The organism is Streptococcus pneumoniae (assembly GCF_001457635.1).
Classification (GTDB): domain Bacteria; phylum Bacillota; class Bacilli; order Lactobacillales; family Streptococcaceae; genus Streptococcus; species Streptococcus pneumoniae.
In genome coordinates this window covers 1208251-1265921 of sequence record NZ_LN831051.1, presented here as the reverse complement: position 1 = coordinate 1265921, position 57671 = coordinate 1208251, and the positions used below count along the sequence as shown (strand labels likewise).

The window sequence follows — 57671 nt, the reverse complement described above, 5'->3', positions numbered from 1 at the left end:
TGCCCCTTTGATCCAACTGATCTAAAATCTTTTCCAATCGTGGGAGATCAAGCTGACCCCTAGCATCCAGCAAGGTCCCATCCATATCTGTCGCAATTACCTTAATCATCATTTACTTTCCTCTGGATTCAAGCTAATACCACTTCAATCCCACATGTTCATTCATTTCTTTATAGGCTGTATCAATTCGTTCCTTAGTCGCTTCATCTAACTGGTCACGATGACTGCCACCCCTCTATAAAATCTTCCAAAATATAAGTTTGGTAATGATACAAGGGATATCCTTCTGGTGAAAAGGTTCCCTTTGGTGTTCGATTGACCCAAGTAGGATGAGCTTTAGCTGTTCCGATAGTTGTTTTTCCATCCTTCTTCTTGATGGTGACATCCATGAGAACACCACGTTCAGTCCACTTAGCATTCTCTTCATCTCCCATAGATTCAATTCGTTGATTGGAAATGAAGTTCCCCATTTAATAGACAATGAGCTTCTTATCTCCATCTTTTTCCACCGTTTCAGATGGTTCAACAACGTGAGGATGCCCTCCAAAGATAATATCCGCTCCCCAATCGATCATCTTGTGATAAAGAGCTTTTTGTTCTTCAGTTGGTTCCAATCGATACTCAACACCCATCTGAGGCATGATAATGGTGATATCTGCTTCCTTCTCTGCCCGTTCAACTTCAGCCTTTATCTTATCTTCGTTTAAATCTGAAAGATAACGATTATAGTCTTCCTGAGAAATATACTGCTCAATTCCATTGAAACCATAGGAATAGGCTAACAATGCAACCTTGATAGCATTCACTTCCTTAATGACCAGCGGAGCCTGATCACGTGGTTCGTGCGTATAAACTCCGATTGGAGTGATTCCAGCTTTCTCAATAATATCGGCCATTGAAATAACTCCCTCAATTTGCGAATCCAAAATATGATTATGAGCTAAATCCAGCACATGATAACCTGCCTCCTTAATAGCATCCATAACTTCAACAGGAGCATTAAAGAGAAGATAACCCGCTAAATAATGATCCTTATTAATGGTTCCTTCAAAATCACCAATAGCTAAATCTGCTTGCTTGAGCCAAGGAGTCACATACTCAAAATTTTCATGAAAGTCATAGGTACCGTCTTCTTTTTTAGCTGAAAAGAAAAGTCCATCGTGGTATAGCAAATCCCCGTGGGCCATAATTCTGGCAGTTTTTTCCTCTTCCTACTCCTGAGACTTTTGCTTAGTCCCCTCTTGAGAAATAGTATCTCGTTTTTGACTAGTCAAGGGATTCCTTGGAAGCTTTCAAACAACAAGACCAAGCCCATTGATAAACCAACTGCTAGCAAGAGTATCGCCACAAATCCCTTATTGCTCCACTTGCGATAACTCCTAAAAAGTTTACCAAGCCCTTCATAAAACGAAAAGCTAAACCACCCTGATTTCGATTTTGTCTTCTTTGTATCTTCATTCTCCCTACTTTCTTATGCAAGCCTTTTCTTTTTATTATATCACAGATAAGTATTTCTTTCACAATTGAATTGAACTTCCTATCTATTTTCTATAAATCCTAAATGCCATAATGCTTTCAATCCTTGTCATTTTGTGATATCATGTAGAGGTAATGAAAGGAAATGAACTAATCCACAGTGGCTTATTCCAAGTATACCACTTGGGCTTTGGCAGTAGCTAACTGCACTAAACATAATATAAGGAGAGAAAATGTCTGCAATAGAACGTATTACAAAAGCTGCTCACTTAATTGATATGAACGATATTATCCGTGAAGGGAATCCTACTCTACGCGCGATTGCTGAGGAAGTCACTTTCCCCCTATCTGACCAGGAAATCATCCTAGGCGAAAAGATGATGCAATTCCTTAAACATTCCCAAGATCCTGTCATGGCTGAAAAAATGGGACTCCGCGGTGGTGTTGGACTGGCTGCTCCCCAGTTAGATATCTCAAAACGCATTATCGCTGTTTTGGTACCTAATATTGTTGAAGAAGGCGAAACTCCACAGGAAGCCTACGATTTGGAAGCCATTATGTACAATCCAAAAATCGTCTCTCACTCTGTTCAAGATGCTGCTCTTGGCGAAGGAGAAGGTTGCCTGTCTGTTGACCGTAACGTGCCTGGCTATGTTGTTCGCCATGCCCGCGTTACTGTTGACTACTTTGACAAAGATGGAGAAAAACACCGTATCAAACTCAAAGGCTACAACTCCATTGTTGTTCAGCATGAAATTGACCACATTAACGGTATCATGTTTTACGATCGCATCAATGAAAAAGACCCATTTGCAGTTAAAGATGGTTTACTGATTCTTGAATAAAGAAAATCCCGTTGCAAGACGGGGTTTTGTGTTATAATAGAGGCATGAAAACAAATGATATTGTCTATGGTGTCCACGCCGTTACCGAAGCCCTCCTTGCAAATACAGGAAACAAACTCTACCTCCAAGAAGATCTCCGAGGTAAGAATGTTGAGAAAGTCAAGGAACTAGCTACAGAAAAGAAGGTGTCCATTTCTTGGACATCAAAAAAATCTCTCTCTGAGATGACTGAAGGTGCTGTTCATCAAGGTTTTGTTCTACGAGTGTCTGAATTTGCCTATAGCGAGCTAGATTACATCCTTGCAAAAACACGCCAAGAAGAAAATCCACTTCTATTGATTCTAGATGGTCTAACCGATCCCCATAATCTGGGTTCTATCTTGCGAACAGCCGATGCGACCAATGTTTCAGGTGTCATCATTCCCAAGCACCGTGCTGTCGGAGTAACTCCTGTCGTTGCCAAAACAGCCACAGGTGCTATTGAACACGTTCCAATTGCCCGAGTGACAAACCTCAGTCAAACCTTAGATAAACTCAAGGATGAAGGCTTCTGGACCTTTGGAACGGATATGAACGGTACTCCTTGCCACAAGTGGAATACAAAAGGGAAAATCGCCCTCATCATCGGAAATGAAGGAAAAGGCATCTCTAGCAACATCAAAAAACAGGTCGATGAAATGATTACCATTCCGATGAATGGACATGTTCAAAGCCTCAATGCCAGTGTTGCTGCAGCCATTCTCATGTACGAAGTTTTTCTAAATAGACTATAAAAAAGTTTCCAGTCATCTGATTGGAAACTTTTTTATGATTAACTATGTTCTGTGATAAACTTGTAGGCTTCTTGACCAGCGATAGCTCCATCTCCAACTGCTGTTGTTACTTGGCGAAGGTCTTTCAAGCGAACATCTCCAACTGCAAAGATACCGTCGACTGCAGTCTTCATGTGGCTATCTGTCACAATCCAGCCTGCCTGATCTTGGATATTCAATTCTTTAACAAAATCGCTAAGAGGGTCCAAACCAACATAGATAAAGACACCACCGAAGGCTTGCTCTGTCACTTGACCTGTTTTCACATTTTCAAAAACGACAGATTCTACTCTGTTTTCACCCTTGATTTCCTTCACTACAGAATCCCAGATAAAGCTGATTTTTTCATTCGCAAAGGCGCGATCTTGTAAAACCTTTTGGGCACGAAGTTGGTCACGACGGTGAACAATGGTAACAGTCTTAGCAAAACGAGTCAAGAAGAGGGCTTCTTCAACAGCTGAATCTCCACCACCAACTACCAATAAATCTTGGTCACGGAAGAAAGCACCATCACACACAGCACAGTAAGAAACACCACGACTGTTCAGTTCTTCTTCTCCAGGCACTCCCAAAGGACGGTGTTTAGAACCAGTTGCTACGATAACTGTACGTGTTTCATATGTTTGGTCATCAGTCATCACTTTCTTAAAATCACCATGGTCTTCGACATTTTCAACATAACCATAAATGTGCTCAACACCAAGATTTTCAAGTGGTTCAAACATCTTTTCAGCCAATTCAGGTCCACTAATATTAGCGTATCCTGGGTAATTTTCGATATCAGATGTATTATTCATCTGACCACCTGGCAGACCACCTTCAATCAAAGCTACTTTTAGATTGCTTCGAGCAGCATACAAGGCCGCAGTCATCCCTGCAGGTCCAGCACCGATAATAATAGTATCGTACATATAGATTCCTTCTTTCTTGTTGTAACTATCTTTATTCTAACTCTTTCTTGTCAATCACGCAAGGATTATGCCTTGAAAACAAGAATTAAACTCATAACCGCAAAGGATAATACTGGGACAACCAAGACTCCAATCATAATCATATCATAGAGATGGGCTTGGCGAGCCCTGGCTGTCTTATCAACTCCCGACATGGCTCTCAGACCAATCCAAATCCCTAAAAAAATCAGAACAAGGATGGTGGTCAAGATCAAACTCTCGAAATATAAAGAAAATAGTTGCAGTAGCATGATTTCTCTCATTTCTATCTTTTTTAAAGAGTAAACTCAGCTAGTCCAACTAACTGAGTTTTCCTTTATCTATTATATCAAATATAAGTCCGTTTGTAACTAGCGAAGAATTCTTTTGTCCGCTCTTCTTTAGGGGTGTGGATAATCTCATCCGGAGTTCCAGACTCGATGATTTTCCCCTTATCTAAGAAGAGAATTTTATCCGCAACTTGGGCTACAAAGGACATGTCATGACTGACCAAAATCATGGTCTGACCTGACTTAGCAGCATCTGCAATAGACTTTTCTACTTCACCGACCAATTCTGGGTCAAGGGCTGAAGTTGGTTCGTCTAAGAGCAAAACATCTGGTTTCATAGCAAGCGCACGCGCTAGGGCAACCCGTTGCTTCTGTCCACCTGATAAATGGCGAGGATAATGGTTTTCACGGTCCGAAAGCCCAACCTTAGCCAACTCTTCCTTGGCAATCTTAGTCGCTTCTTGGTCAGATAATTTCTTGACAACAACCAAGCCTTCTTTCACATTATCAAGTGCTGTTCGACGTTCAAATAAATTAAACTGTTGGAAAACCATAGACAACTTACGGCGTAGGGCAAGGATTTCTTCTTGAGTGATTTTAGAAAAATCAACTGAAAAACCATCAATCTGAATAGAGCCACTGTCAGGTGTTTCAAGATAATTGAGACTGCGAAGAAAGGTTGATTTTCCAGCTCCTGAAGAACCAATCAAGGCTACAACTTCCCCTTTTTGAATATCCAAGTTCAGATGATCCAAGACAGTCTGTCCTGAAAAGGATTTGCTTAAATTCGAAATCTTAATCATTAACGAAGGTCTCCTTTCACATCTGTTTGCACTGTATCAGGTGCAGAAATAGCCATTTTTCTCTCGATGAAACGACCGAGGCTTTCAATTCCGATATTGACTACCCAATAAACAAGGGCAACAGAGATGAAGCGTTCAAAATAGCGATAATCAGCTCCACCTAGAATCTGAGCTTGGGCAAAGACTTCCACAACACCCGCACTAAAAGCTAGAGATGTTCCCTTGGTCAAACCGATGAGGGAATTAATCAAGGTTGGAGTAGCTACCACCGCTGCATTAGGAATAATCACTCGTCGATAAACTTGCGCTCGGGTCATACCCAGACTGCGCGCCGCCTCAATCTCACCAGGATTAACTGAGAGAATGGCTGCACGAATGGTTTCACTAGCATAAGCTGCCTCATTAAAGGCAAAAGCGACAATCGCAAAAGCTGCAGCTGGAATCGCATTGATATTGAGACCAGTTCCCCATTGCTGATTGAGGGCTTTCAAAGCCAAAGGGATTCCGTAGTAGGTCAACATGAGTTGCACCAAAATCGGTGTCCCTTTTAAGAAACTAACAAAGAAGGCCTGCAAGGGATATAAAATCTTGACACGATTGATCTTCACAATGGCAAAAAGAAGCGCCAAAACCAAGCCAAAAAGGGCACCACCAATTGTCAACATAATTGTTGTTGGAAGTTGTTGAACAATTCTAGGGATTCCATCAAAGACCGAACGTAGGCTAAACAGCTTGCCATCCGGAATCAATTGCATCAAGTTTTGGTACCAATCTGATGCTAAAATCGTTGGAACATTCATAAAAACATCCTCTTCTGATAATGATTCATTCTACCATGCTTCTGCCGTCAATGAAATTATTTGCTACGGTCAGATACAGACTTTGTCTACCTACTAGTTTATCATACTTTGAAACAGGGAAGTTATATATTTTATCTATCAAAGAGATAGATAAAAACTATTTCAGTCCCAGTTCTTCATAAGATTTTCGATAACCGATTTGCTTAACAGTTCCATTTTCTACTAAAATGGGCCGTTTTAACAACATACCGTCACTTGCTAGCAACTCAGCCGCTTCTTGGTTTGACAAACTTCCTACCTTATCTTTTAGCCCTAATTCACGGTATTTGATACCACTGGTGTTGAAAAATTGCTTCAATTCAAATCCTGAGGTTTCTAGCCAATTCAAAATGACTTCTTGGCTAGGTGTTTCTTCCACGATATGGACGGCTTTATAGTCCACACCTAATTGATTTAATTCTTGTTTTGCTTTTTTACAAGTTGAACATTTGGGGTATTCGATAAATTCTAACATGTGCTTCTCCTTCTATTTGTTTATATCTTTAAAATCTACGCCTTCATGCTCCAAGAGCCAAGCTTTCTTTTCCACTCCTGCAGCATAGCCTGTCAGACGCTTGCCTGCTCCCAACACACGATGACAAGGTACTAGGATAGACCAAGGATTGCGTCCCACTGCTCCACCAATTGCTTGAGCAGAAGCCACTTGCAGGTCTTGAGCAATTTGTCCATAGGTCACTGTCTGACCATAAGGAATGCCCTGTAAATAGTCCCAAACTCTCTTTTCAAAATTCGTTCCGATTGGCGCCAAGAGCAAGTTGGATAAATCCTGAGGCTTGCCTTTAAAGTAATCATCTAAGCAAGCAATAACTGGGTCTAAAATAGGATGACTAACAACTTCTTCTATCGTTTCATCTCCTAGTCTCCTCTCAAAATGCTTCTGCTCCTGAACCCAAATTCCATACAAATAATGGTCATCAGCTACAAGTGATAGAATACCAATTGGTGAGGAGTAGAGTATTTTTACATACTTCTTTTGCATTATTTCTTTAATTTTTGATAGGCCAAGCGTTCGCCATCTACTGGCACCTTACCAACTTGTTTAAAACCAAGTTTTTCAAAAATATGTTGCATAACCTTGTTTTCAGCATGCGTATCTGAGCGAAAATCAAGATAATCAAAACCTTCAATCAAGCCCTCTAAGAAGGTTTGAGCAACTCCTTTTCCCTGCACATCTGCTGCCACAGCAATACGGTGAAAGACTAGATACTCTGACTCTCCAGCTTGCCAGTTTCCCTCATAAATAGCTTCATAGGCCTCCTCTGGACTCTTGGTCACAGCAGCATAGGCTAGCAGTTCTCCCTCTTCCAAGGCTACGTAGGCTTGCCCTGAGATGATATCATCGATAATAACATCTGCATTTGGATAGCCATTTTGCCACTGGTCACTACCAGCATCTGCTAAACATTTTTTGGCATCCTCCATCACCTGCATGATGGCATCTACTTCATTTGGAAAAGCTAAACGAATTTCCATCTTTTTTCCTCATTTCTGACTAGTTTCTCCCATCATAGCATAATTTAAGTATTTCTACAAGCAGTTAAAACTTGACTTTGTGTTTTTGTTATTTTATAATCTAGTTATCAAAACTATATAAAAAGGAGTTGAAAATGAAAACTACCTTTTCCTACCCAAAATGGGCAGAAATTCCAAACATTGACCTCTATCTGGACCAGGTTTTGCTCTATGTCAATCAGGTCTGCGCCCCTATCTCTCCTAATAAAGACAAGGGCCTAACAGCATCTATGGTCAACAATTATGTGAAAAATGGTTACCTGACAAAGCCTGACAAAAAAAAATACCAACGCCAACAGATTGCCCGTTTGATTGCTATCACAACCCTCAAGTCTGTATTTTCTATTCAAGAAATAGCCCAGACACTTAATACTCTACAAACTCAAGCAAGTTCAGACCAACTCTACGATGCTTTTGTGGACTACATGAACCAAGGAATTGACCCAGCTAACCCTATTATCCAAACCAGCTGCCAAACCGTCAAACTCTATCATCAAACTCTAGACTTAATCGATCATACTCAAGAGGAGGTAATCCAATGAACACTAGTCTTAAACTCAGCAAACAACTCAGTTTTGGAGAGGAGATTGCTAATAGCGTGACCCATGCTGTGGGTGCAGTCATCATGCTTATCTTGCTGCCTATTTCATCCATCTATAGTTATGAAGCACACGGATTTTTATCCTCTATCGGCGTTTCCATTTTCGTCATCAGTCTCTTTCTCATGTTCCTATCATCCACCATTTATCACTCTATGGCCTATGGTTCGACCCACAAATATGTTTTGCGAATCATTGACCATTCTATGATTTACGTTGCCATTGCCGGCTCATACACGCCCGTTGTCTTGACCTTGATGAATAACTGGTTTGGCTATCTGATTATTGTCATCCAATGGGGAACGACCATCTTTGGTATTCTCTATAAAATCTTTGCTAAAAAGGTCAATGAGAAATTTAGCCTTGCTCTTTACCTGATTATGGGCTGGTTGGTTCTGGCTATCATTCCTGCCATTATCAGTCAAACGACACCCGTTTTCTGGAGTCTCATGGTAACTGGCGGACTCTGTTATACAGTTGGAGCTGGATTTTATGCCAAGAAAAAACCTTATTTCCACATGATTTGGCATCTCTTTATCCTAGCTGCGTCCGCACTTCAATACATCGCTATTGTTTATTACATGTAAAAAAGTTGAGAAATTCAATCTCAACTTTTTTCTTTACACATATTGATAAAGTACTGGTGCAAGCGCACATCATCAGTCAATTCTGGATGAAAAGAACTTACCAACATATTTTTTTCTTGGGCTGCAACAATTTGATTGTTCACTGTTGCTAGAATTTCTACACCCTCACCAACACTACTGATAATCGGACCACGGATAAAGGTCATTGGAATCTTGCCAACTCCCTTACATTCTGCTTCCGTGTAGAAACTTCCTAATTGGCGCCCATAAGCATTACGCTCGACCACCATATCCATAGTTCCTAGATGACTCTCTTTCTGAGAAGTGATTTCCTTAGCCAGCAAAATTAAGCCCGCACAGGTCCCAAACACTGGTAAGCCAGATAGAATGGCTTCTCGGATGGGAAGTAGCATGTTCTGGTCACGTAAGAGCTTGCCCATGGTTGTAGACTCACCACCAGGCAAAATCAAACCCGACAAGTCACTCTGATCTTGCTGAAAATCATCTAGATTTCTGAGTTCTACACTCTCGACACCTAATTGATCTAGCACTTTTGCATGTTCTGCAAAGGCCCCTTGCAAGGCCAATATTCCAATTTTCATCTATTTTCCTCGTTCAGCCATGAGAATTTGGATTTCATTTTCATTAATACCAACCATGGCTTCTCCTAAATCTTCAGAGATTTGAGCTAGGATTTGAGGATTACGGAAGTTAGTCACAGCCTTAACAATGGCACTCGCTCGTTTAACAGGATCTCCTGACTTGAAAATACCTGAACCGACAAAGACCCCCTCTGCCCCTAATTGCATCATTAACGCAGCATCTGCTGGCGTTGCAACACCTCCAGCAGCGAAATTTACAACTGGCAATTTTCCATGTTCATGAACATATTGGACCAATTCTACAGGGACTTGCAAATCCTTGGCAGCAACATAAAGCTCGTCCTCACGTAAGTTTTGAATGCGGCGAATTTCCTGATTCATCATACGCATATGACGAACAGCTTGGACGATATCCCCTGTCCCTGGTTCTCCTTTGGTACGAATCATGGAAGCACCTTCAGCGATACGACGCAAGGCTTCACCCAAATCCTTAGCACCACAGACAAAAGGAACTTGGAATTCTTTCTTGTCCACATGGAAACGGTCATCAGCTGGAGATAGAACTTCACTCTCGTCGATATAATCAATTTCAATAGCCTCTAAAATCTGAGCTTCAACAAAATGCCCGATTCTGACCTTAGCCATTACTGGAATACTAACCGCTTCTTGGATTTCCTTAATCATCTTTGGGTCGCTCATGCGGGAAACTCCTCCAGCTGCACGAATATCAGCCGGAATTCGTTCCAAGGCCATCACAGCTGCCGCACCAGCAGCTTCTGCGATACGAGCCTGTTCAGGATTCTGCACATCCATAATAACACCACCCTTGAGCATCTGTGCCAAGTTTTTATTTAGTTCATAACGATTTTCAGTCATTTGTTTTATCCTCATCATTTGTATTGGTAGCTACCTTTTCATTTTAAGTCAGAACAGAATGAAGCACAAGATAAAAAAACTATAATTGTATGGGGACAGATTGGCTAAAAACTATCTGACCTTAACTTAAGGCCAGATAGCTCATTCATTTTTATTTTTCAGCCGTAAGGGCAGCCATTGTGATGTAGTTGTATGGTTTATTGAAGTGTGGCAAGAAGAAGAGGTCTGTCAATGCCAATTTATCAATTGTCACATGCTCTTGGATAGCAAGTGAGAACATGTGGATTCCCATGCTAATTGCAATATCATGTGAAACCATTTGGGCACCAAGAATTTCACGGCTATCTTTGTCAAAGACAATCTTAATTGCTACTTCATGGTTGTCATGTTTCATGAATTCTGGTTTTTGAAGATCGTTAAAGCCTGTTTCAGTTGCGTTGTAACCAGCAGCTTTCGCTTTTTCAAGAGTCAAACCAGTTGAAACCATGTGAAGACCGTAGATTGAGATACCATTTGAACCTTGAACACCGATTCCTTCCAATTCATGTCCACAAGCGTTGTAGGCACCAACGATACCAGTGCGAACAGCATTTGAAGCAAGAGCGATATAGCTTGTATCTTTACGAGCATTGTCATAAACAGTCGCACAGTCACCAACAGCGTAAACGCCTGGGATAGATGTTTCTTGTTTCTTGTCTACAAGGAAGGCACCGTTGCGGAAGAGTTCGATCTTACCATCAGCAAGGGCTGTGTTTGGACGGAAACCAACTGCAAGGATAACCATATCCACGTCAAAGCTTTCTTTGTCAGTAATCAAGCGTTCAACTTTACCATCACCTTCGATTGCTTTAACAGTTTGACCTAGAGCCAAGCGGATGTTGTGATCTTCCAAGTTCTTCGCCATCATTTGTGTGAAGTCTTTGTCATAGTAACCGTTCAAGACAGTATCAACGATATCAACAAGGACAACTTCTTTTCCAAGACGTTCAAAGGCTTCAGCAAGTTCAACACCGATGTAACCACCACCAACAACGGCGATACGGTCGAGATGTTGGCTCTTGTCAGAAAGTTTATTGATAACTTCTTCAGCATTTTGGTACAATTTCACGAATTGTACGTTTTCAAGAGTTGCTTTAAATTCGCGGTTTCCTTTAACAATTTCAACACCTTCGATTGGTGGTAAGATTGGTGTAGAACCTGTAGCGAAAATCAATTTCTCGTATGATTCTTTGTGTTCTTTTCCTTCAACTTCTGCTGTAACCACTTTGTTATCATAGTCGATTGAAAGAACTGGTGAATTCATATAAACCTTAGCACCTTTAGCTTCTAATTTGTCTTTATCAGAATAGAACAAGCCTTCAGCACCGTCAATTTGTTCACCAATCCAAAGAGCCATTCCACATCCTAGGAAAGAGATGTTAGAGTTTTGGTCAAATACAACAATTTCGTTCTCATTTCCAAAATTATCCAACATGGTATTGATACATGCTGTACCAGCGTGGTTAGCACCGACTACAACGATTTTACTCATAAAAAATTTCCTGCCTTCATTCTAAATTTACCTTACTAGTATACCATTTACCGTTAGCGTTTACAAGGGGGGTACTATTATTTCAGCATTTTTTATCAAAAATAATTCCCCATTTATCCTGTTTTCAAGCCTCATGAATTTTATGAGCATATTTCTTGACTTTTTCCAAATTTTGTTTGTGAAAATTCTAACTTTATGGTATTCTAATAACATGAAAATAAAATGTAAGGGCTTCAATTTAGATAATTATTTTATATTACAACTTATTTTCTATAAGAGAAAGGAGTTGGTAGCTTGACTCTTCGTTCACATTCTGAACGGCTAATGGGGACTACTATCACTATTTCATTAGTGGATGAGCAAGCCGATATCTTTCTCCAAAAATCCTTTGACTTGCTCAAAGAGCTTGAATACCGCTTCAACGCCAATAGTCAAGAATCTGAGTTGATGGAAATCAATTATCAAGCAGGAATATCCCCCGTCACGGTTCATCCAGACCTGTTTGAGCTGATTTCACTTGGGTTAGAGCATAGCCTAGCGCTCTCTAGCCACCTCAATATCAGCATTGGTCCCTTAATTCAAACCTGGCGTATCGGTTTTTCAGATGCCAAGGTCGCCCAGCCTCAAGAAATTGAATCGGTGCTGCCTCTAATCAATCCTCATGGTATCGAGTTAGATTCTTCTACTTCTACTGTGTTTTTAAAACAGAAAGGAATGAAGATCGATCTAGGTTGTTTAGCCAAAGGATACAGTGCGGATAAGGTTGCCCAATTTCTTAGGAAAGAGGGGGTGACTTCTGCCTTGATCAATCTGGGAGGGAATATCCTGACCATTGGAAAAAATCAGGCAAGAGGGGATAACCCATGGCAAATCGGGATTCAAGACCCAGCCAATCCTAGGGGAAATCATTTAATGACCATCCCTGTTGTCAATAAATCTGTCGTGACTTCAGGCATTTATGAACGTCACCTGACCGTCGATGGACAAGATTACCATCAAATTTTTGACAGTCAAACAGGATATCCTGTTGAAACGGAACTAGCGAGTCTAACAATCATCTCTGATAAATCAGTCGATGGCGAAATCTGGACGACTCGACTCTTTGGAGAAAGACCTGCTTCTATCCTCTGGCAAGTCGAAAGTTTGGAGGGCATCGAAGTCATCCTCATCGATAAAGAAGGCCACCTAAGCTGTTCTTCAGGAATTCCTACTCTATAGAGACAACTGTTTCAATGGAATTTTAAAATTGTATTATGTAAAAAGAGAAAGGAAATATCATGTTAAAACTTATTGCTATTGTTGGAACAAATTCAAAACGTTCTACAAACCGTCAATTGCTTCAATACATGCAAAAACACTTTGCTGACAAAGCTGAAATTGAACTTGTTGAAATCAAGACCATTCCTGTCTTCAACAAACCAGCTGACAAGCAAGTACCTGCTGAAATATTGGAAATTGCTGCTAAAATCGAAGAGGCAGATGGCGTTATTATCGGTACTCCTGAGTATGATCACTCTATTCCAGCTGTTTTGATGAGCGCTCTTGCTTGGTTGTCTTATGGTATTTACCCACTTTTGAACAAACCAATCATGATTACAGGTGCTTCTTACGGTACGCTTGGTTCATCTCGTGCCCAATTGCAACTTCGTCAAATCTTGAATGCTCCTGAAATCAAGGCAAATGTTCTTCCAGATGAATTCTTGCTCTCACACTCTCTTCAAGCATTTAACCCAAGTGGCGACTTGGTTGACCTTGATGTTATCAAGAAATTGGATGCCATCTTTGATGACTTCCGTATCTTCGTGAAGATTACTGAGAAATTGCGCAATGCGCAAGAATTGCTTCGCAAAGATGCAGAAGAATTTGACTGGGAAAATTTGTAAGATAGGAGACCGAAAGAATGAAATTTGTTGGACTTGTTGGATCAAACTACGATCAATCATATAACCGCAAACTCTTGGAATTTATCCGTCGCAATTTCAAATTCAAATTTGAATTAGAAGTACTTGAAATCGACGAAGTTCCAATGTTTAACCAAGACGAAAAATGGGACGAAAGCTTCCAATTGCGTTTCTTGTATAACAAGATTACACGTGCTGATGGTGTCATTATCGCCACTCCTGAGCACAACCACACTATCTCAGCTTCACTCAAATCTGTACTTGAATGGCTTTCATACGAAGTTCATCCATTTGAAAACAAGCCTGTTATGATTGTGGGTGCATCATACTATGACCAAGGAACATCACGTGCTCAAGTTCACCTTCGTAAAATCCTTGATGCTCCAGGTGTTAATGCCTACACGCTTCCAGGTAACGAATTCCTTCTTGGTAAAGCTAAGGAAGCTTTTGATAACAACGGAAATATCACCAACGAAGGCACTGTTAAATTCCTTGAAACTTGCTTAGATAACTTTGTTAAATACGTAGGAGTCGTTTCGAAATTGAAAAAACCAAAACCAATCGAATCAGAAGACTTGGATTGTGGAAAACCAATCGCTACAACCATCACAGAAGTTGACCCTGACGATCCAGAATGGGTAGAAAAAGTTGCAGCAATCACTGGTGCTGTTTCTGGTGATACCTATGTCAAATTGGACCACGGTATCCTAACAGTTAACCAAATTGATATGTTCTTGAAAGCTATGCCATTTGAATTGACATACGCTGATGACAACAACCAATTCCTCTACTACAACAACGCTCACCAAGATCCAGACACTATGTTCGCTAAACGTGTACCACCTCAATCAGGTAGCCGTATGTCGACTGTTCATGGTTCTCTTCCACCAGCACGTATGAAGAACGTAGAGTGGGTTATCGGAACACTTCGCAACGGAAACCAAGAATACGTCCGTACGATCGTTCCAGGTTCTCCTGCAGGTGTTATCAACACTCACAACTACCAAGCAATGTACTATCCTGATGGATCATACGCTGGTATCAATGAAATCGTCTTTAACTTCCAACCATGGCTTGACTGGTACCTAAAAGAGACTGGTCAACGTTTGGTGGGTGGTAGCGGACCATTTGCTCCTGCTGCCGGAGGTCATGGAAACGCCGATGCTACTTCTGGCGCTTCTGATTCAGGGGATGCTGGAGGCCACGGTGGTGACGCAGACGCTACAGCCGGTGCAAGTTACTAATGATAGTTTTTAGGAACCATTATGGTTCCTTTTTTAGCGAAAAAAGACTAACAAACACAAACTGCTAGTCTCTTTGTTATCGTTTCATCTATCCTTGTTAAAAGAAAGAATACTTATACTCAATGAAAATCAAAGAGCAAACTAGGAAGCTAGCCGCAGGCTGTACTTAAGTACGGCAAGGTGAAGCTGACGTGGTTTGAATTTGATTTTCGAAGAGTATTATTATGAATTTGGGTCATCAAGACTACGGCCATGTAATCCTTTTTCACGTTGTACTTGGCGTAGTTTTTCTGGTGTAACATCGTTTCCTTCTTCGTCCACAATTTTGATTCCTTCAATGTTGTGACGAACAGCGCGGCGATAACCTTCGATGTACTCCTCACGTAGTTTGGCTTGTTCCATTTTTTCTTCTGGTGTTAAGCCTTCTGTTTTTTTCTTTTTAGCAAGCTCATTGATACGAGCAATTTTTTTCGGATCCATTTCTTCTCCTTTGTAATAAGATAAAGTCCGTTTATCAAATTTTATTTAGTGTTAATTTGGTTAAAACAAGCAAACTTAGCTGCTTTCTTGGTTAGTTGTGACAAGATTGCCAAACGATTTTGACGGACAGCCTGATCTTCAGCCATTACCATAGTATTTTCAAAGAAAGCATCAATGACTGGGCTAAGCGCAAAGAGTTGTTTCAATTGCTGACTTGCAGGTCCTGATAAAACGAGTGTTTCTACTGCTTCTGCCAAAGCTTTTTCTTGGTCATTCTCAAATAGTGCTGAATCAACTGTAGCAACCCCTTCTGCCTTCTCAGCCAGGTTAAAGGCACGAGAAAGTGATTCAACAGATGGTTTAAAATCTTCTTCCTTGCTTACTTCTACGAGAGCACTTGCTGCTTCCAACATATCTGCCACAACAAAGTTTGAACCTGCAAGAACTGCTTCCTTGATATCTTTTGGAGTAGAGCCCATCATCTTATCAACACGAGCCTTGATAAAGTCCATAACCTCTGCTTTATTTTCATAAGTCAAACTGTCAAATTTCAATGCATAAAGGCTATCAATCAGCTCATCCATAGCAATGTGCCAACCAAAGGCATCCAAGATACGAACCACACCTTGAGTTGCACGACGAAGGGCATAAGGGTCATTAGAACCTGATGGAATCAATCCTACTGAGAAGAAACTCAAAATCGTATCCAATTTGTCTGCAATGGCTAGAACTGCGCCGACCTTGCTCTCTGGAAGTTCTCCTTCAGCTGATGTAGGCATGTAGTGTTCACGAATAGCAGCTGCCACCGCTGGAGTTTCACCAGCAAGAAGGGTGTATTTTTCACCCATAATTCCTTGGAGTTCGTCAAATTCACCAACCATACCTGTCAATAAGTCAAACTTGTAAATGGCTGCTGCACGAGCAAGGTCAACTGTTTCATCCACTGACAAACCAGCTTTTTCTGCCAAAAGTACAGTGATTTGACCCGTACGAATCATGTGTTCACGAAGGGAACCAATCTTCTCATGGAAGGTGACATTGTTTAATTTTTCAACAAGATCTGAAATCACCAATTTTTGGTCTTCACGCCAGAAGAATTCTCCGTCTTCCAAGCGGGCTACCAAGACTTTTTCATTTCCTTTAATGACATTTTTCAAACGCTCTGCGTTTCCGTTACGAACAGAAATGAAGTTTGGCAAGAGTTTTCCATCTTGATCACGAACAACAAAGTAACGCTGGTGTTCCTTCATAGAAGTCACCAAGACTTCTTCTGGAACTTCAAGGTATTTAGCATCAAAACTTCCCATGAAGGCAGTTGGGTATTCAACCAAATTCAAGACTTCATTCAGCAAATCCGCATCAATTTCGATACGTACACCATGTTTTGCCTCAATTTCCTTGATTTGGTCAACAATCATTTGCTCACGTTCACATGGATCTGCGATTACAAACTGCTTACGAAGGTCTTCTTCATAGCTCAATGCTGACTGAATTTTGGTTTCTTTCCCCAAGAAACGATGGCCACGGCTCACACGACTTCCCTTGATATCAAGGAAATCCAAGTCAAACTCTTGCTCATCCAAGAGAACAGTTAAAGTGTGGACAGGACGAATGTATTCAAAGCTATTTCCAGCCCAGTGCATGCTGACAGGGAAAGTCAATGACTTCAAGACATCTACAACACCAGGAACAATGGCTTCAACTGCTTGACCAACTTCTTCCTTAGTGACATAGACATATTCTTCACCCTTGATTTCACGGAATTCGATATCTTCAACAGTCAAGCCTTTTCCACGGACAAATCCTTGAGCTGCTTTGGTAAAGTTTCCATCACTATCCAAGGCAATTTTCTTTGCTGGTCCCTTGAAATCTTCTGTCAAATCAGACTGTTTGTCTGATAAACCAGTCACACGAACAGCCAAACGACGTGGTGTTGAGAAGGTTTGAATGGCTTCAAAAGACAGGCGGTTTTCCTTGAGGAAGGCTGCCATTTTTTCGCCTAGTTGTTTTTCACTTGGTGTGACAACATAGGCTGGTAATTCTTCAAGACCGAGTTCTACTAATAAGTTTTTTGTCATGTTTTTTCCTTTACATTTTCTTCAATCTTTTTTGATATGCACCTTAGGTACTGGGGACGTCGCTAACTAACTCTGTGAGTCTGTATGGAAATCCAATGCTAAATTTATCAAGATTTCCAACAATCTCATCAAAGTGGATTTAGCTGACTGATTTTTGAACCTAAGGTTTCAAAAATCCCCACATAACAGTACGGCGGTGCATATCCCTCTAGCAAGTCTTCGACTTGCCTCTAACGATTTTAGAGTACAGTATTACTCACTATTCTGCGTCTTCTGCTAAAAGTTTAACTCGTGTTTCTTCATCCAAAAGTGGGTAACCTAGGCGTTTGCGTTCTGCAACAAAGGTTTTGGCTACAACACGGGCCAAGTTACGGATACGAGCGATATAGCCTGCACGCTCTGTTACAGATACGGCACCACGCGCGTCAAGCAGATTAAAGGTATGTGAACATTTGAGAACATAGTCATAGGCAGGGTGTACCAAGCCTTCTTCTAATGCACGACCAGCTTCTTTTTCAAACTTATCAAAGTTTTCAAGCAAAATTTCTTGGTCCGAAATTTCAAATGAATATTTTGAGTGCTCATACTCAGGCTGGATAAAGATTTCTCCGTATTTTACACCATCAGCCCACTCGATATCATAGACAGAGTCTACTTCTTGAATGTAAGAAGCCAAGCGCTCCAAACCATAGGTAACTTCCGCAGTCACAGGGCCAGTTGCCAATCCACCGACTTGTTGGAAATAAGTGAACTGAGTGATTTCCATTCCGTCAAGCCAAACTTCCCAACCAAGACCAGCTGAACCAGTTGATGGGTTTTCCCAGTTGTCCTCAACAAAACGAATATCGTGCTCCAAAGGATTGATTCCCAATTTTTCCAAAGACTCAAGGTAAAGTTCTTGGATATTTGATGGAGAAGGCTTCATGACCACCTGGAATTGGTGGTGTTGGTAGAGACGGTTAGGGTTTTCCCCATAACGACCGTCAGCAGGACGACGTGATGGCTCTACATAAGCTGCATTCCATGGCTCAGGTCCGATAGCACGAAGGAAAGTGTAAGGACTCATTGTCCCCGCACCTTTTTCATTGTCATAAGCCTGCATAAGCATACAACCTTGGTCATTCCAAAATTGTTGCAAAGTCAAAATAATTTCTTGAAATGTTAATTTCTTAGACATTGTTTACTCCTTAATAAAAAATGATTTCTTGCGACACGAGTCTGCCTCGTCGATTATACGAGGCAAGACGAGTTAGTACTGCGTCTAGCTCAGCACCCTAGTGCTGAGCGTGGGGCAGTCCGACTGTAAGGAGGTTTCTGCCACTGATGCAGTGAAATGTTAATTTCTTAGACATTGTTTACTCCTTAATAAAAAATAATTTCTTGCGACACGAGTCTACCTCGTCGATTATACGAGGCAAGACGAGTTAGTACTGCGTCTAGCTCAGCACCCTAGTGCTGAGCGTGGGGCAGTCCGACTGTAAGGAGGTCTCTGCCACTGATGCAGTGAAATGTCAATTTCTTAGACATTGTTTACTCCTTTAGTTTTTATATTTCTTTTTCAATTAATTTCTGCTGAACAAACCAATCTAACAAGGGAAAAGTTTTTTCTGTATTTGCCCATAAATGATAAGAATCTAAGACCGCTTGTACACTACCTAAATTTTCTACCAACTTATCTACTGTCAAAAAGCTGCGCCAGTATTCATAAAAAATACTTGCATAGTTCTTATCATAAGTCGAAGAACCAAAATCATTCAATGAATGCCAACTATACTTCTTCTGAAAAAGTTCTACGAGAGATTGATTACAAATTTTTTCCGCTTGAAATTCCTCTTCTGTCAAGAAATACTTGCGACTAATATATTCAACCATCCCCTCTTCGAACCAGATATAAGAGTCATAACCATTCGTCTATTATTTGTATAGGCTGGAACAGCGCTTTCCCTAATAATCTGTGTAGCAGCATTAAAATCTGACCAAATAACGGCTTGCGGTAAATCACAGACTGCAAGTTCATTCTTTAAAAAAGATTGATAATCTTTCAACTTTTCAGTATTTCTTACTACAAAATCACGAAATGTAGCTAGTTGACTATCGTCTTTTACAAGATAAAGGTTGTCCACGGCTCTCCTTTCTTTCACACAATAGACTGAATAAGCAAAAGAACCACATCTGACAATCCTAGGTTGATTTAACCTAGGGGCGTCAGAAACGCGGTTCCACCCTAATTTATTACTTCATTGTTTTTGAAAATACTACAGAAAGCGCCAGCTCATTATTTTGCCCTACTTGGCTCCCACTGTCCCAAGCTCGCTTGAAGAACGCCATAAGACTTTCTTTCCTGCTGACTATTATATCAAAAATTAGAATAATGTACAATTCTTTTTATGATTTTCTAGAAATCCACATCATCAACTCGTGGAGCACCCGATTGAACAGCAATCGTTTTTAAGGTTTCTCTCTCCTCATGACTCAGTTCAATTCCAAAGCAATCAAGATTAGCTTGAATACGAGAGGTTGTGACAGATTTTGGAAGTGGTAAAAATCCTTCTGCCAAGCTCCAGACCAAGGCTATCTGAGCAATCGATTTTCCGTGATTTGCTGCGATTTCTTGCACTTGCTTGCTATCAAATAGTTCTCCCTGACCAAAAGGCCCCCAAGCTTCCAATAAAATTCCCTTTTCACGACAGTAAGCTACGACTTGTTCTTGATACACACCTGGCGCCAAGCGAACTTGATTGACCGCAGGAACGATAGTTGCAGTTTCAAGCAAGGCATCCAAATGATGGGGAAGAAAATTGCTAACGCCGATAGCACGGATTTTCCCTTCTTGATAGAGGTCTTCCATCGCTCTCCAAACTTCCGCATTGCGAGTTTTCCATGCGTCATTTTCTCTGAGCGGTTTTGGGTTCGGCCAATGAATCAAATACAAATCCAAATAATCCAAGCCCAGTTTTTCTATAGATTTTTCCAAAGCTTGACGAGTTTGCTCATCGGTTTGCTGACTATTCCAAAGCTTGGTAGTTACGAACATTTCTTCACGTGGAACTCCGCTATCTTTGATTGCTTGACCAACACTTTCTTCATTCTGATAAATCGCCGCCGTATCAATATGACGATAACCAGCCTTCAAGGCTTCTAACACTGCACGATAGGCTTCTTCTCCATCCTTAGCCTTAAAAGTTCCAAATCCCAATACTGGAATTTCTACTCCATTATTTAATTGATAGGTATTCATATGCTTCTCCTTCTATTTTATTCATCAATTATAGCATAAAACATTTTTTAAGTAGTACTATATTCTGTAAAAAATAAGTCTGTCAAATATCTAACAGACCTATTTTTTCTTGCTTATTCATCACGACTATAGTACAGCTCATGAGCTTTTAGGCGAGTATTGAGCATCTCTGGTATGGTCACAAAGGTATAACCTTGATTTTTCAAATACTCAATGACCCTTGGCAAGGCATTGACTGTCGGACTGTGAATATCATGCATCAAAACGATAGAGCCGTTAGCTACTTGATGCTGAATTTCTGTCAAAATAGATGCTTCATTTTTACTCTTCCAGTCCAGACTATCCACATCCCACATGATAAAGCTCAAATCCAAGCTATTGCGAATATCATCTGTAATAGCACCATAAGGTGGACGCATGAGTTTAGAACTAGAACCCAGCACTTTAGTTAGCACATCCTCAGTATCAGTAATCTGCTTTTTAGCTTCATCAAGAGAGAGTTGCGAGAGAATCGGATGGCTCCAACTATGGTTTCCAACAACATGACCTTCAGATTTTATCCTCTTCACCAAGTCCTCATTCCCAGAAACATTTTTCCCAAGCACAAAGAAAGTCGCTTTAATATCATATTTAGCTAGGGTCTCTAATACCTGCGGGGTCGTTGCTGGATTTGGACCATCATCAAAGGTTAGAGCGACAACTTTTTGATGTTTCTTATCAAAGTAAGATTGGTACAAGGCCGCATCTTTTTCGAGTAAGTACGAAGATTGGATAACATCAAAGAAAGCAGATACTGGCAAGGCTATCTCTTCTAAATTTTCAACCACAGGACTTGGATAAAGGATAATCTGACTATCCTTGTAATCAAAATTCCATGCAGACAAGTCTTGGTCAGAGAAGTTTTTTACAATCTGCTCACTCTGGTCTTGATCTATTTTTTTATCCTCTATGAAGGAGGTCAACTCTTTTATCAGCTGTTCCTTAGCCTTACTAGCATCTGAAAACAGTTGGTCAAGTGTAAAAGGTTGCCCATCTTCTGTTAAGTGAACCTTTCCTAGACTGGTCTTTTCAGTCTCTTCAATCTTAAAAGCAACTAAATCATAGATTTGTTTGGTCACATTACGATTAACGACTCCCTTTAAACCTGACTCTTCTTGCTCTGTATAGTAGAAAACAAGATTGTCCTTACTTTCTAGCTTGTCCTTAACATCTTGATTTATCAGCTCCCTAACAGAGGAAATCACTTTCTCCCCTTGGAGAGGATAATAGGCAATCACTTCGGCTTGCCCCTGACGAAAATGCTCCTTCTGATTTCCCTCACTCAATTGATCATCTTTCTCTTTTTTGAGCGATTCAATCTTTTGCTCAAAACTTTTTTGCTGGTAGATCTTAAAAGCAATAAATCCGCCTAATAGGCAAATAGAAATTGCTAAAATACCAATCAAAGCCAATAATACATGTCTCGTTTTCCCGTGTCTGCCACGTCCTAGTCTACTTTTATTCATATTTATATCATAACAAATTTGAGCAATAATTTCAATGATACAATTTGGCAATCCACAATTCCTCTAGCAAGCCAAAGCATCTTACATCAACTCCAACATCCGTATCTGTAGAGATTATGTAGTTTTCTATCTATGGAATTTCTAGTAGATTGAAGCTAGAATAGTAGACCTATACTTCTAAAACATTGTTAGAAATCGATTTGACTGTCCTGATCGATTTGTCCTGTTCTCATTTCATTTTACTATAAAACTATGAAAAGCTAGGTCATCTGAGAAGTAATTACTATCGACAATTGCGATAGCGTATACTAGTGCGATTTGTTTGTAGCTCTGGTGGGTATCACCTTCACGTTGGCGAATTTTTTCTAGGTTTTGATTAACCTGACTGCACAGATAAGCCCATAGGCGATTGATGAAAAAATTCTGATGATGAACCTGAATTTCGATGATAACTTGGATTCCATTATCTAACTCCGCCAAGACGTCTATACTAGTATAGAAATCTTGCGCTGAGTAGGGCATGGAAGGCAAGACGTGAATGTTACTTCCCTCCAAAATCGTCACATTTTTTGCTGGCAAGTCCAGCATATCGCGGATAAATTGACAAATCATTAGTTGGGCTGATACCTGGATGTCTGAGAATCCTCCTTTTCCTCCTTCTATTATAGCACATTTTTAAATCTAGGTTTGCTAGATTCTATGCTTCTATCTATTTATTCGGAAAAGAAAGCTAATAGCTTATTTGAAATTTTCTCCTCTCTGTTGGATAGTCCCGTCTATCTATGTTATAATGAAAGAAGGATTTAAAATCGGAAAAGGAGTATTTATGCTAAAATTAGGTGTCATCGGAACTGGCGCTATCAGCCATCATTTCATAGAAGCAGCCCATACCAGTGGAGAATACCAACTGGTCGCAATCTATTCTAGAAAACTAGAAACTGCAGCAACCTTTGCTTCTCGCTATCAGAATATCCAACTATTCGATCAATTAGAAGTCTTCTTCAAATCTTCTTTTGATTTAGTCTATATCGCCAGTCCAAACTCCTTACATTTTGCTCAGGCAAAAGCTGCCTTGTCTGCTGGTAAACATGTTATTCTCGAAAAGCCAGCTGTCACTCAACCACAAGAATGGTTTGATTTGATTCAAACAGCTGAAAAAAATAACTGTTTTATCTTTGAAGCAGCTCGTAATTACCACGAGAAAGCCTTTACTACTATCAAAAACTTTTTAACAGATAAGCAAGTGTTAGGAGCAGATTTCAACTATGCCAAATACTCTTCCAAGATGCCTGACTTGTTGGCTGGACAAACACCAAATGTCTTTTCAGACCGTTTTGCTGGTGGAGCCCTCATGGATTTGGGGATTTATCCCCTCTATGCTGCTGTTCGTCTTTTTGAAAAAGCTAATGACGCGACTTACCATGCTCAACAGCTTGACAATAGCATTGACCTAAATGGAGATGGTATCCTCTTCTACCCAGACTATCAAGTTCACATCAAGGCTGGAAAAAACATCACTTCCAATCTTCCTTGCGAGATTTATACAACAGATGGAACCTTGACTCTCAACACGATTGAGCATATTCGCTCAGCTATTTTTACCGACCACCAAGGAAATCAAGTCCAGCTTCCTATCCAACAGGCTCCTCATACGATGACTGAGGAAGTCGCTGCATTTGCACACATGATCCAGCAACCAGATCTGAATCTCTACAAAACTTGGCTGTATGATGCAGGCTCTGTTCATGAGCTACTATATACCATGCGCCAGACTGCTGGCATTAGATTTGAGGCAGAAAAATGAAAACCAAACTACCGACTGAATGGCAAGAACTGAGTGACCAACTCGGTTTCCAAGAATTCACCCCCATTCAAACTCAACTATTTGAGCCCCTTCTTGCTGGAGAAAACCTCCTAGGAGTGAGCCAAACCGGAACTGGTAAGACCCTAGCGTATCTCCTACCAAGTCTTCTCAGACTACAAAAGAAAAAAGCCCAACAACTCTTGATTCTAGCACCAAACACGGAACTTGCTGGACAGATTTTTGATGTATGTAAAACGTGGGCAGAAGCTATCGGATTGACTGCTCAACTCTTCCTTTCAGGTTCAAGTCAGAAACGACAAATTGAACGTCTTAAAAAGGGGCCAGAAATTCTGATTGGAACTCCTGGCCGTATCTTTGAACTCATTAAACTTAAAAAAATCAAGATGATGAATGTGGAAACCATCATCCTGGATGAATTTGACCAATTACTAGATGATTCTCAGATTCACTTTGTAGAAAAAATCACTCACTACGCACCTCGTGACCACCAACTGGTCTACATGAGTGCCACGACCAAGTTTGACCAAGAAAAGATTGTGCCGAATACACGCACTATTGATCTCTCTGACCAAAAATTGGACAATATCCAGCATTTCTACATGCAGGTAGACCAACGTCATCGAGTGGATATGCTACGAAAACTGGCTCATGTAGAGGATTTCCGTGGTCTAGTCTTCTTCAATAGCCTGTCAGACCTTGGGAATGCCGAGGAAAAACTACAGTATCGTGATATATTGACTGTTTCCCTCGCTAGTGATGTTAATGTTAAATTTAGAAAAATCATCTTAGAAAAGTTTAAAGATAACCAACTAACCCTGCTTCTTGCAACTGACCTTTTGGCTCGTGGAATTGATATCGATAGCCTAGAATGTGTCGTAAACTTTGATATTCCTAGAGATAGCGAAACCTACACACACCGTGCTGGTCGTACTGGCCGTATAGGCAAGGAAGGATATGTTATTACTCTCGTCACTCATCCAGAAGAAATCAAAAAACTTAAAAAGTTTGCAAGTATCCGAGAAATTGTCCTAAAAAACCAAGAACTCTATATCAAATAAAGCCCCATTGCTCTATACACATCCAGTGTATGGAGCTTTTTTATAAGCAATTCAATTTTATACTCATCTGCTTTCAAAAAGCATTCTATTCCATCTCCGATTAACGATGGACTTTATCACCTCCTTCTCCAGTCCTTGTATGACATCTTGGAGTTGATTCATGACATCTTCCAAAGTTCGAAAGGCTTTATTCTTAAATCCACGTTTACGAATCTCTTTCCACACTTGTTCAATGGGTTCATCTCTGGTGTGTATGGAGGAATAAAGGTAAAATCAATATTAGTCGGAATCTTTAAGGTACTTGATTTATGCCATATAGCATTGTCCATAACGAGTAAAAAATAATCATCTGGATAAGCTTGTGAAAGCTCTTCTAAAAAGGCGTTCATCCACTCAGTATTACATCCACCAGCTATTAAGAAAAATGATTCGCCTGTATGGGCATCAACAGCTCCATAACAATAGCGAAATTCTCGTATATAGTGACTATGGACATGTGGACCTACTCCTATTGGAGACCAACAAGATCCCAGTTTACTGATTCTACCGAAACCAGCCTCATCTTGGTACATCAAGCGAACCTTATGAAAAGGTCTACTGGTTTTAAAGCGCTTTCTTGTCTTCTTGAATTGAGATTTTATTTTTAGACGCGACAATGGTTTGAGCGTCTGCTTTCTTAGGATGTTCTGGACGTGGCGTAATATTTCGCCAACCATGGCGCTTCAACAGTTGATAGAAGGCATCACGTGTGTAGGAACGACCTAACTCCTTTTTATAAGCCTGAAATAAGGCATCAATTGTAACAAATTCTCCTGCCTCTGCAGCCTTCAAATGACGGGCAAGAAAGGCTTTCTCTTCCTCAACTGTCATATATGCATGGTTACGACCACCACGTGTTTCTTGAAGGAGAGAGTCGAGTCCGAACTCCTCATATTTTTTTACGTTTCGCCAAATCGTTGTTTGATTACAGTCTAAAAGCTCTATAATCTCTTTATAAGATTTGCCCATCAGACGAAATAGAACGATTTGAAGGCGTTTATGATATTTAGCTGTACGAGAGTCTTTTAAAAGTGTTTTGATGGTTTTGATTTCTTCTTTAGTTGATTTCATATTACTATTGTATAATGCTTTTTGATTTGAGTCTAGTATTATACTCTTCGAAAATCTCTTCAAACCGCGTCAGCTTCGCCTTGTCGTATAGATGTTACTGACTTCGTCAGTTCTATCTACAACCTAAAAACAGTGTTTTGAACAGTCTGCAGCTAACTTTCTATAACAAAATGAAATAAGAACAAGACAAATCAATCAAGACAATCAAATCGATTTCTAACAATGTTTTAGAAGTAGATGTGTACTATTCTAGTTTCAATATATTATAGTTTGCTCTTTGATTTTCATTGAGTATTAGTTCAATATCTAAAAAAAGAACCTTGCCAAGCAAGATTCTTTTAGTGTCTAACTTAAATAATTGTTCTTCTGGGAACTAAATCGAATTAAGCTTCGATTTCTGTAACCATACCTGAACCAACAGTACGTCCACCCTCACGGATAGAGAATGTAGTACCTTGTTCTACGGCGATTGGGTGAATCAACTCAACGTCGATTGTCACGTTATCACCAGGCATTACCATTTCAGTACCTGCTGGAAGTTCGATTGAACCTGTAACGTCAGTAGTACGGAAGTAGAATTGTGGACGGTAGTTGTTGAAGAATGGAGTGTGACGTCCACCTTCTTCTTTAGTAAGGATGTAGACTTCACCTTTGAATTTAGTGTGTGGGTTGATTGAACCTGGTTTAGCGATAACTTGTCCACGTTCGATTTCATCACGTTGAACACCACGAAGAAGGACACCTACGTTATCTCCAGCAAGACCTTCGTCAAGTTGTTTACGGAACATTTCAACACCAGTAACAACTGCTTTTTGAGTTTCTTCTTTGATACCAACGATTTCGATTTCGTCGTTGACTTTAACGATACCACGGTCGATACGTCCTGAAGCAACTGTACCACGTCCAGTAATTGAGAATACGTCCTCGACTGGAAGAAGCAATGGTTTGTCAGTGTCACGTTCTGGTTCTGGGATATACTCATCAACTGTGTTCATCAATTCCATAACGATGTCTTCGTATTTAGAGTCACCTTCAAGAGCTTTAAGTGCTGAACCTTGGATAACTGGAAGATCGTCACCTGGGAAGTCGTATTCTGACAATAGGTCACGGATTTCCATTTCAACCAATTCAAGCAATTCTTCGTCGTCAACCAAGTCAACTTTGTTCATGAAGACGATAAGGTGTTTAACACCAACCTGACGTGAAAGAAGGATGTGCTCACGAGTTTGTGGCATTGGTCCGTCAGTTGAAGCTACTACAAGGATAGCTCCGTCCATTTGAGCAGCACCAGTGATCATATTTTTAACGTAGTCCGCGTGTCCTGGAGCGTCGATGTGAGCGTAGTGACGTTTTTCAGTTTCGTACTCAACGTGCGCAGTGTTGATAGTGATACCGCGTTCGCGTTCTTCTGGAGCAGCATCGATAGACGCATAGTCTTTAGGTTGGTTAACTGATGAAGGCAAGCGACGTGCCAAAACAGTTGTGATAGCTGCAGTTAGGGTAGTTTTACCGTGGTCAACGTGTCCGATAGTACCAATGTTAACGTGTGGTTTACTACGATCGTATTTTTCTTTTGCCATTTGAGTAAAAGCCTCCAATAAAATATATTTTATAGATAGACAGTAGGCAATACAGTCTAACTTTCCTTACTATTTTATCAAATTTCAGCTAAATTGCAAGTGTTTTACAACGTTTTTGTGAATTATTCTTGGTAAAAATTTAACTAACTAATAGAAAGTACTAAATAGACTTATCCTTCAAGGAGTTTTCAGCATTATCCATCCACTCACTTGCTGAAAATGTAAACAGTCTCTGGTTTATATAGTAAAATGAAACAAGAATAGGGCAAATCGATCAGGACAATCAAATCGATTTCTAAAAATGTTTTAGAAGTAGAGGTGTACTATTCTAGTTTCAATCTACTATACAACCTCAAAACTGTGTTTTGAACAACCTGCGGCTAGCTTCTTAGTTTGCCCTTTGATTTTCATTGAGTATAAAATTGCAGATAAAACGATAACAATCATAGGACTCAGCAGAGTCAATGTAGGTCGAAGAATAGCCCCCCTAATCGCTTATTTTATAGCAAAATGAAATAGAAACTGAACATTTTGTTGAGGAAGGTAAATCAATTCCTCACAATGTTTGAGAAAGAAGGGAGGACTATTCCAACTTCAACCCACTATTAATATATAGTAGAATGAAAACTGCACAATTTGATTGGAGAATTCAAACCAATTTCTAACAATGTTTTAGAAACAAGGGTCTATTATTTCAACTGCAACCTACTATAGCCCATTGAAGCTGGAATAGCCCACTGAGACTTCTAAACCACTGCTGGAGAGGAGTTTGTTTAGAGTTTCTTTCATTTCCCTAAAAAATCAAAAAGAGAGAACCAGTCTGATCCTCTCTTACTTATAGATGGTGCTCACTCAAATGTTAAAGGAGCTATTTCTTAGAGATAAAGGAATTTGAATACAGCTACTGCCGCAATTGCTGCTGCGATAGGTGCTACTACTGGTACCCAAGAATACCACCATTTTGAATCGCCTTTATGCTCACCAAGAACTGATTTTGGAAGGAAAGCATGAAGGAGACGTGGTCCCAAGTCACGGGCTGGGTTCAAGGCGGGTCCTGTAGGTCCTCCAAGTGATGTTACCAAAGCCATAACGAGGAATCCAAGTGCCAAGTGAGCCACAGAAAGTCCTGAAGCAGTGTGTGGAGCCACCTGTGCTTTAATAGCCAAGTCAGAAAAATCAACTGTTTGTCCTGCTTCTATTGCCTTTTGTTTCATGAATTGAAGCACTTCAGCACCAAAGAAGTTTTTAGTCAAACCAAGAGCTGCAAAGAACAAAACAAATGAACCAACAAACTCATTAATCAAACCATTGACAGTTGCTGCATAGCGACTTTCTTTTGTACCATGGTCAATACTTGAAATAGTTGAGAAAGTTCCCAAGATGTTATTTGGTTTTTCAGTTTTCAAGTAGAATGGACGGTATGTTGCCACAACTAAGGCTTGGCCAAAGATAGCCCCCAAGACTTGCGCGATAATGTAAGGTACCACTTGTGCCCAAGGGAAAAGACCGCTAACTGCAAGCCCTAGAGTGAAAGCAGGGTTGATGTGATTCCCAGATACGTTACCAAACATCAAGGCTGGGATCATAACCCCCATACCATAACCAACAGCGATGACGATCCAGCCACTTTGGTGACCTTTCGTACCTTTAAGTTCAACGTTGGCAACTGCACCATTCCCAAGAATGATCAAAATGGCAGTTCCCAAAAATTCAGTGGCATACTTCAGTGCCCATGTGAAATCCATTTGCTAGATTCTCCTTAAAATTTTTTAGATATTCCTTATTTTATCAATTTTTACCCTATTTAGCAACTGATTTCTGGAAATATTTTTAAAAAAATAGGATTCATAGTTTCCTAGTTCAACGTACTTGTAAGCGTTTTTATTCTTCACGAAAGACCTCATTCTCAAAACCAGGAAAAAGCCCACATCTGTGATCTTTTCCTTGTTCCTAGATTCTAAAATCTATTATTTTTCATCTTCTTTTTTCTTGAAGAATCCTAATCCTAGACCAGCTAACAAGGTCATGATACCAGCACTAGCCAAGGTAGCATTAGCTTCTGTACCTGTGTTTGGCAATTCCTCTCTCTTACCTGTCTCATAAGTCGGAACTTCTGGGTCTGGATTCACTGGAGTTTCAGTTTTTGGAGTACCTGGTTCTGGAGTTGGTTTATCTGGTGTTGGAGTCTCTTGATTTGGTAGTTCTGGGTTTGGTGTCGGAACACTTGGATGCTCTGGATTTGGTTGTGGGATTGGTTTTTCTGGAGTCGGTTCACCTGGAGTACCTGGTTCCTGAGGACTTGGAATTTCTGGTTTTTCTGGAGTTGGTTTATCTGGTGTTGATAAACGGTCATACCTTACCGTTATTTCTTTATCACTAGAGTCTGACGTAACTTCTTGTGATTCAACTGTTGGAATATCTGGATCTTTGTACTTGTCAATCTTACCAGATATAACCTCGTCCCAGTTTCCTGTTGTCCATTCACCGTAGGTTACAACTCCCGTGACCTTGTTCTCAGTTTTTGTACGGCTTAAGGTTACAGGTTGAACAACATCTTCTTTTACATTTTGGTTCGTAACTTTATCAACGTAATGAATGATACGCGTTATAGTCTTCGTCTCAGTAGAGGTTGCTGTTTTGGGAACCACTGTTTCCTCAACATTCTCACGGTAGTAATAGTCAACTGTTGCACCGTCTTCTGGTACGCATTTGCAGGAGTTGCTACCAAGGTGTATGTTGTTTTCCTTGTGATAACTCGGTCTTCTTTGTCCTCAGTTGTTGTTTTCCCTTCAATAGTTTTTGATTCTGTGGTATACTCAGAACCTATCGCTAAATCAGCTTTTATAACAGACTCTGCCAACTTCTCTTGGCTACCTTCTTTATAGTAATTGGCTGTTACTGTAGCAGTGGTTGGCGCTTCGCTTTCTCTATAAACTAAGGTCACTGTTCTACCTTCGCTTACAATATTCCCAGTTAAACTTGCAGAATTTGTATCTGCTTCTTTAAAAGTATAATATTTTCCGTCAGTAGTAGTCATGCTACTGAGTTTTTTATCTGTGACATTGTAGCTGGTACCAATCAGTTGTTTTTTATTGGTAATGTAGGTTCCGTCACTTTCTTTTTCTCCAATTCCAGTATCATTTTTCAATGATAGCAAACGCCCTTGTTCATCAACATAGCGAACTTTCACATTTTCTAAGATTAGTTCTGCCAATTCTGAGGTTTTTTTCTTTTTCTTGATTTCTTCGGTTATTTTCCCTTTCTCTTCTTCGGGAATATTTAGTTTTGGAATGATTTTTTCAACAACGGTTCGTGATGGTTCCACAGTATCTTGGATGACTGAAAAGTCAGCTAGAATTGGGAGATTATACTGAACACGGTGACTTTGAGTGTTTACTCCTACTCTTTCATTATTCTCTGAAAATACTTGTACGGTATAAGAAACAACATCTTTTCCTAATAGAACATCCCCAGTAGAGAAATAGCCGCCTTTTCCTAGTTTGCTATCTCCAGAGCCCACTTCTTTCCTAATCTTATCAGATAGTTTTTTACCAGTCAGTACATTCGTTCGCACAATCCCTTTGTCTACCCCTACAAAGTGGGAGAACTTTTTGAACTCTTCAGAACCAGATCTAGCCCAACCATTATTAAGGGCATTTGCTTTTGTATTTGTATTCTCTCTCAAAAGTTTGGCGATTAGAATTATATTCATCGGCACTTAGAGTTGCTGCTATATCTGACTCTTGAATACCAACTTCCTTACTACCATTTCTAGCGGCAGTATATGTGTATTTATCTGTTTCTACTTCTAGCTGATTATCCTTAACATGATAGGTAATTTTCTCCTGGTATAAGAGTCTTCAGTAGTTTATATACTCTGTCATCATCTTTAGCTTTAGAAGCAGCTGAGTTTAGCCAAGTTGGGGTATTAGGAGTATCTTTATCAACCTGTTTCAAGACATTATTCAAGTCATTTGCTAGCCTATTGGTTGTCCTCACTGTGAAAGTTTTCTTCCAGTCTGAACCACTTTTATTAGGCTTAGATATGCTCATGAAATCCTGGTCAACATTCAACACAATATCGCCTTGTTTTTTAGCATCTTCCGTTGCTTCTGCTTCAAATTGATCATGGAGTTTTTGTTGCTCTGGTGTATAGTTTTTTTATTTACACGATTTAATGTACTATTTTTTATTTTAGTATTAAGAACTCCATTAATACGATTTTTAAATTCTGCTTCAAAAAATCCCTTAATTTGTTGGTGCGCAAGTTCAACATTCAAACCTTTCTTATACAAGTCTTCATTCTGATACAAGTCTTCATTCTGAACGATTTCGGCTACACGGTGAATGGTTTGATTGTATACCGTCTTCTCTTAACCAGCAGTATCCTTAGTTTTAATGACTACTCGATAGGTTCCTTTAGAACCGTTATAGTCATCTAGTTTTAAAAAAGCATTCCAAACATTCAAAAATAGTTGGAACTTCCCTTAATAAATCCGTCACTTTCTTTTTCAAGATAGCCCAAGCTTGCTCAATAGGATTCAAATCCGGTGAATAAGGTGGTAGAGGTAAGAAAAAGTGTTTATCTTGGATGCAGAGTTCATCCAAAATGTTCTTGGGATGAAAACTAGCATTGCCCATGACAATAACATGAGGTGTCTTCAAAGCAGGTAGGAGTTGCGTTTTGAACCACTCCACAAAGAAATCGCTTGTCATGCTTTTCTTGTAAATCATGGGAGCTATAAACTCTCCGTCTACTTGTCCTGCAACAATTGAAGTTCGCTCAAAACGACGTCCGCTAATCTTTTCATAGACTTTCTCCCCTCTAGGAGCCCGTGCATAAGGACGATAGAGGTAGCGGTCGATTCCTGTTTCATCAATATATACGATTGGTAAATCTTTTAGGTTATCCAAAATATCAAGAAACTCAGCGACTTTCTCTGGCTCTTGTTCCTTAAAGCTCGTCATCTTTTTTTAAAGTGACCTTAATATACTTTAAAGCTGCCCATACGGAGGGCAGAGCACAATCAAAATGTGCCGCAATTTCCCGTAAAAAAGCATCTGGATGAGCCTCTACAAAGGCTTTCAATTCCTCTAAAGGAATCTTTCGGTTTTTGACGACTCGCTTTTTCCTCTCTATGTGTCCTTGTTCACATCTTTCTTTTCCCACGTGAAGAGAGTTCTGACGCCAACACCAAAAAACTTGGCTGCCTCGACATGGCTGTGCCCCTCTTTGATGGAATCTAATGCTCGCTGTTTAAAATCAGTACTATATGCCATAGCTTTATTATAATATGCTTGTTTAAAACTAAGCAACTATATCAATGTTTTGTTATTAGAAGACTTACTTTTTTTACTGAAATCGAATTTTTCCTAACCTCAACATCATATAACCCCAAAATTCAATCTGACCTGGTTTGAAGAGATGTTCGAAGCAGATAAGGTTTTACTAAAACTAAAAAAAATGATATAATCAAACTGATTAAATGTTTTAAAAATAAAGGAGAATTTGAATGTCTTACCAAGAAAATTACCAGAAATGGGTTGATTTTGTGGAGCTTCCTGACTACCTTCGTCAAGATTTGGAAAATATGGACGAAAAAACTAAGGAAGATGCCTTCTATACAAATCTTGAATTTGGTACTGCAGGTATGCGTGGCTTGGTTGGTGCTGGTACAAACCGTATCAACATCTACGTTGTTCGCCAAGCTACTGAAGGATTGGCTCGTTTGATTGAGTCAAAAGGTGGAAACGAGAAAGAACGCGGTGTAGCAATTGCCTACGATAGCCGTCACTTCTCACCTGAGTTTGCCTTTGAATCTGCGGCAGTTCTTGCTAAACACGGCATCAAATCTTACGTATTTGAAAGCCTTCGTCCAACTCCAGAACTATCATTTGCAGTTCGTCATCTCAACTGTTTCGCAGGTATCATGGTCACAGCCAGCCACAACCCTGCTCCATTTAACGGTTACAAGGTTTACGGTGAAGACGGTGGACAAATGCCTCCACACGATGCGGACGCTTTGACTACTTATATCCGTGCAATCGAAAACCCATTTGCAGTTGAAGTTGCTGATGTGGAAACTGAAAAAGCTTCTGGCTTGATTGAAGTTATCGGCGAAGCTGTTGACGTAGAATACCTTAAAGAGGTTAAGGACGTAAACATCAACCCAGCCTTGATTGAAGAATTTGGTAAAGACATGAAGATTGTCTACACACCACTTCATGGTACTGGTGAAATGTTGGCTCGTCGTGCTCTTGCCCAAGCAGGATTTGACTCTGTTCAAGTTGTTGAAGCGCAAGCAACTGCTGACCCAGACTTCTCAACTGTAACATCTCCAAACCCAGAAAGCCAAGCAGCCTTTGCCCTTGCTGAAGAACTTGGTCGTCAAGTTGGTGCAGATGTTCTTGTCGCAACTGACCCAGACGCTGACCGTGTTGGTGTTGAAGTTCTTCAAAAAGATGGTAGCTACCTCAACCTTTCAGGTAACCAAATCGGTGCTATCATGGCTAAATACATCTTGGAAGCTCACAAAAACGCTGGAACTCTTCCTGAAAATGCCGCTCTCTGCAAATCTATCGTTTCAACTGACTTGGTAACGAAGATTGCTGAAAGCTACGGCGCAACTATGTTCAACGTCTTGACAGGTTTCAAATTTATCGCTGAAAAAATCCAAGAATTCGAAGAAAAACACAACCACACTTACATGATGGGATTTGAAGAAAGCTTCGGTTACTTGATTAAACCATTTGTACGTGATAAAGATGCCATCCAAGCCGTTCTTGTCGTTGCTGAACTTGCTGCCTACTACCGTTCTCGTGGTTTGACACTTGCTGACGGTATCGAAGAAATCTATAAAGAATATGGCTACTACGCAGAAAAAACAATCTCTGTTACTCTTTCAGGTGTCGATGGTGCTGAACAAATCAAAGCGATTATGGCTAAATTCCGCAACAATGCTCCAACAGAATGGAACGCAACAGCTATCACTGTCGTAGAAGACTTCAAGGCACAAACTGCTACTGTTGCTGACGGTACTGTTACAAACTTGACAACTCCTCCAAGTGATGTGTTGAAATACACACTTGCTGACGGTTCATGGATTGCCGTTCGCCCTTCAGGTACAGAACCAAAAATCAAGTTCTACATTGCAGTTGTAGGGGAAACCAACGAAGAATCACAAGCTAAGATTGCTAACATCGAAGCAGAAATCAATGCATTTGTAAAATAAAGACCTATAAAAGATGAGACCAACCAACCTCATCTTTTTTCGTATCAAATCTAAGCAATTTTAGAAACTTTATGGCATACTAGACTTATCAATGAAAGCGAGGTAATCTCATGGAACAATTTTTAGATAACATCAAAGACCTTGAAGTCACTACAGTTGTGCGTGCGCAAGAAGCTCTTGATAAAAAAGAAACTGCAACCTTCTTTATCGGTCGCAAAACTTGCCCTTACTGCCGTAAATTTTCAGGTACATTGTCAGGTGTCGTAGCTGAAACCAAAGCTCACATTTACTTCATCAATAGTGAAGAACCAAGCCAACTCAATGATTTGCAAGCATTCCGCTCACGCTATGGAATCCCAACTGTACCAGGTTTTGTTCATATTACAGATGGACAAATCAACGTCCGTTGCGACTCTTCAATGTCAGCACAAGAAATCAAAGATTTCGCAGGATTGTAAAAAATCAGCTAACAAGTCTTAAAATCACAAAAACGCATAATGTAAGGTGCAAAAACCTTGATATTATGCGTTTTATTGTTCCTAAAACAGTTACATCAGCATTTCATTACAGAACATTTTAATTTTGGAAGTCAAATCAATTTTTAACAATGTTTTAGAAATCACAGTGGGCTATTCCATATTCAATTATCCAGATTCAATCGCTATTATCGTTTTCCTAGATTACAAAAAAACTACGTTTTGCTAATCAAAACGCAGTTTCAGCCACTATTTTATCTTACTGTCCTTCTTTTACTTCTTTGGTTGCTACATCTTCTCCAAACCATTTTTGACTGATTTCTTGGAACTTGCCGTCCTTGTAAAGACTAGAAAAAGCTTCATTTATCTTCTTAACCAAGTTTGTATCTTCCTTACGGGCTCCAACCGCAAAAGCTTCTGTTTCTAGTCCAACTGTAAAGACATTATAATCGTTTAAAACACCTTCTGCTTCTAAATAATAATTTGCATAGACACGGTCAATCAATAGACCATCAATTCGATCGTTTTTCAAATCAATCAAGGCTTCATTAAGGGTTTGGTATTGATTCGCTTCCTTATTAGCGACAATATTCTTCAAAATTTCTGGATTTGCTTCAAAGTCCGCATAACCAGATGAACCAGCTTGAGCTCCTAATGTCTTTCCAGTCATATCCTTTGCAGTCGTGATACCAGATGATTTCTTCGTAACCAATACCTGCTCATTCTTCATATATGAGTTACTGAAAGCCACCTTTTCACGGCGTTCGTCTGTAGCGGAATAGCCATTCCAAATCAGATCAATCGTTCCTTTTGTCAATTCAGCTTCTTTCAAATCCCAATCAATCGGTTGCCAATTTACCGTGATTCCGTATTTTTCAAAAACAGCTGTAGCTAAATCAATATCAAATCCTGCATAAGAACCATCTTTCTGAGCAAATCCCATTGGAACAAAAGTACTATCAAATCCAATAGTAATAGACTTGTTAGACTGGTACTTTGACCAATTATCTCCACTAGTTTCGCTAGAATTTTTCCCACAAGCTACTAAGAACAAAGCAGTCATCAGACTGACTAATACAAGCATCCATTTTTTCATCCATTTTTCCTCCTATTTAGGTTCTACTTTCAATAATACATCTGCGATATTTTCAGCAAACTGCAAATCATGGGTAACCACAATCTGGGTCATCCCAAGTTCCCTATTTTGCAAGATTAGCTTCTCCACTTCCAAACGTAATTCTGGATCCAGGGCAGAAGTTGGTTCATCGTAGCCAATGATTTCTGGGTCAATCATCATAGCACGCGCCAAAGCCACCCGCTGCTTTTGCCCACCAGATAGTGAGAAAGGATAGGCCTCTGCGTGTCCTCCTAGTCCTAACTGTTCCAAGAGTCCACTCGCCTTCTTCTCAGCCTCTTCCTGCTTCATTCCCATGGTCTTCACAGGCGATAAAGTCAAATTTTCCAGAACTGATAGATGAGGAAATAGTTGAAAATCTTGGAAGACAAATCCCAGTAGGTTGCGCTTCTGCAATTCATCTAGCTCTAAAGGTTGTCCATTATAAAAGATTTGCCCTGAATCAATGGTTTCAAGACCTGCAAGCATACGTAAAAGAGTTGTCTTACCTCCACCAGAAGGTCCAACGATAGCCAGGATTTGCTTTTCAGGAATACTTAGACTGAAATCAGACAGGATTTGTTTGTCTCCAAAGACTTTATTGATATTTCGTAATTCTAACATAGCTGCCCCCTATCTATAATAACTGTACTTTTTCTCAACTTTTTTGGAAATAATTGTCACAATCCCAATTAAAATCAAGTAAATGGCTCCTGCCAAGAACATAGGAACCAGACTAGCATCGCGGTTAGCAGCTGTTCGACTAGCCAAGATAAGGTCTGAAATTCCGAGAGCATAGACCAAAGAAGTATCCTTGACCAAACTCATAACTTCATTAAAGACACTAGGAAGAACGATCTTGGTCACTTGGGGCAAGATAATATAGCGCACTCTGTCAAAAGGGCTAAACTTCAAGACCTTGGCAGCCTCATACTGTCCTCTTGGAATAGTGTCAATTCCCCCACGGAAAATTTCTGCAAAGTAAGCTGCATAGTTGAGAACAAAGGCAATAATAGCTGCAGGAAGGCGATCTAAACGAATCCCAATACTTGGGAGCACATAATAGATAAAAATCAGTTGCAAGAGTAAGGGGGTTCCTCGCATAACCCAGATGTAAATGTTAATCAGATAATGGAGGGGCTTCCAATGGACTTGCAAGGCAAAGGCAATCAAAACGCCCAAGGGAATCGAAAATAGCAAGACCAGTGCAAAGACCTGTACAGTCGTGCTCGCACCATTCAGTAAACTCGGTAATATCTCAAATAAATAAGACATACTGCACCTCCTAAAAGTAATTGTTCCTATTATAGCATGAATAAACAAGATTACCAAGTATTTTTGTAAAAAGATTCTACCATATACAAATAAAAACCGTAGCTATCAAAAGAGATAAACTACAGTTCTATATGTTTAAACATTCTTACAATCTCTCAAACAGTTCTTGCATTTGCACATCATCTGGAACCAGTTTTAAGTAAGTGTGAGCATGGACTTTTGCTTCTTCAAAATGTCCCAATTCACGCAAGAGATAGATATAGTGTTCCAGAAATTCTGGATTGTCCTTCAAATCTCCTGTCAACTCTTGATAATGCTCATAAGCAGTATCCAAATCGTCCATTTCTTGATAAGAACGAGCAATCATCCACTTGGTCAAAAGATTTTCTGGCTCCTCACTCTGCAAGTCTAGAATATCCTCATAACGCTCCTGCTCCAGATAAATAGTGGCTAAACGAAGCAAGATTTCTTCTGTATCCTCAGCGTCTTCTTTTGCAGTAAGGAGATAATTTTCTGCACCACTAGCATCATGCAATTCATAAGAAAATTGTGAAGCAGCTAGCAAGAGGCGAGTTTCAAAGGGATTTTTCTCTAATCCTTGCTTAGCGATACGCAGGGCTTCTTGAACTTGATGTTCCTTATGTAAAGCCTGACTGTACCCATACTCATAGCCTTCAAAGTCAGGAGAAATGGTATCAAGCTGCTTAAAGTAGAGGGTGGCTTTTTGATATTCTTCTTGATCAAAATAAAGACTGGCCAACTCAAAAGCTGTTAAGTCATCGTATTCTAACTCCAGGGCTTTTTCTAAAAACTCAGTAGCCGTTTCAAATTTCCCTAACTGAGCATAGGCAAAGCCAATTCGTTGATAGGTGGAAATGCCCGTTTGCTCATAAATCGAGCGATTATCTAACTGGGCATAGGCTTGAATAGCCGCTTGGTAATTTTCCAACTCACTATCCAACTCTGCCAAACCCAATATCAAGAGAGAATCCTCTGAGTAGGTCAAGGCCTCCAATAATTTCTCACGTGCCACATCTGTCAAACCTTCCAGCTGGTAAAGGTCTGCCTTCAGAGCCAAAGACGAGACATACCAGTCACTGTCAGCTTGGATTTCCTCAAGATAGGTAAAGGCTTCTTCTATTTGACCATCCTCGCTAGCAATTGCAGCTAGATTAAGATGAACCTCTGGAAAATCCTCTACAATTTTCAGGTAAATTTCCTTGGCCTGAGGATAGAAACCAATCCCTTCAAGATAAGTTGCCAACTCATACAGAAGATCACTTGAATCATTTTCTAAAGCTTTGGCGAAATAATGCTCAGCCTTAGTTAAATCTTGCTCCTCCAAAGCCTGTAACATCTGTTGACTATTGTTCACTCTTGACTTCCTCACCCTCTAATTCATATAGACCACTGACTACCTTATACCATTCGAAAATGGCTGAAATGACAACCTTAGCAGAGGCATAAACCGGAATACCAAGTAAAACTCCCCAGATACCAAACATAGATCCTGAAGTTAACAAAACAAAGAGAACATTAATAGGATGGATGTTTAATTGACTTCCCAAAATCAATGGAGAGACAAAACGGCCTTCAATAGTTTGTTCTACAATAAAGACAATCACTACTTTCAAAAGCATGACTGGACCAGCAATCAAACCCAATACTAGGGCAGGAAGCATGGCTAGAAAGCTACCAAGATAAGGGACCAGATTTAAAATACCAGCAGTAACCCCCAGCGTAACCGCATAGCGTAGACCAATAATCTTGAAGAAGATGATAAACATTACTGCTACAATAATAGCCACTGTCACTTGCCCTCGAACATAGTTGGACAACTGTTGATTCACATCTGATAGAACTTGTCCAACAGGTTCCTTCAATTTTCTTGGAATGAATTGGGTCAAATAGTTACGCAAGCCTTTCCCATCACGCAAGAGATAAAAGAGCATGAAAGGAACGATAATCAAGGCAACAATCACTTGAGAAGCTCCGCTAATAAAGGCACTCACCCAGTTGACTGCCTGAGATGAAACCTTACTTGCCAAAACTGTAGCCTGGCTAGAAAAATTGGTCAAAACTTGCTCTAATTGAGGTCTGAAATCATCTGGCAGGTGCTGGGCTACCAATCCATTAACAATCCTATCTATATCTTCTAAGTAAACAGGAACGTTTCTTGCAAAGGTCAAAACCTGACGTTGCAGATTTGGAATGGCGACTGCCAAGCCCCAAATGATAAAGAGAGCGATGATAACAAAGACAATAGTGATAGCTATAACACGATTAACCTTATGCTTCTCCATCCAATCAACAATAGGATTCAACAAATAATATAACAAACCAGACAAAATGACTGGCAACATCACAACTGCTAAAAAGTCTAAAACAGGTGAAAATAGAAAACTAATCTTACTTAAAATAAAAAGATTCAGTCCCAATAATAAGGTTACTAAAAATACCGTAATTGCCTTGTTATCTAAAAACCACTTGAAAAACCAAGATAGGCTAAAATGTTTCTCTTTTTGCTCCATAAATACTTCCTTTCTATTGTCCTCTCATTATACCATTTTTGAAACAAAATAACTCTTTTTTAAAGTGCTTACATCTAATTGGATATCTTTAATTTACTTGTTTTTGTGATATAATAGTCTTATCTTTACACAGAGGTATAGTAATGAAAGAAACTGTTTATTTTGGAACTTATACACGTCGTACTTCTCAAGGGATTTACAAGGCAGACTTTGATACAGAAACTGGTCAGCTTTCAAATCTAGAACTTTTTGCAGCTGAGCCAAGTCCAACCTACCTTGCCTTTGACCAGCACCAACATTTATACACTGTTGGTAGCCAAGACGATAAGGGGGGAATTGCAGCCTATCAAACTGACGGGACTGTGTTAAATCATGTTGTTGAAGAAGGAGCTCCCCACTGTTATGTTGCTGTCGATGAAAAGCGTGATTTGGTTTACGCAGCCAACTATCACAAGGGACAAGTCCTTGTTTATAAACGCCAGGAAGATGGTAGTCTTCTACTTAGTGATATGGATCAACACAGTGGCCAAGGTCCACATGAAAATCAAGCTTCCCCCCATGTTCACTATACAGATTTAACACCTGACCACTATCTAGTGACCTGCGACTTGGGAACTGACCAAGTCATCACCTATGACCTCGATCAAGAAGGAAAATTATCTAAGCTCTATACCTATCACAGCAAGCCAGGAGCAGGCTCACGCCATATCATTTTCCATAACCACTATAAAATCGCTTATCTCATTTGTGAACTCAATAGTACTATCGAAGTTTTAATCTACGATGGCGTTGGCGAATTTGTACGTATGCAGGTTATTTCAACTTTACCAGAAGCTTACGAAGGCTTTAATGGAACCGCTGCTATTCATCTCTCTAAAGACGGTAAATACCTCTACGCTTCTAACCGTGGCCATGATTCTATCGCAGTATATACCATCCTTGCGGACGGTAGCTTAGAGTTATTAGAAATCGTTCCAACGCATGGTCAGACTCCACGTGATTTTGATTTGACACCCGACCAAAAATTTCTCATTGTTGTCCATCAAGACTCTGACAATGCAACTGTCTTTAAACGTAATTGTGACAATGGTCGTCTAGCAGAACTCTCCAACGACTTCCATGTTCCCGAAGCAGTCTGCATCCGTTTTGCTCCTTAAAACACCATAAAAAATGAACTTGGTATTTTCAAGTTCATTTTTTCTTATAGTCTATTTCCGACATTAATACGGTTAATGGCACGTTGCAAAGCAATCTTAGCACGACGTTCTTGGTCAATCAAATGTTTGTCTTGTGCTTCTTCAATTGCACGTTCTGCACGAAGTTTGGCACGTTCTGCACGACTGATATCGATATCACGAGCACGTTCTGCAGAGTCAGCGACGATTGTGATCATATCATTGGCAATTTCAATAACGCCACCGTTTACTGCAATCCAGTTCACGTGATCTTTATCATCGATACATTTTACCTTTACTTCATCAACTGCTAAAACCGCAATCATATTTTCATGTCGTGGCAAGATCCCCATCTCACCATCCAGAGTTCGAACCGATACATAGCTGGCATGGTGATCATAGACGAGACCATCTGGTGTCACGATCTGGACAGTTAACTGAGCCATAGGTCACCTCTTAAAATCCCATTTTTTCAGCTTTTGCAATCACATCTTCGATAGAACCTACACCACGGAAGGCATCTTCTGGCAAGTGGTCGTATTTACCATCAAGGATTTCCTTAAAGCCACGTACAGTTTCAGCAACTGGAACATAAGAACCTGGCTGACCAGTAAATTGTTCCGCAACGTTGAAGTTTTGTGACAAGAAGAACTGGATACGACGGGCGCGAGCAACCAAGGTCTTTTCTTCATCAGAAAGCTCATCCATACCAAGGATAGCAATGATATCTTGCAATTCATGGTAACGTTGAAGGACACGTTTTACTTCAGCAGCAACTGCATAGTGCTCTTCTCCAACGATTTCAGGTGCCAAGGCACGTGAGCTTGAAGCAAGTGGGTCAACGGCTGGGTAGATACCCAATTGTACCAACTTACGTTCCAAGTTTGTTGTTGAATCCAAGTGAGCGAAGGCTGTTGCTGGCGCTGGGTCAGTATAGTCATCCGCTGGCACATAGATAGCCTGGATAGAGGTTACAGAACCCTTCTTGGTTGATGTGATACGTTCTTGCAATTGACCCATTTCCGTAGCAAGTGTTGGTTGGTAACCAACGGCTGATGGCATACGACCCAAAAGGGCAGATACTTCTGAACCAGCCTGAGTGAAACGGAAGATATTATCGATAAAGAGAAGCACGTCTTGGCCTTCCACATCACGGAAGTATTCAGCGATTGTCAAACCAGTAAGGGCAACACGCATACGTGCTCCTGGTGGCTCATTCATCTGACCAAAGACCATGGCTGTTTTCTCGATAACGCCTGATTCTTTCATTTCCCAGTAAAGGTCATTCCCCTCACGAGTACGTTCCCCAACACCAGTAAATACTGAAATACCACCGTGCTCTTGGGCAATGTTGTGAATCAATTCTTGGATTAAGACGGTTTTACCAACTCCGGCACCACCGAAAAGTCCAACTTTACCACCTTTAAGGTAAGGGGCAAGAAGGTCAATAACCTTGATCCCTGTTTCAAGGATTTCAGAAGAGGTAGACAACTCATCAAAAGTTGGAGCTTTTTTATGAATTGGCTGACGCTCTGCGTCTTCTGTAAAAGGAGCTTCCAAATCAATGGTATCTCCCAAAACGTTGAAGACACGTCCCAAAGTTTCTTTACCTACTGGTACAGAGATTGGACGACCCGTGTCCAATACTTCCATTCCACGAGTCAACCCATCTGTTGATTCCATGGCGATAGTACGAACCATACCATCTCCTAACTCCAAGGCTACTTCAAGGACGATTTTTGTTTTTCTTTCGTCATTTTTGTAGACGACAAGTGCATTGTTAATCTCAGGAAGTTTTTCCCCTGCTGCAAACAAAACGTCTACAACGGGACCGATAACCTGAGCAATTTTACCTGAACTCATCTCCTTCTCCTATTCTATATAAGATACTGTCGGTTCCTAGCTCAACTAGGTCCTAAGTTCATTTTCATACGAGCTGGACTAGAGCCTATTCTAAGGCACTAGCACCTGCTACGATTTCTGTAATTTCTTGTGTAATCGCCGCCTGTCTGGCACGGTTATACTGAATTGTCAAATCATTGATGACTTTCTTAGCATTATCTGTCGCTGTTTGCATGGCTGTCATACCCGCAGCATTCTCAGCTGTCTTGGCATCGATAATGGCACCGTAAATCATACTTTCTGCAAACTTAGGCAACAACTGCTCCAGAATTTCTTCTCGGCTGGTTTCCAATTCAAAAGTCAAGCTGTACTCTTCATCCGCTTCATTTGGATCCAAGTCAACAATCGGAAGCATTTGTTCCACACGCATTTGACTGGTTAGCGTATTGACATGGTGGTTGTAGCAAACATAAAGCTCATCAAAGAGTTCATTTTGGTACATTTCAACAGTTTTTGAAATAATCTTACGAACTTGATCAAAGCTAGGTTGGTCTGCCAAGCCACGTAATTCATAAAGTGGTTGAATACCGCGAGCCTTAAAGAAATCAGCTCCCATCCCACCGATACAGATCATTTCAAAACCTTTACCGTCTGGGTGGTATTCTTCTTTCAACTCCATAACAGCTTTCAAAATAGAGGAATTATAACCTCCAACCAAACCGCGGTCTGAAGTGATAACGATATAGCCTGTCTTCTTCACAGAACGGCTAATCAACATCGGATTAGTTGAAGCACCAGCTCCATTACCATGAAGGATATCTGTCAAAAGTTTACGCACTTTCTGAGCGTAAACTTGGAAGTTGCGAGCAGCTTCTTCAGAACGACCTAGCTTAGCAGCCGATACCATTTGCATGGCATTAGTGATTTGACTCGTATTTTTTGTTGAGGCGATTTTTGTTTTAATATCATTTAGAGATACTGCCATCTGACACCTCTATTCTTATTGGAAGCTAGATTGATTGAGAAACTCTGTAATCGCAGCATCCAAGACTGCTTCTTCTGGCAAGTCTTTTGTATCACGAATGGTTTCCAAAATCTCTGGATGTTGAGCATCAAAGAAGGTATGGAACTCTTCCTCGAAACGAACAATATCATCTACTGGAACAGTATCCAAGAAACCATGTGTCAAAGCATAAAGAATGGTTACTTGTTTCTCAACAGGTAATGGTTTGTGAACAGGTTGTTTCAAGACCTCAACGGTACGACGTCCACGGTTCAACTTAGCCTGTGTTGCTGCGTCCAAGTCAGAACCAAACTTAGTAAAGGCTTCCAACTCACGGTATGAAGCAAGGTCGATACGAAGTGTACCAGCAACCTTCTTCATGGCTTTGATTTGTGCAGAACCACCTACACGAGATACAGATGAACCCGCATCGATGGCTGGACGAATACCTGCATTGAAGAGGCCATCGCCAAGGAAGATTTGTCCATCAGTGATAGAAATCACGTTGGTTGCGATATAGGCTGAGATATCTCCTGCTTGTGTCTCGATAAATGGTAGGGCTGTAATTGATCCACCACCAAGTTCATCAGAAACTTTAGCTGAGCGCTCAAGCAAACGGCTGTGGAGATAGAAAACATCCCCTGGGAAGGCTTCACGACCTGGAGGACGACGAAGCAAGAGCGATAGTTCACGATAAGCTACCGCTTGTTTTGATAGATCATCGTATACAATCAAAACATGCTTACCTTGATACATAAATTCTTCCGCCATAGCAACCCCAGTATAAGGAGCTAGGAAGAGCAATGGAGATGGTTGTGAAGCAGAGGCTGTCACAACGATTGTGTAGTCCAAGGCACCGTACTGACGAAGTGTTTCTACTTGCGTACGAACTGTTGATTCTTTTTGTCCAATCGCGACGTAGATACAGATCATATCTTGATCTTTTTGGTTCAAGATTGTATCAATCGCAATGGTTGTTTTCCCTGTCTGACGGTCACCGATAATCAACTCACGTTGACCACGACCAATCGGTACAAGGGCGTCAATAGCTTTCAAACCAGTTTGCAATGGTTCTGAAACAGACTTACGTTGCATAACACCAGGAGCTGGTGCTTCTACTGGACGAGTTTTATCAGTGTGGATTTCTCCAAGACCGTCAACTGGACGACCAAGCGGATCCACAACACGACCAATCAGACTTTCACCTACAGGGACTTCCATGATTTTCCCTGTACGGCGGATTGTATCGCCTTCACGGATATCTGTAAAGTCACCTAGGATGATAATACCAACGTCTGTTGACTCCAAGTTTTGAGCCATACCATAAGAGCCGTTTTCAAAATTCAACAACTCTCCACTCATGACATTTTCAAGGCCATGAGCACGCGCGATACCGTCCCCGATATAGGTTACAACACCTGTTTCAGTCACATCAAAATTGGGTTTGAAATTTTCAATTTGTTGCTTAATTAAAGCGCTGATTTCTTGTGCGTTAATTGCCAAAAGAACACCACTTTCTATTTCAAATTTTCTTTAACAACTTTAAGTTGTTGTTTAATACTCACATCAATTGTCTTGTGATTGGCAAAAATGACAAAACCACCAATGAGACTTTCATCGATTTGTTCTTTTACACTCCTTACTTTCAGAGACATTTTTTTCTCAATCAAAGGGAGCAAACGAGTCTTCTGTTCATCAGTTAGAGGATGAGCAGACGTAATCGTCACTTCAAATCGATTTGTTTCTTTTTCAAGTCGGTTCAAGCAATCTACAAGCACATCATAAAAAAGATTTGCTCTGTGATTGTAGGCCAGAACCTGGATAAAGTTTTGTAATAAAGGCGACACAGAATCTTGGAAAAAAGCAATTGTTTTTTCCTTATCCGACTCGTCTACTGCCACTTGTTTTAAAAAAGAAGGCAGACCTGTTTTTTCAACAACTTGCTTGATTTGAGTCAAGTCTGAAAAGATACGGTCTTCTTCTCCTTTTTCAAGTACCAATTGGACAAAAGGCATGCTGTATTTTTCAATTACCTTTACTGTTTTCTTGTCCATTAAGCTTCTCCTAGCTGATCGATATACTGATCAATGAGTGCTTTATGGGCATGACTGTCAAGGTTTTGTGAGATGATTTTACCAGCTAAGCTGATGGTCAAATCTGCGACCTCACCCTTAACACTCTGTAAAGCTTCTACTTTATTTTGAGCAATTTCTTGATTGGCTTTTTCTTTTAAGTGTCCTGCTTCTAGTTTAGCATCTGCTAAGATATTAGCCTTACTTTGCTCAGCTGTTTCCTTTGCATTTTCAATGATTGTCTTAGCTTCTTTACGGCTACCAGCCAATTCATCTTCGCGTTTTTGAGCCAATACTTCTGCTTTTTGACGGGCTTCTTCAGCTCTGTCAATATCTGAAGCAATTTTTTCAGCTCTTTCTTCGAAAATGCCTGTAATATTAGACCATGCAAATTTTTTAATCAAGACTAGCAAAAGAATAAAAGAGCCAGTGATTAAAATAAAATTACCAATTAATTCACCTACTGTTACGTGCATCAGTTACTCCTTTCTATTCCTCTTCAATATTAATCTTATTCCCTAAATACACAGATGTCAAAAGAGTAAAAACATAAGCTTGGATGCAGGAAATAAAGACAGAAAATGCAGTCCAAGCCAAATTAGCTCCAAAGGCTACTGGATACCAATAAATAGCTTGGTGGGAAAGAAGAAGTAACAAACTCGTCATGACCTCTCCTGCAAAGATATTCCCAAAAATCCGCAAAGCCAAAGATAAGAAGTTTGTAAATTCTTCCAAGATATTCATCGGTATGACAAAAACAGGACTCATAAAAGATTTTATACTTTTTTTAAATCCACGACGACGAACGCTTTCTATATGTGTCAACAAAATGACAAGAAAAGATAAGGTTAAGTCATACTGTAAATTAGCGGTTGGCGAACTCCACCAGTTAGTCCCATCGATCGTTTGAAGCTTTGTCATTAAGCCAAGGTTATTGGCAATCACCATGAAAAGGAATAAACAAAGGAAAAAGAGTGAGTAATCTTTCATGTAGCGCGAACCAATGTTAGGTTCTGTAAATCCAATAACAAAGTCATAGACATACTCAAGTACATTTTGCTTTCCTTTGGGTTTCAAGGTCATATTGCGGCTTGCCCAATAAATAAAGACAAAAATAACTCCCACAATCAACAAAGTCATGGCTAACATAGTCAGATTGAAGATAACAGGACCAATAGAGATGATTGGATTAATACTTTCTTCCATCTAAAATCCTCCCTTTTCTTCTCGTTCCATGTATTTATTTGATAATAAATGAGAAGACAAGAGTTACAAAGAAAGTTCCTTCAATAAAGGCAACACCTAAAAACATCAAACTACGAAACTCAGAAAGCATATCTGGTTGGCGTGCTACTGATTTAAACAGTCCATTCATCAATAAACCTTCACCGACAGATACGCCCATACAGGCAATACATAAGCCTAAAAATGTTAAATTCATAACAAATTCTCCTTTAAAATAAAATTTACTTACTTAGTGTAGTCCTAAAATTTAAATTTGTCAACTTTTAACCGCTATTGGAAGCGTTTAATAAAAATTATTTCCATTTTGCTAAATTTCAAGTTCAAGTTAGCCATCCAGAAGTCTTCTCTGGGTGACTTGTAGTCCAAGCATTTTTTAGGATAGTTGTTAATCCACTTTTCGATGAATGCGACTTCTTTGGGAGTCATTTTCTTGGTTCCCTTAGGTAACCATCTACGAATGAACCTGTTGTGATTCTCATTAGTTCCCCTTTCCCAAGAGGCATAGGGGTGCGCATAATAAATGTGCTCCTCAGAAAATACATCAGACAAGCGATTGAATTCCGTTCCATTATCTGCCGTGATGGAAAGAATCTTGTGTTGTTTTAAGATGAGTTTTAGAGCCTGATTGACCACCTCAGCACTTTTATTTGGAATCAATCGGATGATCTGATGTCTACTCTTTCGATCCGTCAAGACAAGCAAGCAGTAGTTTTTCGCTCTCGTAAGTAGAACCGTATCAATCTCATAATGCCCATTCTCCAAGCGAAGATTGATAGCTTCAGGCCGCTGTGCGATGGATTGACCAGCAGGTTTAAAGTTGGTGCTGGCCTGTTTCTTAAGCGCTTTTCCTTTTCTAGGGTAAGGCAAATCCTGCTTGCTTAACCCCAATTTTCCATGATGAATCCAATAGTAAATGGTTGAAATTCCCACGTTAACCCCTTTAGCCATCACCATCATTTCAGGCGAAAATTTTTGGTTATGATAGTGGAGAATCTTTTCCTTTAGTTCCTTGGTCAAGCTTGATTTCTTGACCGAGCGCTTGCGATTGTTTTCATAAGACTGTTGAGCGTAGTCGGCAGAATAAACCTCTTTGAAGCGCCCTTTTCCAAGACATTGTCGGACTGTCCCACGCTTGATTTCAGTGTGGATAGTTTGAGGAGCTTTTCCAAGTAGAGAGGCAACTTCTCTATTTGATTTTCCTTCTTTTTTCCATCTTTCGATTAAGCGACGGCTATCGATTGTCAAATGTTTACCTTTTGTAGTATAATTGTCTTGCATTTCTGTGCCTTTCTTGTGTTTGTGGTTGAACAACAAGTATAACACAGAGGTGTTTTCTTATGCCTACAAGAGCTTTCATTATTTCCATTTTCTTTTGGATTTCACTCTATTCTGAAAAACTTGTGTATATTTACTGAAGCTAGCAAGTCTTACCTGTAAATTTAATGAAAGCAACACAAAATCCGAGAGGGGAATCTCGGATTAATAGATAGAGAGTTTTTAGTTTAAATAAATTGTTTAAAATATCAACAACATCACTTCTTTTCTTAACCTGATAAGTCTTGATTCCTAATTTTGGGGCTACGATTATATTGTCCTCAATATCGTCTAGAAAGACACAATTTCTAGGTTATAACTGGTATTTATCGATAGTTACTCATATACATCAGTCCACCTCCATACTTATGTGCGAGCCTCTCTTTGTATTATACCTCCATACTCACCTTACAGATTCTTTTGGTAATAATATCTTTGCCTAATGTAGAGATAGTCTTGCAAAGAAAAAACTTCCTTGTAGCCATGTTTCTGATAAAAGTCCGGTGCCTGGAACTGGTAAGTATTGACAAAGGCAAAACAACAATTTCGATTCTTAGCTTCACTTTCTGCCTGTTGCAATAGTTTTGAACCGATTCCTTGCCCTCGCAGTTCCTCTTTTACAAACAAATACTCGATTTCTAGCCAATTTCCAAAAGTCTCTGCTATCAAACCTGCCAGGAGATTGCCCTTTTCATCTTCGACATAAAGATTAAGTGGCTCACTTTCAGCCTCTTCTCTTTTTGAACGGTTATAAACACGAATCAGATTCCCTATTTCTTGCGATTTATGTGATTCCTTATTTTCCAATCTAATGAAATGAAATAAAACATGCGCAAATCGATTAAGGAATTTAATCTAATTTCTAACAATGTCTTAGAAATCAAAGTGTACTATTTTAACTTCAATGCACTATACATCTAATACTCAATGAAAATCAAAGAGCAAACTAGGAAACTAGCCGCAGGTTGCTCAAAACACTGTTTTGAGGTTGTAGATAGAACTGACGAAGTCAGCTCAAAACATGGTTTTGAGGTTGTAGATGAAACTGACGAAGTCAGCTCAAAACATGGTTTTGAGGTTGTAGATGAAACTGACGAAGTCAGCTCAAAACATGGTTTTGAGGTTGTAGATGAAACTGACGAAGTCAGCTCAAAACATGGTTTTGAGGTTGTAGATGAAACTGACAAAGTCAGTAACCATACATACGGCAAGGCGACGCTGACGTGGTTTGAAGAGATTTTCGAAGAGTAGCAAAATGGAAAAAGGAGTGAGTGAAGCACATCGCCTCCCCACTCCTTTTTCTGTTTTTAGGCTGTTTTTTCAACCTTCAAGATTTTTACATCATAGCTACCAACAGGCGTTTCAATGGTTGCTGTATCACCTGTTTTCTTGCCAATCAAGGCCTGCCCAATTGGGCTTTCATTTGAAACCTTACCTGCAAAGGCATCCGCACCAGCTGAACCTACGATAATATAAACTTCTTCTTCGTCCTCACCAATTTCTTGGATGGTGACTGTTTTACCAATCGCTACTTCGTCCTGGGCAACTGCGTCGCTATTGACGATTTCAGCATAGCGGATTTTTGTTTCTAAGCTAGAGATTTGTCCTTCGACAAAGGCTTGTTCATCCTTAGCTGCTTCGTACTCACTGTTTTCTGAAAGATCACCGTATGAACGGGCAATCTTAATGCGTTCTACCACTTCTGGTCGACGAACCAATTTCAATTCTTCTAATTCTTTTTCAAGTTTCTCCTTTTCCTCAAGGGTCATAGGATATGTTTTTTCTGCCATTTTTCTCAACTTTCTTCTGATAATATTTTCTAAAGAAAATTATGTGAAGTATCACATAATTTTAGTTTGTTTAGTTTAATTTGCTGTTGACATGTTCAGCGACATTGCGGTCGTGGTCTTCTTGATTGTTAGCATAGTAGACCTTGCCTTCTGTGACATCTGCTACAAAGTAGAGGTTATCGCTCTTAGTTTGATTGATGCTTGACTCAATCGCATCCAGACTTGGACTATCGACTGGACCAGGCATGAGACCTACATTTTTATAAACATTATAAGGTGAATCAATGTCGGTATCAATCGCAACATCCTCAGCTAGACTGATATTTTGCCCCAGTTTTCCTTGGGCATACAAGATTGCAATATTACTTTGAAGTGGCATATCACGATTTAAACGATTGTAGAATACACCTGCAATGAGCTTACGATCTTCTGTCTTGGCACCTTCTTTTTCGACCAAGGAAGCAATGGTCAACAACTCATTGATAGTCAAGTTTTTAGATTTGATAGTACTATAGTAAGGAGATAGGTTCTTATCCATAGCAGCTAACATCTCATCAATCAAGCTCTCAATAGTTGTGCTTTCCTTGATAGAGTATGTAGCTGGGAAAAGGTATCCTTCCAAACGATAACGCGCACCGCTGTCTTTTACAGGCAAACTTTCCAGTAAAGTAGGATATTTCGCTACTGCTTGACTGATAAACGTCTCATCTTGAACTTTAGCCAAGAAAGCCTCCGCTGTCAAAGACTCTTTGAAGTCACCTTGCAATTGACCCACAGTTTGAGCAATCTGATCCAAGGTATAACCTTCTGGAATTGTCAAAGTCGCAAGTACAGGTTCTTGCGGTTCATCTGTTCCACCTTTTTGCAACTCTTTGAGTAAGTCTTCTGTACTCATACTCTTTTGCAAATTGTAGTAACCTGCTTTCAAGTCGGTATAATTTTTATACTTGGCATAAAAACTAAAAATCAGACCATGCTTTACCAAACCAGCTTTTTCAAGCGTCGTACCGATTTCTTGAACGTTTGAACCTTCTGGAATTCCAACCGTCACATATTTCTTAGAATTAGCATCGATAGGTAACAAAGAATCTAGCACGTACTGGTAACCAAAGTAACCACCTGCTGAGAGCAAGGCAAGGAATACAAGGAATGAAATCACAAAAGCTTTCACATGTGACTTCTTCTCTTTCTTAGGTTTAACGGGTTTTGCTCCTTCTCTACGGCTACGACGTGATGTATCGCTGATGATATCCACTGTTTCTGTAGCAGGCGTAGGTGTTTCTGGACCTGCTTGTTCTGCTTTTTTCTCTGCCGTCGTATAGGAAACAGCTACCCTTGTTGGGGTTTCATTGTATTCTCTTTCAAGTTTCTTAGGTCTAACAGGACCTGGACCTGGTCTTGATCCACTTTCTTCCGCTGGAGAAGAAGGTACATCTTGACTTGGATGACTTGGAACACCAGGAGTTTCTCTTTGAATCTCATCTGCTGGAGAAGCTGGTACACCTTGACTTGGGTGAGTAGGCACGGTAGGAGCTTTTCTCATAATCTCCTCTACCGTTGACAAGGAATCAGCCATGAGTTCTTCAGCTGAAGGTTCATTTGCAGGAGTGCGAACTACTGCCTCATCTTCTTTCAGAACTTCATCATAGCCTTTTACTTTTTCTAAATCTCTCAGAATCTGCTCTTTAAAGCTTAATTTCTCTTCTTCTCTTGACTTTTCACTCAAAAGTTTTTCCTCCTTGTTGATAATCCATAATATTATATCTTAAAAGTCCAAAAAAAGCAATCTATGATACTTTTCCTAACTTATTTTTTCATTTCCCAGACCATATCATACCATGTTTCCCCTGCAAAGGTTGACTGGGACTGGCCTTCGTTGACAAATCCATGTTTTTCATAATAGGCGATGAGATAGTCATGACAGGTTAGATTAATGCCATCTCTCTCATCTTCAAGAGCAACTTCTTTCAAGGCTGTCAGCAATTTCTGACCCAGTCCGAGTCCCTGTGCCTCCTTGGCAATAGACAGACAGGTCACAGAGATATAACCACCAGGCTCATGACTATAGTCTTTTATTTCTTCTGTAAAAGACTGGTCTTGCAGATGGCGGTGCAGGCCAACTGGTCCTTCGATATAACCCATGATTCTTCCTTCTTTTTCAGCAACCAGAAAAGAGGTCTGAATTTCTCTCAAATGTGCTTCAAAGACAGAAGGAGGAATGGCTTCTTCGACCGAAAAATTTTCAAATTCAAGTTCAACAATCCGATCCAAATCTTCTAATCTTGCTTGTCTGATTTTCATTGTTCCTCCAGATAAAAGGGATTAAACCAAATCATACTATAGCCCTGGCTAGTTGCATAGAGCAAAGTTGCTTCTTCATCAACAAAACCGTTCATTTCAAAATAGGAAAGCAGCTCATCAGGACTCTCCAAACGAATCCCTTTGTAATCCAGATCAACTGCCACCTCTTTCAAGGCTGCAAGAAGAAGTGTTCCCAAGCCCTGTCTCTGATGGTCAGACTCGATGACTAAAGAATGTACTTTTAGATATTGCGGATTGTCTGACTGGGGACTTGATAAAATATAGCCTAAAAGTTGATTTTCATCCCTAGCTAGAAGAAAGGTATCCGCACACTTACGGATACTTTCTTCTAAAATATGGGAAAGTTGCTGCTTTTCAGCTGGAAAAGACGAGGTCTGAAGTGCCCCTATCTCAGGCAAATCAGACTTGCTTGCCTGAATGATCTTAATTGGAATTTCCATGGGAACATCCTATTGAACATTGCTTGTCAAGTTAGACAAGAGACGCTCAAATGAGTATTCATAGGTTTGGATGTCTCCTGCTCCCATAAAGACGTAAACAGCATTGTCATGGTCTAGGAGCGGAGAAACATTTTCAACAGTAATCACTTGGTGTTTTTTGTTGATTTTGTTGGCTAGGTCTTCTACCTTAACGTCACCATGATCTACTTCACGAGCCGAGCCATAAATTTGCGCTAGATAAACAGCATCTGCTTGGTTTAAAGCATGGGCAAAGTCGTCCAACAAGGCAATGGTTCTTGTAAAGGTATGCGGTTGAAAGACTGCTACAATTTCCTTGCTTGGGTATTTCTGACGAGCCGCATCCAAGGTCGCAATAATTTCTGTTGGATGATGGGCAAAGTCATCGATAATCACTGTATCATTGACAATTTTCTCAGTGAAACGACGTTTAACACCGGAAAATGTTTTCAAGTGCTCACGCACCAAGTTCAAATCAAATCCTGCTGTGTAAAGAAGACCAATAACGGCTGTCGCATTCATGATATTGTGACGACCAAAGGTTGGAATGTGGAATTGCCCCAAGTTTTGTCCACGGAAATGAACGGTGAAGGTTGAACCAGTTGTTGAACGAATAAGATCACTAGCTACAAAGTCATTGCCTTCAGCTTCAAAACCATAATAATAAATTGGTGCATCAGACGTAATCTTACGCAATTCAGCATCTTCACCATAGACAAAAAGACCCTTGGTGATTTGTTTGGCATAGTCGTTAAAGGCATTGAAAACATCCTCGAGACTTGTGAAATAATCTGGATGGTCAAAGTCAATGTTGGTGATAATAGAGTATTCTGGGTGGTAAGGCATGAAGTGACGCTCATATTCGTCAGATTCAAAGACAAAATATTTGGCATTGGCCGAACCACGACCTGTCCCATCTCCAATCAAGAAGCTGGTATCTGTAATGTGAGACAAGACATGAGACAACATACCTGTCGTTGAAGTTTTTCCATGTGCTCCTGCTACTCCCATGCTAACAAAGTCACGCATAAAGCTACCTAGAAACTCATGGTAACGTTTATAGCTGATACCATTTTGGTCCGCATAGGCAATTTCGACGTTGTTATCTGGACGAAAGGCATTTCCAGCGATAATTTCCATATCACCGTCTAGATTCTTTTCATCAAAAGGAAGAATGGTAATTCCTGCCTGCTCAAGACCGCGTTGGGTAAAGTAGTACTTTTCAACATCTGATCCCTGAACCTTGTGCCCCATCTGGTGCAACATCAAGGCCAAGGCACTCATCCCTGATCCCTTAATTCCGATAAAATGATATGTCTTTGACATGTTTTCTCCCCTATTCTGTCATTCTGGTCAGATTCAACTCTTGGGCAACCCGACGTTCTTGTTCTGTTTGTTTACTTTTTTTATTGTAGATTTGGCTCTTCTTTAGAAAATCATAATTGTTTTTCTTTGGAGCAGGTGCTGACACTTCTTCATTCTTGGTAGGGATAGAATGAACTTCTTCCGCCAAGATATAATGAGACTGGGTCAATTTTTGGCTATATTTGACAAATTCACCAGGATTTTCCTTTTGGAAAGGAGTTGTCGGTTGATTGCCCTGTCTAACTAGACTGGGCTGAGAATGACGTCTCGCAAGGCTGAAATCCTGAGTTAGATAGTTAGCAGAGCGTTTCTTTTTCAAGTCTGCACGCGCTTCTTCACGCGCCACCTCCGCATAGCTCTTTCCTTCTTTTTTAACCCCTAAAGGAGCTTTTTTAGGTTTCCCTACTTGCTTTTCAATCGGTTTTACTGGTTTTTCTTCAGCAATAGGAGCCCATTCTAAATAATTTTTATCTCGATACTCACCCTTGATATTACTGATCAGATCAGACTCATCATAGAGATTCATGACTGGCATTTCAGTCAACATGACCTCGTCATCTGACACCAATGGAAATCGTTCTTGTTTCATTTTCTATTTCCTTTCAACACTTCATTATAGCGTATTGTCTTGATTTTTCAAGTGCTGGCTTCAGAAATTCCCAAAATTTCTCTAATTTCTGCTAGGGTCAGACTACCACGTGACTCTGTGCCGTCCAATACTTGTGACACCAGATGTTTCTTTTGTTCTTGGAGTTCCTGAATTTTTTCTTCAATGGTTCCCTTGGTCACCAAGCGATAGACCTCAACCGTTTCTTCCTGACCCATCCGATGGGCACGGCCAATGGCTTGCGCTTCCACCGCAGGATTCCACCAAAGGTCAACCAAGATCACTGTATCTGCACCTGACAGGTTCAGACCGACCCCACCAGCCTTGAGGGAAATCAGAAAGGCATCTCTTTCTCCTTGATTAAAGGCCTTGGTCATGTCTTGTCTTTCCTTGGCTGGGGTTGAACCCGTAATTTTAAAGGAAGTCAGGCCCAAGTCTGACAGTTCTTGTTCAATTTTTTCCAACATTCCCTTGAACTGAGAGAAAATCAAGACACGGTGTCCGCCGTCTGCCACCTGTACCAGTAGGTCTCGGAGACTATCTAGTTTGCCGCTGGCTCCCTGATAATCTTCCATAAACAGGGCAGGAGTGTCACATATTTGACGCAAGCGCATCAAACCAGATAAAATTTCCACACGACTTCGCTGAAATTCCTGTTCTGACACTTGAGCCAGATGGTCTCGCATCTGTTGTAACTGGGCAAGGTAAATAGCCTTTTGCTGGTCTTCCAGTTCATTTTTATAAACCACCTCAATCAAGTCTGGCAATTCAGTCAGAACTTCTTCTTTCTTGCGTCGCATCACGAAAGGCTTGATAAACTGAGCCACTCGCTCTGCTGGCAATTTCATAAATTCTTTCTTGCTTGGCAAAAGTCCGGGCATGACGATTTGGAAAATAGACCACAACTCACCCAGATGGTTTTCAATCGGAGTTCCTGACAAGGCAAAGACCGACGGCACCACAAATTGTCTCAAGGTCTGGGCAATCTTGGTCTGGGCATTTTTCATGACCTGAGCCTCATCTAAGAAAAGGAAGTCAAAGGCCATCCCCTGATAAAACTCACTGTCCTGACGGAAGGTGGCATAGCTAGTCACATAGATTTGATGGCTCTCGGCAAGAATCTCCTCACGACTTGCTTTCAAACCATGAACAACAGCCACATCCAACTGTGGGGCAAATTTCTGAAACTCATCCGCCCAGTTGTAAATCAAACCCGACGGAGCGAGAATCAAGACTCGACTTTCTTTTGTCACTTGACTAGTCAAAAAAGCAATGGTCTGAAGGGTTTTCCCAAGTCCCATATCATCAGCCAAAATCCCACCAAAACCATAATGATGGAGCATCTGCAACCAGCCAATTCCCTTTTCCTGATAATCTCGCAAGTCAGCCTTGACCTGAGTTGCTTGCAAAGGAAAGTCCTCTGGATGCGTCAAATCCTGGGCCAGATTCTGGAATTCTTGTGAAAAAGAAACACGGTCTCGCCCTTCAAAGAGATGAGCTAAACTGTAGGCCAAGGATTTCCGAGCCTGCAAGGTCCCATCTTTTAATTCAAATTGCCCCAGTTCCTGTAGATTTTGGCGAATTTTCTTGGTTTCTTCATCGAAAAAGTAAACTTGATTAGACGAATCAATATAAAAATCCTGATTGGCAACCAAGGCCTGCATGGCTTGGTCGATTTCCTCCTGGGCAATATTTTGAAAATCAAACTGGATTTCCAAGAGACCTCCCTTGGAGGCAATCTGCACCTGAGGACTCGCTAGGCTATAAAGCTCTTCTAGTTTATCTGATAGGTCAACATGCCCGAGTTTTTCAAAGACTGGAATGATATCATGAAAAAAATGATAGACAGACTCCGCTTTTAAGGCCTGACGCCAAGATTGAAAATCGGCTTCAAAGCCCGCAGCCAAACAGACTTGGAAAATTCTTTCTTCTAAGTCCGCGTCACTTGAAAATGGTAATTCTTCTAGCTCTTGTCGGCTAGATACCTGTCTATTTCCATAATCAAACTGAATTTCTAAACGAATCCGATTATCTTCTTCCCTGTCAAAGTAAAAAGAGGGCGCAAAAGTTTTGATTTGTAGACGTTCTGGAGCTGAAACGGTGCCCATC

The 57671-nt window shown here is 40.3% G+C and carries 58 protein-coding genes and 5 pseudogenes (2 of these 63 only partly in view); 13 read left to right on the top strand and 50 right to left on the bottom strand.

All coding sequences use genetic code 11. The features are described from left to right. Positions 1-112, bottom strand: partial view of an HAD family hydrolase gene (locus tag AT689_RS06815; RefSeq protein ID WP_000972921.1) — the 5' end (the start) only. Its footprint begins 716 nt before the window's first position; 112 of the gene's 828 nt are visible here — the first part of the coding sequence; its start codon is at positions 110-112; its stop codon lies beyond the left edge, outside the window. Between the two features lie 21 nt (positions 113-133). Continuing rightward, positions 134-1205, bottom strand: a pseudogene (locus AT689_RS06805) (CapA family protein); the annotation flags it as partial. Positions 1206-1709: 504 nt separating this feature from the next. On the opposite strand from AT689_RS06805, the gene def reads away from it, so the two are divergent. Together def and rlmB are read left to right on the top strand one after the other, a co-directional pair. Next, complete coding sequence (gene def / locus AT689_RS06790; RefSeq protein ID WP_001272941.1) at positions 1710-2321, top strand: peptide deformylase; 612 nt, start codon at positions 1710-1712, stop codon at positions 2319-2321. 44 nt (positions 2322-2365) lie between these two features. Continuing rightward, positions 2366-3094 (top strand): 23S rRNA (guanosine(2251)-2'-O)-methyltransferase RlmB, encoded by a 729-nt coding sequence (rlmB, locus tag AT689_RS06785; protein WP_000855749.1) that lies wholly within the window; start codon positions 2366-2368, stop codon positions 3092-3094. Between the two features lie 38 nt (positions 3095-3132). On the opposite strand, the gene trxB is transcribed toward rlmB, so the two are convergent. From trxB to AT689_RS06750, 7 genes are all read right to left on the bottom strand, one after another. After that, entirely contained in the window at positions 3133-4044 is a 912-nt protein-coding gene (gene trxB, locus AT689_RS06780; protein WP_000272302.1) for a thioredoxin-disulfide reductase, read from the bottom strand. A 65-nt stretch (positions 4045-4109) separates the two neighbouring features. Continuing rightward, positions 4110-4334, bottom strand: a complete 225-nt coding sequence (locus AT689_RS06775; RefSeq protein WP_000926600.1) for a DUF4059 family protein — start codon at positions 4332-4334, stop codon at positions 4110-4112. Positions 4335-4411: 77 nt separating this feature from the next. Then, positions 4412-5155, bottom strand: a complete 744-nt coding sequence (locus AT689_RS06770) for an amino acid ABC transporter ATP-binding protein (protein ID WP_000590986.1) — start codon at positions 5153-5155, stop codon at positions 4412-4414. Next, a complete protein-coding gene (locus tag AT689_RS06765) occupies positions 5155-5955 on the bottom strand; it encodes an amino acid ABC transporter permease (protein WP_001102484.1) in 801 nt (266 codons plus the stop codon). Before AT689_RS06765 ends, AT689_RS06770 begins: the two co-directional genes overlap by 1 nt. 157 nt (positions 5956-6112) lie before the next feature. Beyond that, the gene (locus tag AT689_RS06760; protein WP_000889093.1) at positions 6113-6469 is read right to left on the bottom strand and encodes an arsenate reductase family protein; all 357 of its coding nucleotides are present in this window, start codon (positions 6467-6469) and stop codon (positions 6113-6115) included. 12 nt (positions 6470-6481) lie between these two features. After that, positions 6482-6994, bottom strand: a complete 513-nt coding sequence (locus tag AT689_RS06755; protein ID WP_001170353.1) for a methylated-DNA--[protein]-cysteine S-methyltransferase — start codon at positions 6992-6994, stop codon at positions 6482-6484. After that, on the bottom strand, positions 6994-7488 hold the full coding sequence (locus AT689_RS06750) for a GNAT family N-acetyltransferase (protein ID WP_000405832.1): 495 nt from the start codon (positions 7486-7488) through the stop codon (positions 6994-6996). Before AT689_RS06750 ends, AT689_RS06755 begins: the two co-directional genes overlap by 1 nt. Positions 7489-7622: 134 nt before the next feature. Between AT689_RS06750 and AT689_RS06745 the strand changes: the two genes are divergently transcribed. Both AT689_RS06745 and trhA read left to right on the top strand, forming a co-directional pair. Beyond that, a complete protein-coding gene (locus AT689_RS06745) occupies positions 7623-8069 on the top strand; it encodes a DUF1836 domain-containing protein (RefSeq protein ID WP_000858730.1) in 447 nt (148 codons plus the stop codon). Beyond that, positions 8066-8713: a PAQR family membrane homeostasis protein TrhA gene (gene trhA / locus AT689_RS06740; protein WP_001097986.1), complete on the top strand. Its 648-nt coding sequence runs from the start codon at positions 8066-8068 to the stop codon at positions 8711-8713. The genes AT689_RS06745 and trhA overlap by 4 nt, the downstream gene beginning before the upstream one ends. 20 nt (positions 8714-8733) lie before the next feature. On the opposite strand, the gene pdxT is transcribed toward trhA, so the two are convergent. The 3 genes from pdxT to nox form a co-directional block, all read right to left on the bottom strand. Continuing rightward, positions 8734-9315: a pyridoxal 5'-phosphate synthase glutaminase subunit PdxT gene (gene pdxT / locus AT689_RS06735; RefSeq protein WP_000689945.1), complete on the bottom strand. Its 582-nt coding sequence runs from the start codon at positions 9313-9315 to the stop codon at positions 8734-8736. Continuing rightward, positions 9316-10191, bottom strand: a complete 876-nt coding sequence (gene pdxS / locus AT689_RS06730) for a pyridoxal 5'-phosphate synthase lyase subunit PdxS (RefSeq protein ID WP_000138517.1) — start codon at positions 10189-10191, stop codon at positions 9316-9318. It abuts the gene before it with no gap. A gap of 151 nt (positions 10192-10342) precedes the next feature. Next, positions 10343-11722: a H2O-forming NADH oxidase gene (gene nox / locus AT689_RS06725; protein WP_000036769.1), complete on the bottom strand. Its 1380-nt coding sequence runs from the start codon at positions 11720-11722 to the stop codon at positions 10343-10345. A gap of 294 nt (positions 11723-12016) precedes the next feature. Here nox and AT689_RS06720 point away from each other — a divergent pair, with 294 nt between their 5' ends. Genes AT689_RS06720 through AT689_RS06710 form a run of 3 tightly spaced genes read left to right on the top strand, consistent with a single transcriptional unit; the run spans position 12017 to position 14867 of the window. Further along, entirely contained in the window at positions 12017-12940 is a 924-nt protein-coding gene (locus tag AT689_RS06720) for an FAD:protein FMN transferase (protein WP_000175414.1), read from the top strand. 59 nt (positions 12941-12999) lie between these two features. Next, positions 13000-13605, top strand: coding sequence for an NADPH-dependent FMN reductase (locus tag AT689_RS06715; RefSeq protein WP_000915945.1), 606 nt, complete (start codon positions 13000-13002; stop codon positions 13603-13605). 17 nt (positions 13606-13622) lie between these two features. Further along, the gene (locus AT689_RS06710; protein WP_000673680.1) at positions 13623-14867 is read left to right on the top strand and encodes an NAD(P)H-dependent oxidoreductase; all 1245 of its coding nucleotides are present in this window, start codon (positions 13623-13625) and stop codon (positions 14865-14867) included. Between the two features lie 222 nt (positions 14868-15089). Here AT689_RS06710 and AT689_RS06705 read toward each other — a convergent pair whose 3' ends face one another. The 7 genes and pseudogenes from AT689_RS06705 to AT689_RS06675 all read right to left on the bottom strand — a co-directional run. Continuing rightward, positions 15090-15347 carry a DUF896 family protein gene (locus tag AT689_RS06705; RefSeq protein WP_000371286.1) on the bottom strand — a complete coding sequence of 86 codons (258 nt, stop codon included), beginning with the start codon at positions 15345-15347 and terminating at the stop codon, positions 15090-15092. Between the two features lie 41 nt (positions 15348-15388). Next, entirely contained in the window at positions 15389-17425 is a 2037-nt protein-coding gene (glyS, locus tag AT689_RS06700) for a glycine--tRNA ligase subunit beta (RefSeq protein ID WP_000164758.1), read from the bottom strand. Positions 17426-17684: 259 nt separating this feature from the next. Beyond that, entirely contained in the window at positions 17685-18602 is a 918-nt protein-coding gene (glyQ, locus tag AT689_RS06695) for a glycine--tRNA ligase subunit alpha (RefSeq protein ID WP_000038731.1), read from the bottom strand. A 368-nt stretch (positions 18603-18970) separates the two neighbouring features. Next, a pseudogene (locus AT689_RS13465) lies at positions 18971-19548 on the bottom strand (elongation factor Tu). A 272-nt stretch (positions 19549-19820) separates the two neighbouring features. Next, positions 19821-20663 (bottom strand): aldo/keto reductase, encoded by an 843-nt coding sequence (locus AT689_RS06685; protein WP_001099669.1) that lies wholly within the window; start codon positions 20661-20663, stop codon positions 19821-19823. Positions 20664-20776: 113 nt separating this feature from the next. Continuing rightward, on the bottom strand, positions 20777-22168 hold the full coding sequence (gene pgdA, locus AT689_RS06680) for a peptidoglycan-N-acetylglucosamine deacetylase PgdA (RefSeq protein ID WP_001844203.1): 1392 nt from the start codon (positions 22166-22168) through the stop codon (positions 20777-20779). A 237-nt stretch (positions 22169-22405) separates the two neighbouring features. Beyond that, positions 22406-22841, bottom strand: a pseudogene (locus AT689_RS06675) (PD-(D/E)XK nuclease family transposase); the annotation flags it as partial. Positions 22842-22994: 153 nt separating this feature from the next. On the opposite strand from AT689_RS06675, the gene AT689_RS06670 reads away from it, so the two are divergent. Beyond that, a complete protein-coding gene (locus tag AT689_RS06670) occupies positions 22995-23972 on the top strand; it encodes a Gfo/Idh/MocA family protein (protein WP_000915901.1) in 978 nt (325 codons plus the stop codon). Continuing rightward, on the top strand, positions 23969-25051 hold the full coding sequence (locus AT689_RS06665) for a DEAD/DEAH box helicase (protein WP_000850587.1): 1083 nt from the start codon (positions 23969-23971) through the stop codon (positions 25049-25051). Before AT689_RS06670 ends, AT689_RS06665 begins: the two co-directional genes overlap by 4 nt. A 63-nt stretch (positions 25052-25114) precedes the next feature. On the opposite strand, the pseudogene AT689_RS11795 reads toward AT689_RS06665, so the two are convergent. The 9 genes and pseudogenes from AT689_RS11795 to AT689_RS13450 all read right to left on the bottom strand — a co-directional run bounded on the left by AT689_RS11795 (position 25115) and on the right by AT689_RS13450 (position 32989). After that, a pseudogene (locus tag AT689_RS11795) lies at positions 25115-26161 on the bottom strand (IS630 family transposase). A 383-nt stretch (positions 26162-26544) separates the two neighbouring features. After that, complete coding sequence (tuf, locus tag AT689_RS06645; protein WP_001040724.1) at positions 26545-27741, bottom strand: elongation factor Tu; 1197 nt, start codon at positions 27739-27741, stop codon at positions 26545-26547. 875 nt (positions 27742-28616) lie between these two features. After that, entirely contained in the window at positions 28617-29486 is an 870-nt protein-coding gene (gla, locus tag AT689_RS06640) for an aquaglyceroporin Gla (protein ID WP_000348122.1), read from the bottom strand. 222 nt (positions 29487-29708) lie between these two features. Further along, positions 29709-30389: a mucin-binding protein gene (locus AT689_RS06635; RefSeq protein WP_000248973.1), complete on the bottom strand. Its 681-nt coding sequence runs from the start codon at positions 30387-30389 to the stop codon at positions 29709-29711. Beyond that, entirely contained in the window at positions 30347-31453 is a 1107-nt protein-coding gene (locus AT689_RS06630) for a MucBP domain-containing protein (protein ID WP_001021420.1), read from the bottom strand. Before AT689_RS06630 ends, AT689_RS06635 begins: the two co-directional genes overlap by 43 nt. A 110-nt stretch (positions 31454-31563) precedes the next feature. Next, positions 31564-31818 (bottom strand): hypothetical protein, encoded by a 255-nt coding sequence (locus tag AT689_RS06625; RefSeq protein WP_001833808.1) that lies wholly within the window; start codon positions 31816-31818, stop codon positions 31564-31566. Next, a complete protein-coding gene (locus tag AT689_RS13680) occupies positions 31812-32054 on the bottom strand; it encodes a hypothetical protein (RefSeq protein WP_000284543.1) in 243 nt (80 codons plus the stop codon). Before AT689_RS13680 ends, AT689_RS06625 begins: the two co-directional genes overlap by 7 nt. Before the next feature lie 121 nt (positions 32055-32175). Continuing rightward, positions 32176-32694 (bottom strand): annotated as a pseudogene (locus AT689_RS13455) (transposase); the annotation flags it as partial. A 1-nt stretch (position 32695) separates the two neighbouring features. Continuing rightward, positions 32696-32989 (bottom strand): IS630 transposase-related protein, encoded by a 294-nt coding sequence (locus AT689_RS13450; protein ID WP_230400243.1) that lies wholly within the window; start codon positions 32987-32989, stop codon positions 32696-32698. Positions 32990-33254: 265 nt separating this feature from the next. On the opposite strand from AT689_RS13450, the gene AT689_RS06605 reads away from it, so the two are divergent. Together AT689_RS06605 and AT689_RS06600 are read left to right on the top strand one after the other, a co-directional pair. After that, a complete protein-coding gene (locus AT689_RS06605) occupies positions 33255-34973 on the top strand; it encodes a phospho-sugar mutase (protein ID WP_000121713.1) in 1719 nt (572 codons plus the stop codon). A 110-nt stretch (positions 34974-35083) separates the two neighbouring features. Beyond that, a complete protein-coding gene (locus AT689_RS06600) occupies positions 35084-35431 on the top strand; it encodes a thioredoxin (RefSeq protein WP_000434652.1) in 348 nt (115 codons plus the stop codon). Between the two features lie 277 nt (positions 35432-35708). Here the strand turns inward: AT689_RS06600 and AT689_RS06595 are convergent, their stop codons facing one another. The 5 genes from AT689_RS06595 to AT689_RS06575 form a co-directional block, all read right to left on the bottom strand. Continuing rightward, on the bottom strand, positions 35709-36545 hold the full coding sequence (locus AT689_RS06595; protein ID WP_000759190.1) for an amino acid ABC transporter substrate-binding protein: 837 nt from the start codon (positions 36543-36545) through the stop codon (positions 35709-35711). A gap of 12 nt (positions 36546-36557) precedes the next feature. Next, positions 36558-37187: an amino acid ABC transporter ATP-binding protein gene (locus AT689_RS06590; RefSeq protein ID WP_000891765.1), complete on the bottom strand. Its 630-nt coding sequence runs from the start codon at positions 37185-37187 to the stop codon at positions 36558-36560. 9 nt (positions 37188-37196) lie between these two features. Further along, complete coding sequence (locus AT689_RS06585) at positions 37197-37838, bottom strand: amino acid ABC transporter permease (protein WP_000120830.1); 642 nt, start codon at positions 37836-37838, stop codon at positions 37197-37199. A 145-nt stretch (positions 37839-37983) separates the two neighbouring features. Next, positions 37984-39213, bottom strand: a complete 1230-nt coding sequence (locus AT689_RS06580) for a tetratricopeptide repeat protein (RefSeq protein ID WP_001065947.1) — start codon at positions 39211-39213, stop codon at positions 37984-37986. Further along, positions 39203-40369, bottom strand: a complete 1167-nt coding sequence (locus tag AT689_RS06575) for an AI-2E family transporter (RefSeq protein WP_000435455.1) — start codon at positions 40367-40369, stop codon at positions 39203-39205. Before AT689_RS06575 ends, AT689_RS06580 begins: the two co-directional genes overlap by 11 nt. A gap of 143 nt (positions 40370-40512) precedes the next feature. On the opposite strand from AT689_RS06575, the gene AT689_RS06570 reads away from it, so the two are divergent. Then, positions 40513-41526, top strand: a complete 1014-nt coding sequence (locus tag AT689_RS06570) for a lactonase family protein (protein WP_000665621.1) — start codon at positions 40513-40515, stop codon at positions 41524-41526. 44 nt (positions 41527-41570) lie between these two features. Here the strand turns inward: AT689_RS06570 and AT689_RS06565 are convergent, their stop codons facing one another. From AT689_RS06565 to AT689_RS06520, 10 genes are all read right to left on the bottom strand, one after another. Beyond that, a complete protein-coding gene (locus tag AT689_RS06565; protein ID WP_000068039.1) occupies positions 41571-41990 on the bottom strand; it encodes a F0F1 ATP synthase subunit epsilon in 420 nt (139 codons plus the stop codon). Between the two features lie 10 nt (positions 41991-42000). Continuing rightward, positions 42001-43407, bottom strand: coding sequence for a F0F1 ATP synthase subunit beta (atpD, locus tag AT689_RS06560; RefSeq protein ID WP_000094360.1), 1407 nt, complete (start codon positions 43405-43407; stop codon positions 42001-42003). A gap of 85 nt (positions 43408-43492) precedes the next feature. Continuing rightward, positions 43493-44371, bottom strand: a complete 879-nt coding sequence (locus AT689_RS06555) for a F0F1 ATP synthase subunit gamma (protein WP_000301209.1) — start codon at positions 44369-44371, stop codon at positions 43493-43495. A gap of 15 nt (positions 44372-44386) precedes the next feature. Further along, entirely contained in the window at positions 44387-45892 is a 1506-nt protein-coding gene (gene atpA / locus AT689_RS06550) for a F0F1 ATP synthase subunit alpha (protein WP_000996646.1), read from the bottom strand. A 14-nt stretch (positions 45893-45906) separates the two neighbouring features. Continuing rightward, complete coding sequence (locus tag AT689_RS06545) at positions 45907-46443, bottom strand: F0F1 ATP synthase subunit delta (protein ID WP_000359036.1); 537 nt, start codon at positions 46441-46443, stop codon at positions 45907-45909. Next, on the bottom strand, positions 46443-46937 hold the full coding sequence (gene atpF, locus AT689_RS06540) for a F0F1 ATP synthase subunit B (protein WP_000558554.1): 495 nt from the start codon (positions 46935-46937) through the stop codon (positions 46443-46445). The genes AT689_RS06545 and atpF overlap by 1 nt, the downstream gene beginning before the upstream one ends. Positions 46938-46950: 13 nt before the next feature. Beyond that, positions 46951-47667, bottom strand: coding sequence for a F0F1 ATP synthase subunit A (gene atpB, locus AT689_RS06535; RefSeq protein ID WP_000392851.1), 717 nt, complete (start codon positions 47665-47667; stop codon positions 46951-46953). 34 nt (positions 47668-47701) lie between these two features. Then, entirely contained in the window at positions 47702-47902 is a 201-nt protein-coding gene (locus AT689_RS06530; RefSeq protein WP_001054562.1) for a F0F1 ATP synthase subunit C, read from the bottom strand. Between the two features lie 74 nt (positions 47903-47976). Next, on the bottom strand, positions 47977-48984 hold the full coding sequence (locus AT689_RS06525) for an IS30 family transposase (RefSeq protein WP_060544780.1): 1008 nt from the start codon (positions 48982-48984) through the stop codon (positions 47977-47979). 444 nt (positions 48985-49428) lie between these two features. Then, positions 49429-49827 (bottom strand): GNAT family N-acetyltransferase, encoded by a 399-nt coding sequence (locus tag AT689_RS06520; protein ID WP_000428147.1) that lies wholly within the window; start codon positions 49825-49827, stop codon positions 49429-49431. Between the two features lie 120 nt (positions 49828-49947). Between AT689_RS06520 and AT689_RS13445 the strand changes: the two genes are divergently transcribed. Continuing rightward, positions 49948-50271, top strand: a complete 324-nt coding sequence (locus AT689_RS13445; RefSeq protein ID WP_000693117.1) for a hypothetical protein — start codon at positions 49948-49950, stop codon at positions 50269-50271. A gap of 56 nt (positions 50272-50327) precedes the next feature. Here the strand turns inward: AT689_RS13445 and greA are convergent, their stop codons facing one another. From greA to AT689_RS06480, 7 genes are all read right to left on the bottom strand, one after another. Beyond that, positions 50328-50810: a transcription elongation factor GreA gene (gene greA, locus AT689_RS06510; protein ID WP_000818760.1), complete on the bottom strand. Its 483-nt coding sequence runs from the start codon at positions 50808-50810 to the stop codon at positions 50328-50330. 70 nt (positions 50811-50880) lie between these two features. Then, the gene (mltG, locus tag AT689_RS06505; RefSeq protein ID WP_001291649.1) at positions 50881-52536 is read right to left on the bottom strand and encodes an endolytic transglycosylase MltG; all 1656 of its coding nucleotides are present in this window, start codon (positions 52534-52536) and stop codon (positions 50881-50883) included. Positions 52537-52616: 80 nt separating this feature from the next. After that, the gene (locus AT689_RS06500; protein ID WP_000702436.1) at positions 52617-53111 is read right to left on the bottom strand and encodes a GNAT family N-acetyltransferase; all 495 of its coding nucleotides are present in this window, start codon (positions 53109-53111) and stop codon (positions 52617-52619) included. Continuing rightward, positions 53108-53572, bottom strand: coding sequence for a GNAT family N-acetyltransferase (locus AT689_RS06495; RefSeq protein WP_000405296.1), 465 nt, complete (start codon positions 53570-53572; stop codon positions 53108-53110). The genes AT689_RS06500 and AT689_RS06495 overlap by 4 nt, the downstream gene beginning before the upstream one ends. 9 nt (positions 53573-53581) lie before the next feature. Then, complete coding sequence (gene murC / locus AT689_RS06490; protein ID WP_000048087.1) at positions 53582-54916, bottom strand: UDP-N-acetylmuramate--L-alanine ligase; 1335 nt, start codon at positions 54914-54916, stop codon at positions 53582-53584. Positions 54917-54926: 10 nt separating this feature from the next. Continuing rightward, complete coding sequence (locus AT689_RS06485; protein ID WP_000808219.1) at positions 54927-55544, bottom strand: hypothetical protein; 618 nt, start codon at positions 55542-55544, stop codon at positions 54927-54929. 47 nt (positions 55545-55591) lie between these two features. After that, positions 55592-57671 carry the 3' portion of a DEAD/DEAH box helicase gene (locus tag AT689_RS06480; protein WP_001096248.1) on the bottom strand. Its footprint extends 1019 nt past the window's final position, so the window shows 2080 of its 3099 coding nt (coding positions 1020-3099); the start codon falls outside the window, past its right edge — the gene reads right to left on this strand; the stop codon is at positions 55592-55594.

Excerpts from the sequence above, each read along its gene's own strand:
- AT689_RS06595 (WP_000759190.1), bottom strand. The coding sequence starts at position 36,545 with ATGAAAAAATGGATGCTTGTATTAGTCAGTCTGATGACTGCTTTGTTC.
- AT689_RS06670 (WP_000915901.1), top strand. The coding sequence starts at position 22,995 with ATGCTAAAATTAGGTGTCATCGGAACTGGCGCTATCAGCCATCATTTC.
- murC (WP_000048087.1), bottom strand. The coding sequence starts at position 54,916 with ATGTCAAAGACATATCATTTTATCGGAATTAAGGGATCAGGGATGAGT.
- AT689_RS06495 (WP_000405296.1), bottom strand. The coding sequence starts at position 53,572 with ATGGAAATTCCAATTAAGATCATTCAGGCAAGCAAGTCTGATTTGCCT.
- trhA (WP_001097986.1), top strand. The coding sequence starts at position 8,066 with ATGAACACTAGTCTTAAACTCAGCAAACAACTCAGTTTTGGAGAGGAG.
- nox (WP_000036769.1), bottom strand. The coding sequence starts at position 11,722 with ATGAGTAAAATCGTTGTAGTCGGTGCTAACCACGCTGGTACAGCATGT.
- AT689_RS06570 (WP_000665621.1), top strand. The coding sequence starts at position 40,513 with ATGAAAGAAACTGTTTATTTTGGAACTTATACACGTCGTACTTCTCAA.
- rlmB (WP_000855749.1), top strand. The coding sequence starts at position 2,366 with ATGAAAACAAATGATATTGTCTATGGTGTCCACGCCGTTACCGAAGCC.
- glyS (WP_000164758.1), bottom strand. The coding sequence starts at position 17,425 with ATGACAAAAAACTTATTAGTAGAACTCGGTCTTGAAGAATTACCAGCC.
- AT689_RS06525 (WP_060544780.1), bottom strand. The coding sequence starts at position 48,984 with ATGCAAGACAATTATACTACAAAAGGTAAACATTTGACAATCGATAGC.
- AT689_RS06630 (WP_001021420.1), bottom strand. The coding sequence starts at position 31,453 with ATGAATATAATTCTAATCGCCAAACTTTTGAGAGAGAATACAAATACA.
- AT689_RS06585 (WP_000120830.1), bottom strand. The coding sequence starts at position 37,838 with ATGTCTTATTTATTTGAGATATTACCGAGTTTACTGAATGGTGCGAGC.
- AT689_RS06605 (WP_000121713.1), top strand. The coding sequence starts at position 33,255 with ATGTCTTACCAAGAAAATTACCAGAAATGGGTTGATTTTGTGGAGCTT.
- AT689_RS06500 (WP_000702436.1), bottom strand. The coding sequence starts at position 53,111 with ATGAAAATCAGACAAGCAAGATTAGAAGATTTGGATCGGATTGTTGAA.
- AT689_RS06685 (WP_001099669.1), bottom strand. The coding sequence starts at position 20,663 with ATGAATACCTATCAATTAAATAATGGAGTAGAAATTCCAGTATTGGGA.
- AT689_RS06765 (WP_001102484.1), bottom strand. The coding sequence starts at position 5,955 with ATGAATGTTCCAACGATTTTAGCATCAGATTGGTACCAAAACTTGATG.
- AT689_RS06665 (WP_000850587.1), top strand. The coding sequence starts at position 23,969 with ATGAAAACCAAACTACCGACTGAATGGCAAGAACTGAGTGACCAACTC.
- AT689_RS06530 (WP_001054562.1), bottom strand. The coding sequence starts at position 47,902 with ATGAATTTAACATTTTTAGGCTTATGTATTGCCTGTATGGGCGTATCT.
- AT689_RS06600 (WP_000434652.1), top strand. The coding sequence starts at position 35,084 with ATGGAACAATTTTTAGATAACATCAAAGACCTTGAAGTCACTACAGTT.
- AT689_RS06715 (WP_000915945.1), top strand. The coding sequence starts at position 13,000 with ATGTTAAAACTTATTGCTATTGTTGGAACAAATTCAAAACGTTCTACA.
- atpD (WP_000094360.1), bottom strand. The coding sequence starts at position 43,407 with ATGAGTTCAGGTAAAATTGCTCAGGTTATCGGTCCCGTTGTAGACGTT.
- AT689_RS13445 (WP_000693117.1), top strand. The coding sequence starts at position 49,948 with ATGAAAATCAAAGAGCAAACTAGGAAACTAGCCGCAGGTTGCTCAAAA.
- AT689_RS06710 (WP_000673680.1), top strand. The coding sequence starts at position 13,623 with ATGAAATTTGTTGGACTTGTTGGATCAAACTACGATCAATCATATAAC.
- pdxT (WP_000689945.1), bottom strand. The coding sequence starts at position 9,315 with ATGAAAATTGGAATATTGGCCTTGCAAGGGGCCTTTGCAGAACATGCA.
- trxB (WP_000272302.1), bottom strand. The coding sequence starts at position 4,044 with ATGTACGATACTATTATTATCGGTGCTGGACCTGCAGGGATGACTGCG.
- def (WP_001272941.1), top strand. The coding sequence starts at position 1,710 with ATGTCTGCAATAGAACGTATTACAAAAGCTGCTCACTTAATTGATATG.
- atpF (WP_000558554.1), bottom strand. The coding sequence starts at position 46,937 with ATGCACGTAACAGTAGGTGAATTAATTGGTAATTTTATTTTAATCACT.
- AT689_RS06775 (WP_000926600.1), bottom strand. The coding sequence starts at position 4,334 with ATGCTACTGCAACTATTTTCTTTATATTTCGAGAGTTTGATCTTGACC.
- atpB (WP_000392851.1), bottom strand. The coding sequence starts at position 47,667 with ATGGAAGAAAGTATTAATCCAATCATCTCTATTGGTCCTGTTATCTTC.
- AT689_RS06755 (WP_001170353.1), bottom strand. The coding sequence starts at position 6,994 with ATGCAAAAGAAGTATGTAAAAATACTCTACTCCTCACCAATTGGTATT.
- AT689_RS06590 (WP_000891765.1), bottom strand. The coding sequence starts at position 37,187 with ATGTTAGAATTACGAAATATCAATAAAGTCTTTGGAGACAAACAAATC.
- AT689_RS06565 (WP_000068039.1), bottom strand. The coding sequence starts at position 41,990 with ATGGCTCAGTTAACTGTCCAGATCGTGACACCAGATGGTCTCGTCTAT.
- AT689_RS06485 (WP_000808219.1), bottom strand. The coding sequence starts at position 55,544 with ATGAAACAAGAACGATTTCCATTGGTGTCAGATGACGAGGTCATGTTG.
- pdxS (WP_000138517.1), bottom strand. The coding sequence starts at position 10,191 with ATGACTGAAAATCGTTATGAACTAAATAAAAACTTGGCACAGATGCTC.
- AT689_RS06705 (WP_000371286.1), bottom strand. The coding sequence starts at position 15,347 with ATGGATCCGAAAAAAATTGCTCGTATCAATGAGCTTGCTAAAAAGAAA.
- glyQ (WP_000038731.1), bottom strand. The coding sequence starts at position 18,602 with ATGTCTAAGAAATTAACATTTCAAGAAATTATTTTGACTTTGCAACAA.
- AT689_RS06760 (WP_000889093.1), bottom strand. The coding sequence starts at position 6,469 with ATGTTAGAATTTATCGAATACCCCAAATGTTCAACTTGTAAAAAAGCA.
- AT689_RS06745 (WP_000858730.1), top strand. The coding sequence starts at position 7,623 with ATGAAAACTACCTTTTCCTACCCAAAATGGGCAGAAATTCCAAACATT.
- gla (WP_000348122.1), bottom strand. The coding sequence starts at position 29,486 with ATGGATTTCACATGGGCACTGAAGTATGCCACTGAATTTTTGGGAACT.
- AT689_RS06770 (WP_000590986.1), bottom strand. The coding sequence starts at position 5,155 with ATGATTAAGATTTCGAATTTAAGCAAATCCTTTTCAGGACAGACTGTC.
- AT689_RS06750 (WP_000405832.1), bottom strand. The coding sequence starts at position 7,488 with ATGGAAATTCGTTTAGCTTTTCCAAATGAAGTAGATGCCATCATGCAG.
- greA (WP_000818760.1), bottom strand. The coding sequence starts at position 50,810 with ATGGCAGAAAAAACATATCCTATGACCCTTGAGGAAAAGGAGAAACTT.
- AT689_RS06575 (WP_000435455.1), bottom strand. The coding sequence starts at position 40,369 with ATGGAGCAAAAAGAGAAACATTTTAGCCTATCTTGGTTTTTCAAGTGG.
- tuf (WP_001040724.1), bottom strand. The coding sequence starts at position 27,741 with ATGGCAAAAGAAAAATACGATCGTAGTAAACCACACGTTAACATTGGT.
- AT689_RS06545 (WP_000359036.1), bottom strand. The coding sequence starts at position 46,443 with ATGGACAAGAAAACAGTAAAGGTAATTGAAAAATACAGCATGCCTTTT.
- AT689_RS06555 (WP_000301209.1), bottom strand. The coding sequence starts at position 44,371 with ATGGCAGTATCTCTAAATGATATTAAAACAAAAATCGCCTCAACAAAA.
- pgdA (WP_001844203.1), bottom strand. The coding sequence starts at position 22,168 with ATGAATAAAAGTAGACTAGGACGTGGCAGACACGGGAAAACGAGACAT.